This is a genomic window from Streptomyces sp. NPDC044719 (assembly GCF_056433405.1).
In genome coordinates, this window is sequence record NZ_JBWKHE010000003.1 from 653,062 (window position 1) to 708,658 (window position 55,597).

The following is a 55,597-nucleotide window of genomic DNA, read 5'->3' on the forward strand; positions in this document are numbered from 1 at the left end:
GCCAAGTTCCCTTCCCGAGGGACCCTCTTTCCCACCCCCCTCGTTCCCCAAGTCGGTTCCCCTTTCTGAAGAGCGCGTTAGGGTGTTTCCCCCTGCAGCGGCGTCACCGTGACCTGAACACGGTGACGCCGCTGCAGTTTTGGGGGACATTTCCTGGAATCGGCCAGGTCACGCCGTGGCCGGAAGCAGGCGATCACCGGTGTGGATTTTCACTCCGCTCAACCCCGCTCACCCTCGCCCCATCGCCCGCGTCAGCTCGATCTCGATGACCACGCGCGCAGGGTTGGGTGACGGGGTCCGGCCGTAGCGCTCCGCGTAGCGGCGTTCCGCCTCCGCGACCCGCTCGGGCTCGCCGTGGACGAAGGCCCGGCCCTCGAGCGTCGCCCACCGCTTGCCCTCCAGCTGGCAGACGGCGACGGCCGCCCCCTTCTCCCCGGCGGCCAGTACGTGGCGCACCTTGGCGCTCGCCTTGTTCGCGATCACCCGAGCCAGACGGGCCTCGGGATCGTATGTGACTCCGACGGGTACCACGTGCGGAGTGCCGTCCGGGCGGGGAGTCGTCAGGGTGCAGACGTGCCGTTCCCGCCAGAAGGCGAGATACGGCTGGTCGGGGGCACCCGGATCGACGGAGTACTTGGTGGCCATGACCCGGAACATAACCTTCGCGTGCTCCCGGATCCGGCCTTGAGTGGAATAGACTCAACTTTATGTACGCTGATTGAGTCAGTGCGCTGATCGGGTCAGTGCCAGGAGGAGGAGAACGCGAACGTGGACGCCGAGCTGACCAACAGGAGCCGGGACGCGATCAACGCGGCCAGCAACCGGGCCGTGACCGAGGGGCACCCCGACCTCACCCCCGCCCATCTGCTGCTCTCGCTGCTCCAGGGGCAGGACAACGAGAACATCACCGATCTGCTCGCGGCCGTCGACGCCGACCAGGCGGCCGTACGCGCCGGAGCCGAGCGTGTACTCGCCGGGCTGCCCAGCGTGACCGGCTCCACCGTGGCGCCTCCCCAGCCCAACCGCGAGATGCTCGCAGTCGTCGCCGACGCGCAGGCCCGCGCCAAGGAGCTCGGGGACGAGTACCTCTCCACGGAGCACCTCCTCGTCGGTATCGCGGCGAAGGGCGGCGCGGCCGGCGAGGTGCTCTCCCAGCAGGGCGCCGACGCCAAGAAGCTCCAGGCGGCCTTCCAGAAGGCGCGGGGGCAGCGCCGGGTGACCACGGCCGACCCCGAGGGCCAGTACAAGGCCCTGGAGAAGTTCGGCACCGACTTCACCGCCGCCGCCCGCGAAGGCAAGCTGGACCCGGTCATCGGGCGGGACCAGGAGATCCGGCGGGTCGTGCAGGTGCTGTCCCGGCGGACCAAGAACAACCCCGTGCTGATCGGCGAGCCCGGTGTCGGCAAGACCGCCGTCGTCGAGGGGCTCGCCCAGCGGATCGTGAAGGGCGATGTGCCCGAGTCGCTGAAGGACAAGCGGCTGGTCGCGCTCGACCTGGGCGCGATGGTCGCCGGGGCGAAGTACCGGGGCGAGTTCGAGGAGCGGCTGAAGACCGTCCTGGCCGAGATCAAGGACTCCGACGGGCAGATCATCACCTTCATCGACGAGCTGCACACCGTCGTCGGGGCGGGCGCGGGCGGCGACTCCGCCATGGACGCCGGGAACATGCTGAAGCCCATGCTGGCGCGCGGTGAGCTGCGCATGGTGGGTGCCACGACCCTCGACGAGTACCGGGAGCGCATCGAGAAGGACCCCGCCCTGGAGCGGCGCTTCCAGCAGGTGCTGGTCGCCGAGCCGACCGTCGAGGACTCCATCGCGATCCTGCGCGGGCTCAAGGGCCGCTACGAGGCCCATCACAAGGTGCAGATCGCGGACAGCGCGCTGGTCGCGGCCGCATCGCTCTCCGACCGGTACATCACCTCCCGCTTCCTGCCCGACAAGGCCATCGACCTGGTCGACGAGGCCGCCTCGCGGCTGCGCATGGAGATCGACTCGTCCCCCGTCGAGATCGACGAACTCCAGCGCGCCGTCGACCGGTTGAAGATGGAGGAGCTGGCGATCGGCAAGGAGACCGACGCGGCCTCCCGCGAGCGCCTGGAGAAGCTGCGCCGCGACCTCGCCGACAAGGAGGAGGAGCTGCGCGGCCTCACCGCCCGCTGGGAGAAGGAGAAGCAGTCCCTCAACCGCGTCGGCGAGCTGAAGGAACGCCTCGACGAGATCCGCGGCCAGGCCGAACGCGCCCAGCGCGACGGCGACTTCGACACCGCCTCCAAGCTGCTCTACGGCGAGATCCCCGCCCTGGAGAAGGAGCTGGAGGCCGCCTCCGAGGCCGAGGAAGAGGTTGCGAAGGACACCATGGTCAAGGAGGAGGTCGGCTCCGACGACATCGCCGACGTCGTCGCCTCCTGGACCGGCATCCCGGCCGGGCGCCTGCTGGAGGGCGAGACGCAGAAGCTGCTGCGCATGGAGGACGAGCTCGGCAAGCGCCTCATCGGGCAGACCGAGGCCGTGCGTGCGGTGTCCGACGCCGTACGACGCTCCCGCGCCGGCATCGCCGACCCCGACCGGCCCACCGGCTCCTTCCTCTTCCTGGGCCCGACGGGTGTGGGCAAGACCGAACTGGCCAAGGCGCTCGCCGACTTCCTCTTCGACGACGAGCGGGCGATGGTCCGCATCGACATGTCGGAGTACAGCGAGAAGCACAGCGTGGCCCGGCTGGTCGGCGCCCCGCCCGGATACGTCGGCTACGAGGAGGGCGGCCAGCTCACCGAGTCGGTGCGCCGCCGCCCGTACTCCGTCGTCCTGCTGGACGAGGTGGAGAAGGCCCACCCCGAGGTCTTCGACATCCTGCTCCAGGTCCTGGACGACGGCCGGCTCACCGACGGCCAGGGCCGCACGGTCGACTTCCGCAACACGATCCTCGTGTTGACGTCAAACCTGGGCAGCCAGTTCCTGGTCGACCCGATCACCAGCGAGGAGGAGAAGAGGGAGCAGGTCCTCGAGGTGGTGCGGACCTCCTTCAAGCCGGAGTTCCTGAACCGCCTGGACGACCTGGTCGTCTTCGCCGCGCTGACCAAGCCCGAGCTGGAGCGGATCGCGAAGCTCCAGCTCGACCGTCTGGCCAAGCGCCTCGCCGAGCGGCGGCTCACCCTGGACATCACGCCCGAGGCCCTGGCGTGGCTCGCCGAGGAGGGCATGGACCCGGCGTACGGTGCCCGCCCGCTGCGCCGCCTCGTCCAGTCCGCGATCGGTGACCGCCTCGCCAAGGAGATCCTCTCCGGCGAGATCAAGGACGGTGACACGGTCCGGGTGGACCGCTTCGAGGAGGGCCTGATCGTGGGCCCGGCGACGGGCAAGACGCTCTGAGGCTGCTCACGCCCCGACGACGGCCCGCCCCACACATGGGGGGCGGGCCGTCGCATGCCGTGATGAGGTGAACCGGCCGGGCGTACGAGGCATTGGGCGGCATTCGGCCAACTCTGGCCGCATCCGCACGCTGCGTTCCTTCCGCTTCACGGCGGCTTCACACTTCCCCTGCAGGGATCGAACGTCTTTTCGCATTCGCCCGTCGATTCCGCTCGTGAAAGCGGTATCGGCCACGTGCCCGCGGATCTCTGTCGGGGTGTTGCCCCTGTGTCTAGAGTGACCGGGCTGCCAGTGAAGTGGACCTGACCAGTCCTGCCTGGTGCGTTGACCATTCACGGGGGATTCACGGGGGAATTCAGCCATGCACGTCATTCCGCGCGCCTGCACGCCGCCACCCGTCCGCTGACGGGCATCTCATCGCGGCACGGCACGGCACGGCACGGCACACGCCGACGCCGGCACGGGTGACCAGCCCTTCGACGGCCCCCCTGCTCTGCCTCGCTCCGCTCCGCACTGGCCTCACGCGTACCCACTCCAGCCCAGAAGGAATGCCCATGCGCAAGATCCTGACCGCAGCCGGTCTCACGTCGTCCGCCCTCGCGATCGGCGTGCTGTTCGCCGGCCCGGCGGCCGCCTGGACGGCCTCGTCCCAGTTCGACGTCGTCTTCCCCGGCCAGAAGCCGCAGACGACCTACTACGTCGAGAACACCGGTGCGAACACGATGTCCAACGGCAACATGACCGGGAAGTCGGTCGTCTACTGGCAGCTCGGCGTCGACCAGGTCATCGACGGCTCGACGCGGTTCACCAGCTTCAAGATCACGACGCGGGTCGAGTCGCGCCTCGGCACCTCCGGGACCGACGAGGTCAGGTCCAAGAAGACCTGCGACATGACCGAGGTCGTCAACAACCACTACTCGTGGTTCTACGACGCGCCTGAGAACATCTGCGTCGCTCCGTCCGTCACGTACGACGGTGAGCTGTGGTGGTCGTCGGACGCCACGGTCGTCTACGACATCGAGGGCGACGGCAAGGGCGCCATCACCCAGGAGCTCGACGGCACCCGGCTGGTCCACGGCTGACCTGCGGAAATCCGTCAGCCACCACGACATCCCGGAGAGACAGACGTGATACGCAGATCGTTGACGGCTGCCCTCGTGGCCACGGCCTCGGCCACCGTGCTCGTGCTCACCAGCGGCACCGTGGTGCAGGCGGCCGAGGAGCCCACCGCCGAGCCGTCGGTCACCGCCACGCCGGCGGACCAGGCACCGGCGAACCCCGTGATCGCCGAGTACGACGGGCGGAAGATCAACCTCGCCGATTCGTGGGAGGGCGCCGACAGCTGTACCGAGCTGCCCAGCGGTGAGGTGCACTGCTACGACTCGGACACCGAGGCGCTGGCCGACCCCGAGCTGCCCGCCGAGATCCGCGAGGAGACGCTGAAGGCCGCCGCCGCCGCTCCCGCCGGGCCCAGCGCGGCCGCCGCGCCGCCCGCCCGCTGCATCGCCGACTACTGGTGCCTCTATATGAAGGTCGGCTACAAGGGCAGGCTCCTGCGGCTGTACTCCGACGGGGCGAAGGACCTCAACGAGTGGGGCTGCCGGGACAAGCTGAGCGCCGTCTACTACTGGGTCGGCCGCTACTCGGTGAACTACGGCGACGCGAAGATCACCGACCTGCGCTCCTGGCCCGTCGAGGACCGGGTCCGGCGGCTCGACCCGCCGGGCGGCTGGTCGAACTTCACCAACCTCGACTACCCGGGCGGCGGGCACTGGAACAACAAGGTCGACATCTTCGAGGTTCGTCGCGCCTGACAGCCGTGTGAAGACTCCGGTGGGTACCCGGTGCTTCCCTCGCCCGGCCGGATCCTGTCAGCCGAGGGCTGATGGGGCCGGTCGGGCTTGCCACCCCCCTCCCCGCATGGGGGAGGATGGCGGAATCCGTACGAAGGGAAATTCACGGTGACCATCGACCCGTCCTCGATTCCTAACTTCGGGGGCCAGCCCGAGCCGCAGTCCGGCGGCCCGGCCGGCCCCGTCGTCCCGGATCAGGACCTCGTGAAGCAGCTCCTCGACCAGATGGAGCTCAAGTACGTCGTCGACGACGAGGGAGACCTCGCGGCGCCGTGGGAGCAGTTCCGCACCTACTTCATGTTCCGGGGTGAGGGAGACCAGCAGGTCTTCTCCGTGCGGACGTTCTACGACCGGCCCCACGAGATCGAGGCGAAGCCGCAGATCCTGGAGTCCATCGACGACTGGAACCGCCGCACCCTGTGGCCCAAGGTCTACAGCCACACCCACGACGACGGCACGGTCCGCCTGATCGGCGAGGCCCAGATGCTGATCGGCATGGGTGTCAGCCTGGAGCACTTCGTCTCCTCGACGGTCAGCTGGGTGCGCGCCGCGATCGAGTTCGACAAGTGGCTCATCGAGCAGCTCGGTCTCGAGGAAGAGATCAACGAGGCGGAGAAGCCCGAGGACGAAGAGTAGGCCCACCGAGGCCACGCCCCAGCGGCGCGTCGGCGCGTACGAGCAGGTACGTGCTGTACGCGCCGTTTGCCTTTTCTCAGCTCAGCCCGCCCTTCTAGCTCAGCCAGCCCTTCTCGTGAGCGAGCAGCGCGGCCTCCACCCGGTTCGCGGCGCCCAGGCGGCGCATGATCGTGGCCAGGTGCTTGCGGTAGGTGCGCACGGACACCCCGAGGCGGCGCGCCGCGGTCTCGTCCTTGTCGGCCTCTCTGAGCATGGCGAGGATCTCGCGTTCGATGTCGGACGGCATGTCCGCGTCCTCGCCGGGGAGTTCCTCCGCGGCCTCCCACATGCGCTCGAAGAGCGTGACCAGCGTGGCCACCAGTCCGGGTTCACGCACCAGCAGAGCCCCCACGGAGGTGTGCGCGGGGTTGATGGGGGTCAGCGCGGCCGACCGGTCGACGATGATCACGCGCTCGATGGGGTGGTGGGAGATCCGCACCTCGGCGCCGTGCGAGACCAGCTCACGCATATAGGTGAGCGTGGTGTCGTCCTGCATGATCGCGGACCCCATGATCATGCGCATGCGCACGCCACGGCGCAGCAACCGCATGTTGATCGGGTGCGAGACGGCGATCGACTCCTCGGTCAGGATGCCGGTCGGCTCCGTGGTCAGGTCCTCGGTCCGGGCGAAGAAGGTCAGCTCGTCGATGGCTTCCCGGACCGCCTCGATCCCGTGCAGCTGCGTGATCATCTGGCCGCCGTCGGCGGCGTCCGCGCGGGACGAGGAGGGGGCGGTCAGGCGCTCCAGGAACAGGGACTCGATGACCGATTGTCGCGTGGCCTCGCTCTCCAGCTCCTCCCGCAGGTGGCGCAGCCGGCCGTCGATCAACGTGTCCACGGCCCGGGGCGGAGGGACCGGGCGGACCGCGCCCTGGGTGTTCCTGGTGGCGATCCCCAACGCCACCAGGCGGTCCAGAGCCGACTCCTCGAACGGCGTGTGCGAGTCCGGACCGGGCTCCTGGGTGCCGGACGCGGGCGCGGACGAGCCGCGTCTCAGGAGGGCGCGGTACAGCCGTTCCTCTTCCTCGTTCACGCCCAGGAAAGCGAGCGAATTGCCCATGTGTCTCCCCCTGTTGCTGATCGATCACACATGTGGTCCCTGGAATCCTTGAGCGCCCGCACTCGACTGTCAATGACGGATTATCGACATATGTCCGTTAGTTCTGGTATCGCACAGCCAATTCGGTGACAGCGAGCGGGCAGGGCGTGAGGGCCGTCGCTGCAGCTTGAGGAATCCGCGCGTGCAGCAAGCTGCGCGCAAATGGCCTCGTGGCGGCCCTCGCCAGACGGCAGAGTCGTTCTCGCAAGGAAGCACGAACAGCGCAGAACGAAACGCCGCATCGAGCATCGAGGAGACATCCGTGAACCGCGCCACGTCCCGCAGCACGCAGTCGTTCCGTCGTCGTGGACACGTCGTCGTCGGTCTGCTGACCGCGGGGATGATCGCCCTGGCCGGCCAGGGGACGGCCGTCGCCGCGGAGCAGCCGGCGGGCAGCCGGACGGTGGCGGAGTCGGTGGCGGCGGCGGAGACGGTCACGGCGCCGGCGTCCGTGGCGGCGGCGGAGACGGTCACAAGGTCGGCGTCCGTGGCGGCGGCGGAGCGCGGGACCGGGACGGCGTTCGTCCCGGGAGTCGACCCCCGCGCGTGGCTCCAGCTCATCGGCGACCTGCTGCCCGGCCCGGTCGCGCTGCCGAAGAACAACAACGACTGGAAGTAGTCAGCGGCAGCGGCCGGCCCGACATCACGACCCAGGAGACCCCGACGCCATGACCGACTACTCCGTGCTCCTCCCCTGCGTGCCCCGCCGCCTGGAGCAGGCGCTCCCTTTCGCCGGACTCGTCCGGTGGACCGGGGCGAGCCGCCTCTGGCAGGGACAGGCCATGGTGATGGAGCCCCACCAGACCTTCACCGGTCTGGCCGGGGCCGGGTTCCGGGTCCCGACCGGCTTCGGTGTCACGCTGATGCCCCTGCGCCATCCGTACGAGGCGGCTCTGCAAGCGCGGTCCGTGGCCCTGGCCACCGGGGAACCGGTGATCGCGGGCTTCGGCCCGGGAGCCAGGGCCTTCCAGGAGAACATCCTGGGAGCGCCGTACGAGAAGCCGCTGGGGGTGGCGCGGCAGTACGTGACGGCGGTGCGCCGGCTGCTCGACGGCGAGACGGTCGTCATGGACGGCCCGCACTTCACCTTCCGGGGCCAGCTGGCCCCGGCCGCGGCGCCCAGGGTCGACGTGGGTCTGGGCGTGCTGCGGCCGGGTATGGCCCGGCTGGCGGGCGAGGTGGCGGACGTCGTGATCACATGGCTGACGCCGCCTGGATACCTGCGGGACGTGATCCTGCCCGCGGTGGCCGAGGGCGCCGCGCGGGCGGGGCGGACAGCACTGCCCCGTGTCGTCGCCATGGTCCCGGCGGGACTGGAGAAGGAGGGGCGTGAGGGCGCCGGGCCCGAACGGCTGGCGCTGGCGGGCAACGCGCCGCACATGCAGGCCCCGCACTATCTGGACATGCTCAACCGGGCGGGTGTGGACGTCGGCTCGGGGCGGATCGAGGACGTGGCGCGCGGTGTCGTGGAGACCGGCGCGTTCGCGGGGGGCGATCTGCCGCAGGTGGTCAAGGCTCTCCGGGCCTACGAAGAGGTGGGAGTGGACGAGATCGTCCTGAACACCACGGCCGTGCACAAGCTCTTCGGCGCCCAGGAGTCACTCGCGGACCTGTCGGCGATCCTGCGGTCCGTGACGGCACCGCACTGACCGATCGCCTGCCGCCTGCTCGTGGCTGACCGCCCGAACCCGATTCCCTGCTGCCCGAACGCAGAGGGGGAAGCAGACCAGTAAAGGACCTATCTGGCATGGACATGACAGCTCGTGGACGTCTGAAGCAGCACCTCATCTCCTGGGCCACCGCCGCCCCGCTCGCCGGGCCCGTCGGCGCCGGCGTCGGCACGCTCGTCCTGGCCGACGCGGCGCACATCCCCGCCGTCACGGCCGCCGGGCTCGTCGGCCCCCGCACCCTCCTGCTGGCACCCGGCGACGGCACCGGCGACCTCGGCCCCGCCGTCGGCTACCAGGGCAGCCTCACGGAGCCCGGCGACGAGTTCTCCAACGGCCAGGACTTCTTCCTGCAGACTCACGCCTACGCCGCCAGCCCCTTCATGACCGTCTTCGGCCCCACCGTCATACGCGTCTTCGACCGGCACGACTTCGACGCGTTCCTCGCCGACGCCGACCGGGCGCTCGCCGAGGGCGTCTTCCCCGAGTTCCTCATCACCTCCTCGGTACTGCTGGCCGACCCCGCCGCCCTGAGCGGTGCTCACAACCCGGCGGACGGACCGGCCCTGCGCCTCTACGCCGACCGGAACGGGCAGCTGTCCACCAGCCCCACGGGAGCGGTGCTCGGCACGGTCGACGACAGCCTCGACACCCTCACCGAACGCTTCGCCCGGACCGGATCCGGCGCCGCACTGGACGCGGCACTGCCGGCCGAGACACGGGCCGAGGCCCTGCGCGGACGCCCCTTCCTGGCCCGCTACCTCGAAGCCGTCGGCGCGCTGCGCAGCCTCATGGCGCGCGGAGCCACCGGCCTGCGGGTCTCCGGTTTCGGCTCCCGGCTGACGCCCGGGCTCGCCGAGTCCGGCGCCGACGCCGACCTGGCGGATCCGACCCTGCCGATCGTGCTGTACGGGGACGAAGACCGGGGCGGGGAGGCGTACATCGTGGCCGGCAGCCGCCTGTTCGCCGTCGACCGGCGCGCCGCACAGGCCCTGGAGTGCCTGCTCGCGACCTCCGGAGAGGCGGGCGGCCTCGTCCCCGCCGCCGAGACGGACCAGCTGGCCGAGCTGTTCGCCCGTCACGACCTGCCGCTGCGCGTCCCGGCGGCCGCGTGATGAGCGCCCCGGCCATGCCCCTGATGACGACCGAAGACACCGCGACGGGCGAAGCACGCACCCTCGCCGCCCGCCGGATCGCCGAGCTCGGCGGCAGGGCCCGTGTCTGCGGGCTGTACGACGCCCTCGGCGCCCCGCTCTACCACGACCTCGCCACTTACGACGACCCGGAGACCCGGGCCCTGCTGACCGCCGTGCGGACGACGCCCGGCCCCGTGCTCGACCTCGCGGCCGGCTCGGGACGGTTCACCCTGCCGCTGCTCACCACCGGTCGGCACGTCACCGCCCTGGACCTGTCCACCGACATGCTGGCGCTGCTGCGGACCGCACTGGACCGGGCCCCGGCGTCGATGCGAGAGCGCTGCACCGTGGTGCGGGGCGACATGTCCCGCTTCGAACTCGGACAGAAGTTCCCGCACATCCTGCTCGGCACCACCTCGCTCTCGCTCCTGGACGAGGACGGCCGCGCGGGCCTGTACCGCGGCGTCCTCGCGCACCTGGCCGAAGGCGGCCGGTTCCTGCTGACCGTCCTGGAGCGGGGCGAGTGCGACAGCCCCGACGAGACGGCCGTACGGGTCACCGGAGCCGGCGGCACCGTCTACGAGCTGTACGAGCACTGGCCCCCCGGCGCCGAAAGCCGCACGGTCACCCTGCTCCCCGCCGACCCGCCGCAGGACGACAGCCCCGTCACGGTCTGCACGGACCGCGTGGCCGTCCTCGACCTGCCGCGCCTGGAGGAAGAGCTCACCGCGTCCGGCCTGACCATCACCTCCCGCCAGCTCCTCTCCCCGCCCGGCGAGCGTCACCGCGTGACACTCCTGACCACGGAAGCCTCCCGATGACCGCGCTCTGGCCCTACCTCATACCGCCCTCCAGCCACGGCGACGACAGCCTCTGCGCCGTCGGCGCCGCCGGACACCGCGTCACCTTCGCGGACGGCAGCACCGCACTCGACGCCGACAGCGGGCTGTGGAACGTGAACCTCGGCTACGGCAACCCGCACATCGCCGAGGCCATCGCCGAAGCCGCCCGACACGCCTCCTACCTCGGGGCCTTCCGCTTCGAGAACAGCTACGCCCGCCGCGCCGCCGAGGACCTGCTGCGGATCTGCGGGCCCGGCCACTACGACCGGGTGCTCTTCTCCACCGGCGGCGGAGTCGCCAACGACGCGGTCATGAAACTGGCGCGGATCCACCACGCCGTACAGGGGCGGCCCGGCCGCAACCTGGTGGTCGCCCTGCGGGGCAGCTTCCACGGACTGACCTTCGGCGGTTTCGCCCTGACCGGGGAGGACCTCGGACAGCGCGTCTACGGAGTGGACCAGCGGCTCATCCGCCACGTCACCCCGAACGACACGGAGGAACTCGGCCGGCTGATGGCCGCCCTCGGCGGCCAGGTCGCCGCGGTCGTGGTGGAACCCGTCGTCGGCACCGGCACCCTCCCGCTCGACGAGCCGTTCGTGGCCGAACTGGGCCGCCTGCGCGACGAGTACGGCTTCCTCCTGGTCGCCGACGAGGTCGCCACCGGCTTCGGCCGCACCGGAAGCTGGTTCGCCTCCGAGAGCTGGCCGGGCCTGCCCGACGTACTCGTCACCTCCAAGGGCCTGACCAACGGGGCCTGCCCCGCCGCCGCCCTGGTGATGTCCCACCGGGTGACCCGGGCCCTCGTCGAGCACGACACGATGTTCGCCCACGCCGAGACCCAGGGCGCGACCGCCCTCGCCTGCGCCGCCATCAGCGCCACGATCTCCGAGATGGAGCGCCTCGACGCGGTCACGGCGGGCCGCAACGTCGCCGCCTGGCTCCAGCAGGGGCTCGCGGAACTGGTCGAGCGGCACCCCCTCGCCACGCACACCACCGGCGTCGGCTGCTTCCGCACCCTGCACCTGACCCACCCCGACGGCCGAGCCCTGGCCGGAGCGGACGTCGCCGAGCTCATCACCCGGATCCGCCGCGCGGGCGCCATCGTCCACCCCGGTCCCTCCGGCATCCAGCTCGTGCCCTCCCTGACCTACAGCCGCGCCGAGGTCGCCGAGCTCATGACCTGCGTCGAGGAGGGACTCACCAGCCTGCTGCCGGCGACCTCCCTGGCCGCGAGGAGCTGACCCCATGCCCGTCTCTCTCGACACCTACGACCGGATTCCCGTGCTGCTGCGGGAACTGAGCCCCACCGGCGTGACCGTCCTGGCCGACCCGGCCGTGGCCGACCACGCCGTCACCCGGAAGATCCTCGCCGAGATCGCCCACGCCGGGTTCACGCCCGAGCGGACGGTCACCCCGGCGGACGGAGGGATGCCGGCCGTCGAGGCCTTCGCCTCCCGGTTCTCTCCCGGTGAGCTGGTCGTCGGCGTCGGCGGGGGCAGCACCCTCGACTTCGCGAAACTCTCGGCCGCCGTCGGCCGCCGGCCCGACCTCCTGCGCTACCTGACCTCCGGGCAGCGCAGCGGACTGGTGGCGCTCCCGCTCCCGTGGGGGGAGCACGCCGAGGTCCTCGCGGTCCCCACCACCCTGGGCACCGGCAGCGAGGCGGGACCCGTGGCCTGCTTCCCCCACGATGACGGCAAACGCATCGCGATGGGGGAGTGCCTGCGCCCCCGTGCCGCCCTCTGGGTGCCCGAGGCCACCGAGACCCTCCCGGGGCCGCTCGTCATGGACGGCGTGCTCGAAGCGCTCTTCAGGACGGTCATCCCGTACAGCAGCGACACCCTCGACCTCGCCGAACAGGACGCCGCCGTCGAGGAGCTGGCGGGCCGGCTGCTCACGGTCGGCGACGAACTGGCCCGGCACATCGCCGCCGGTCTGACGGCCCCCGCACCCGGGAGGCTGCGGGCCGCCCGGCTCAGCGCCGAGAGCCAGCGCGGAGCCATCAACGTCGGCCGCAACCCGTACGCGGTGAAGTGCTGGGCCCTCGCCAACGAGCTCTCCACCACGCTGGGTCTGGCCAAGATGCGCGCGGTCGGCGCCCTGTGGCCGGTCGTGTGGCGGCAGGCCCTGCGGGGAGACACCCGCTTCGGCAGCGCCGACCGCGTCCAGCGGTTGTGGAAGCGCCTGCGGGAGCAGGCCCCGTGGCTCGCGCCGCGGCCCGACGACGGTCTCGAACAGCTGATGCTGCGCTGGCGGATCGACCGCACCGTGCACCTCGCCCCGCACCTGCGCCACCACATCGCCCTGCGCAGCGTGCGCGCCTGGGGCGCCGGACTTCCCACCCTCGCCGGGTTGAGCGCCGACGACATCGCCGCGCTCCTCGCCGAGGCCACCGAGCCGACCGCCTCCGTGGCCGGCTCCCCCGAACCCCTCCCGGCGGCCTGAGCGCCTGACCCGGAGGAGCACCCGCACCACCGCACCAACCGGCATCACCGAACCGACAACGCAAGGAGAACACCATGGCGTACAACAACCCGGTCGAGCAGGAGCTGCAGGAGCTCGGCACCGAGCTGGAGATGCAGGAGCTGGAGACCCTGGAGGCCCCGGGCTGGGCCACCAGCGCCGGCGTCAGCGTCGGTATCTCGATCGTCTCCGTCGCCTGGAGCCTCACCTGATCGAGCCGGCTCCCGCCGGTCCGATCCGCCGCACCGTGCCCCGCGCACGGCCGGACACCCCCGACGGCTGCCGCCCGGCTCCCCGTGAGCCGCGCGGCAGCCGGGGGCCCCGGATCCGCACCACCACATCCCGTCGCACCGTCCGACTCCGTCGCACAGCCGAGAGAGGCAACTGACATGAGCGAGAACCTGGGCACCGTCGAGAACGTCGAGAGCGCCGAGTTCGTCGAGCTGGAGATGCAGGAGCTGGAGGCCCTGGAGGCTCCGGGCTGGGGCACCTTCAGCGTCGCGTTCTCCACCGGCGTCTCGGTCGGCGTCTCGGTCACCCTGACCTGATCAGCCCGTAGAAACCCCCAAGAAGAACTTCGCAGAGAGGTAACCGGCATGAGCGAGAACCTGGGCACCGTCGAGAACGTCGAGAACGCCGAGTTCGTCGAGCTGGAGATGCAGGAGCTCGAGGCCCTGGAGGCCCCGGGCTGGGGCACCATCAGCGTCGCCTTCTCCACCGGCGTCTCGGTCGGCGTCTCCGTCACCCTGACCTGATCAGCCCGGCGGCCGGCACCGGCCGCACCACTCACACCACCCCGTACAACGCCACAGAGAGGCAACCGACATGAGCGAGAACCTGGGCACCGTCGAGAACATCGAGAACGCCGAGCTCGGCGAGCTGGAGATGCAGGAGCTCGAGGCCCTGGAGGCCCCCGGCTTCTGGACCGGCGTCTCCGTCGGCACGGCCATCAGCGCATCCGTCGCCACCTCCATCACCCTCACCTGAGAGCGACACCGGCGAGCGCACTGACGCGACGGGAGACGGAGTAGCCGGCCTCCCCTCCGCGAGCTGGAGCCCCCTCGGGCGACACCGAGGATCTGCGGTGGTCCGGCCGGCCCGTCCGGCCGGACCCCCGCAAGGGTGCACCGCGCTCTCCCACTCCCCGCAGCCGTCCCGTTAGGAAACTCCATGAGCGCTGTCACGAGTCCACCGCCGCCCACCATCCCGGCCCATGCGCGGCGTCCCCGCCTCGCCCCGAGCGCCGAGGTCCACTCGCCGGCCGACGGCCAGGGCGACTGGGTCCTCCAGCACGGCGCCCGCTACGTACGGATCAACGAAAAGGTCGCGGATCTCGTCCAGGAGCTGGACGGGGAGCGCGACCACGAGGCCCTCGCCGCCCGGCTGGGCGGTGCCTGGAGCACCGAGCGGGTGGGCAGCGCGATCTCGCGGCTCGACTCCCTGAAGCTGCTCGACGACGGCGAGACCCCGGCACCCGCCGTCGCCCCCCGCTTCCAGATCGTCCCGCCGATGACGCTCCAGCTCACGCTGCTGCGGCCGGGACGCACGATGCAGGCCCTGGGCCCGCTGTTCGCCCGTGTCTTCTCCCGGGGTGCGGTGGCGGCCGGGATGCTCTGTGTCCTGCTCGGTGTCGTCGCCCTCGTCGCCCAGCGGGACGCGGTCGCGGTGACGCTGAACAGCCCCCTGTCCGCGGGCTCGTTCGCCGGAGTGCTCTTCGCTCTGCTGCTCGGCGTGTCCATCCACGAGCTGGGCCACGCCGCCGTGCTCATCCGCTACGGGGGCCGCCCCTCACGCATCGGCGTCATGCTCTTCTACCTGATGCCGGCGTTCTTCTGCGACGTCTCGGACGCCTGGCGCCTCCCGGCCCGCCGGCAGCGCGTCCACACGGCGCTCGCCGGGCCCGCGGTCCAGACGTCCCTGGCCGCCGCCTCGGCCCTCGCTGCCTGGCCCCTCGCGGACGGCACCCTCAGGACCTGCCTGCTCTTCTTCGCGGTCACCAGCTACGGAACGGCCCTGCTCAACCTGACGCCGTTCATCAAGCTCGACGGCTACATCGCCCTCATGAGCCATGTGGACGTCCCCTACCTCCGCGACCGCGCCATGGCCGACGCCCGCCGGACGCTCGCCCGGTTCCTGTTCGGCGGCACCTACCAGCGCGAACTGCCCACCCGCTGGACCATCGCCTACGGCTTCGCCTGCCTCGCCTTCCCCGCGTACTTCCTGAGCGCCGCCCTCCACACCTGGCTCGGCACCCTCCAGCGGGTCGGCTGGGTGGGACTCCTGCTGGCCGCCTCCGGAATCTCCTACCTCGGATGGATACTGATCCGCGGCGCCCTCCGGCTCTCCGCCGAGGTGAAGGCCGCCGGCGTCCGCCCGGTCCGGGTCGGAGCCGTCTGCACCCTGCTGGCCGCTCTCGCGTGCGCCGCCCTGTTCCTGCCGGCCCGTCAGACGGCGGCCGCGGCCTACGTCACCGACACCGCCGGCACCCGCCTCGTCCTGCCGCAGGGCTCCGCGGCCGACCAGATACGCCCGGGGCAGCGCGTGACGCTGCGGACGAACGGCCTGGTGCTGAACGACACCGTCGCCACCGCCCGGGTGGGATCCGCCCCGTCCGGCAAGACCGAGGTCCCGGTCTCCACCTACTTCCCCGTCGACCTGGGAGGTGCCGTGGTCATGGACTCGACCGCCTACCCACTGGACCTCGACGGCATCCCCGCGCCCGCCACCGGCACCGCTGAGGTCGAGCTCGGCAGCGTGCCCCTGTGGAAGTCCCTCCACCGCACCTACGTGCTTCCGTTCCTGCCCTTCTGACCCTGGAGACACCGTGCTCGACACCCGGTTCATCAATTTCTGCCGCGCGGACTCGCTCTTCTACGACGCGCCCGCCACCGAGTCCGTCGGCGCGGACTTCCACGAGGGCCGGAACCTGCCCCAGGGCTGGACGGCCACCCGGGGACGGGAGTGGACGGTCTGCTCCCCACCCGACGCCGGCGTCCCCGACCAGGGGTGGAAGATCCACGTCGCGGCGTCCCCCGACAACGCGGCCGGACTCCTCGACACCGTCGCACCGTACTGCGTCGAGCACGGGCTGATGTACAAGTACATATCCGACCCGGAGACGCTCGCCCGCCGGGGCAGCAAGTACGGAGACCGCAGCGCCAGCGGCAAGTTCATCACCATCTACCCCGCTGACGAGACGGAGCTGAAGCAGGCCCTGGACGACCTGGAGCAGCTCGTCGGAGGCACCCGCGCTCCCTCGATCCTGAGCGATCTGCGCTGGCGGGAGGGCCCGCTGCACGTGCGGTACGGGGGCTTCGTACTGAAGACCACCCGCCTCAAGGACGGGACCCTCACCCCCGCGATCACCACCCCGGACGGCGAACTCGTCCCCGACGAGCGGCGCCCCGGGTTCCACACCCCCTCCTGGGTCACGATCCCCTCCTTCCTGCAGGAGGCACTCGCCGAACGGCGCGCCCGCACCCTCGGCGACTTCCCCTTCCGTGTCTACAAGGCCCTGCACTTCTCCAACGGCGGCGGCGTCTACCGCGCCGTCGACAAGCGCGACGGCAGCGAGGTCCTGCTCAAGGAGGCCCGCCCGTTCGCCGGCCTCGACGCGGCCGGGGACGACGCCGTCGCCCGCCTCGACCGCGAGCAGTGGGCGCTGTCCCAGCTCGCCGGACTCGCGGCCGTCCCCGCCCTGAGGGACGTACGCAAGGGAAACGAACACCACTTCCTGGCCCGCGACTTCGTCGACGGCACTCCGCTCACGGAACTCGTACGACTTCGCCACCCCTACGGCACCACCGACAACACGCCGCGGGCCCGGGCGCAGTACGCGGACTGGGCGCTGCACATCATCGACCAGGTCGCCGAGGCCGTGGCCGCCATGCACGAACGCGGTGTGGTCTTCGGCGACCTGCACCCGGGCAACATCCTCGTGTGCCCCGACGACACCGTCGCCTTCATCGACATGGAGACCGCCACCCCCGCCGAGGAGATGCGCGGGCAGGCCATGGGCTCCCTCGGCTTCCGGGCCCCCGACCACCTCCGGGGCCCCGCCGTCGACCTGTTCGCGCTCGACGTGCTCCGGCTGACCATGTTCGTCCCCATGCCGCACGTCGTGCCGTGGGGCACCCAGAAGATCCGCACCCTGATCGACGCGGCGGTTCGTGACTTCCCCCTCTCCGAGTCCTTCGCCCGGCAGATCGAGCGCGGCCTCGGCGACGATGTCCTGGGCGCGCGAACGGAGTTCGGCGTTCGCTGGCCCGCCGCCGGGGAGGAGACCGGGAACCTGATCGCGAACATCGCCGCTTCCATCGTCGAGGCGGCCACCCCCGAGCGGACCGACCGCCTCTACCCCGGCGACGTCTCGCAGTTCATCGTCGCCGACGGCGGCGTGACCTTCGCGTACGGCGCGGCCGGCGTGCTCTGGGCCCTGCACCGCGCCGGTGCCGAGGTGCCCGCCGGGCACGTCGAGTGGCTGCTCGACCAGGCCGGGCAGGTCACCGGCGACGGCCCCGGCTTCTTCACCGGCCTCGCCGGCATCGCGTACACCCTGGACGAGCTCGGCCATGCCGACGCCGCCGACGCGGTCATGGACCGTGCCTTCGCCGGATGCGACGCCAACGTGTCGACGACCCTGGCGACCGGCCTCTCCGGCCTCGGACTGACGGCACTGCACCTGGCCGCCCGGCGGGGGGACGACCAGGGCCTGCGCCAGGCGCTTCAGCTCGCCGACCGGCTGCCCGACGCCCCGGCGCCCCAGCGCATCGGACTGCTGCACGGCCGCTGCGGCAGCGCCCTGCTCCTGCTGCGCCTGTACGAACACACCGGCCGCACCGACCTGCTGGAGCGGGCCGTGGCCGAACTCCACGCGGAACTGGAGCTCATCGAGCGCACCGACTTCGACGACCGCTTCCTCAGCCCAGGCCTCGAGGGCTCCGCCGGGATCGTGCTCGTCCTGCGGGCCGTGCTCCGGCACACCCCCGGCGACGAGCGGCTGCGCACCGCGGTGAACCGGCTCGTGGAGCTGCGGCGGGGCGGCTTCGCCACCTCGTGCGGCCTGCTGCACGGACGTGCGGGCGAGATCCTCGCCCTCCAGGACGGCGGCAGCACGTCCGAGCGGGACGTCCTGGGCTTCCACCTCGAAGCCCTCGGCTGGGAGGCCATCGCCGCCGAACCCGGGCGCGTCGACTTCCTCGGCAACTACGGCTACCGCCTCTCCACGGACCTGGGCACCGGCTCGGCGGGTGTCCTCCTGGCCCTCGCCGCCCTGCGGGACGGCGCCCCGGCCCTGCCCTTCCTGGCACCCGCGGTCGTCGAGGCGCGACGGTGATCGACATCCCGACCACCCTCGCCCCCGCGTCGGGCATCGCCCTGCGCTACGCGGTGACGCCCCCGCACGACGACGATCCGCTGTGGAGCAGCGCGGTCGAACTCCAGCCGGTGGAGGGGTTCACCCGCACGGTGAGCTCCGCGGCGTCCGCGGCCTCGGCCGGGCCCTCGGGTCCGGCGGGGTCCGCCGGCCGCACCGCCACCGTCGGCCCGGGCGCCGCCCTCCTGGACCTCCCGCTGTCCGCCCGGTTCGCCGGGGCCAGTGGCACCTCCCGGGTCGACGCCCTGCTGCGGGGAGCGGGTGAGGCCGTAGAGCGTCGCGCCCTGCACCCCTCGGTCGCCCACCCCGCCCGCTCGGGCACCGCGGCAGGCCTGGACGGGACGACGCTGTACGCACACCACCCGCACCACGCCCTGTCCCACCCGGACGCCGAGGCGGCCGTCCTGTCCTGGTACGAGGCCCGCGACATGGACTCGGACGCCCCCGTCCTGGTCCCCGCGGACCTCGTCGACTGGCCCGCCGGCCGGGCCGACCTGTTCGACCCGAGCCCGTCCGGTGCGGCGGCCGGCGCGAGCCACGAGACCGCTCTCGCCGCCGCGATGACCGAGGTGACGGAACGGGACGCCCTCACCGTCGCCTGGGGCCGGCAGCTGCGCCTGCCGACGTACCTCCCCTCGCCCGCCGACACCGGGCTCCGGGCGGTGTGGGAGCGGGCACGCGCGGCGGGGCTCACCCCCGTCCTCGCCCGCATCCCCACCGCCGTACCGGGGCTCTGGTGCATGACCGCCTGCCTGATCGACCCGGAGGGCCCGGGCGCCCTGGCCACCGTCGGCATGAAGGCGGCGACCCGGCCGGCCGAAGCCGCCGCCAAGGCGTTCCAGGAGGCGTGGCAGGTACGGGCCGCCCTGCGGGCGCTGGCCGCGGAGGGCGAGATGGGACACCTCGGCCCGATCGTGACGGAGCACGACCGGCTCGCCCACATGCTGACCGGCCCCGCCTATCGGGCCGTGCGCGACTGGGTCGCGGGTTTCCAGGAGCCGAGCACGCTTCCGGCCACCCCGCCCACGCCGGACCTGGGGGCGGAGGAGATCCGGCGGGCCCTGACCGCCGACGGCGCGGGCCTCCTCGCCGTCGACCTCACCCCGCGCCTTCCACGGGCCGTCGCCGCCATGGGCTGGCACGTCGTCAAGGTGCTGGCCCCCGGCTACCAGAACCTGCGGATGGACGAGTCGCATCCGTGGAGCTGGCACCTGCCCCGGCTGGCGTCGGCGGCCGAACGGACCGGCTGCCCGGCCCGCCTGGACGACCCACGGGAAGCGGCCCCGCACCCCTTGCCCTGACCCGGCGGGTCAGCCGCCGCTCGTTCCCCCCACCCCGATCCACCGATCAACCGAGCTGAGAGAAGACACAGGATGCTGGAACTGGAAGAACTCGTACGAGACTTCGGCGATCACCGTGCCGTCGACCAGGTGTCCTTCCGGGTGTCCAGAGGCCGGTTGACCGGGTTCGTCGGCGGGAACGGCGCGGGCAAGACCACCACCATGCGCATGATCATGGGCGTACTGGCCACGAACGGCGGCGAGATCCGCTGGGACGGTGCCCCCGTCACGGCCGCCGACCGCAGGGACTTCGGCTACATGCCGGAGGAGCGGGGCCTCTACCCCAAGCAGACCGTCCTCGGCCAGCTCGTCTATCTGGCCCGGCTCCGGGGCCAGAGCAGCGCCGACGCCCGCCGTCACACCCTCGAACTGCTCGAACGCCTCGGGCTCGCCGAGAAGAGCCAGTCCCGGCTGGAGTCCCTGTCCCTGGGGAACCAGCAGCGCGTGCAGATCGCGGCCGCCCTGCTCGGCTCGCCCAAGCTGCTCGTCCTCGACGAGCCCTTCTCCGGACTCGACCCGCACGCCGTCGACACGATGGCCGAGCTGCTGCGCGAGTACGCCGCCGCCGGCATCCCGGTGCTGTTCTCCTCCCACCAGCTCGACCTGGTCGAGCGGCTCTGCGACGACCTGGTGATCATGGCCTCCGGGCACGTCGTCGGCAAGGGCACCGCGGACGAACTCCGTCACCGCGAAAGGCCCCGGTACCACCTGGTCACCGGCGCTCCCGCCGGCTGGGCCCGCGCCGTACCCGGCGTGACCGACGTCGAGGAACTCCCCGACGGAGCCCGCGTCGAGCTGGCCGCCGACGCCGATCCCGGCGCGCTCCTGACCCAGGCTCTGAGCCGGGGAGCCGTGCACGCCTTCACCCCCCTCGTTCCCAGCATCGCCGACGTCTACCGGGAGATGACCTCCGCATGAGCACCGTGACCTCGAACCCCGAACACCGGTCCGAGACGTCGCCCGGCCCGAAGGGCACGCCCACGGCTTCCGGTACCCCGTCCCGTGCGGCCACGACGGCCTCCTGGCGGATCGTCGCCGCCCGTGAGATCTCGGTGAAGCTCACCAACCGCGGCTTCCTCGTGTCGACGCTGGTCACCCTCGCCCTGATCGTGGGCGCGCTCGGACTCCAGCTCTACCTGGCCGACTCGATGGGGAAGATCACCGTCGCGGTGGCCGACCAGCAGGCCGGCCGGATCGCGGGCCAGGCCGAGCAACTGGCCGTCCGGGCGGACCAGGACGTCGAGATCACCGTCCGGCAGAAGTCGTCCGCCGATCAGGTGCGCGAGACCGTGCGGTCCGGTGAGGTCGAGGCCGGGCTGCTGTTCGAGGGCGGTCGCTGGGTCCTGCTCGGCGACACCGGGCAGAACGACATCGCCGCCACCTGGATCGGCGCCGCGGTGCAGACGAGCGCCCTCGACCGGAACGCGCAGGCCGCGGGCACCAGCCTGGGGGCCCTCAGCGAGGGGGCGGAGGTCAAGCACGTCCTGCTCTCGGCGGACAAGACGCCCGAGGGCGCGGTCCGGATGACGACGTACTTCTTCGGCTTCCTCTTCTACCTGGCCGCGGTCCTGCTCGGTGCCGCGCTCGCGACCAGCGTCGTGGAGGAGAAGCAGAACCGCATCGTCGAGCTCATCGCCAGCTCCGTGCCGCTGCGGTCCCTGCTCGTCGGCAAGATCGTCGGCTCCACACTCCTGGCGCTCGCCCAGATGGCGCTGTTCTGCCTGGTCGGCGTCGGCGGCCTGATGGTCACGGGCGAGCAGGAGTTCCTCGCCGACATCAGCTCCGGCCTGGGCTGGTTCCTCGTCTTCTACGTGGTGGGCATCGCGGTCCTGGCCTGTCTGTTCGCCGCGGCGGGCGCGCTCGCCACCCGGAGCGAGGACATCCAGTCCACCACGACTCCGGTGAACGCGATCACCGCGCTCGTGTTCATCCTCGGTGTCACCGTGTCCGGCGGTGTGCGGGAGATCCTCTCGTTCGTCCCGCTGACCTCGACCGTCACCATGCCGGCACGCGTCCTGGCAGGGGAGACCGCCTGGTGGGAGCCGGTCGCAGCGCTCGTCCTGTCCATCGCCGCCGCGGTGTTCATCGTCGGGGTGAGCGGGCGCGTGTACCGCAGGGCGCTCCTCCAGACCGACCGCAAGCTCTCGTTCCGCCAGGCCATGAAGCTGACGGACTGACCTTCCCGCACCAGCGGAACCGCCGGTCACACACGCCGGCACAGCCAGAAACCCAACCCCCCACCGGAAGGAAATCCCATGACCGCCTCCCGCTCCACCACCACCCTCGCCGCCCTGCTGGCCGTCCTCGCCGGCGCCGAGGTAGCGCTGTTCGCCAGCGACACCGCCGACGGCGTCCGCTACGGCGTCGGCGCCGCTCTCGCCGTCGCGATCCTCGTGGTGGTGGCCCGGCTCGCCAAGAGCGGCACCTCCGACTGACGGACCCTCGACCGTGTCCGTGGCCGGCCGGCCCTGCCGAGCAGGCCGGCCCCGGCCCTCACCCGCCTCTCTTCCCCTTCTTCAGCGGAGCTGTCCATGAACTCCCCCCATCAGGTGTCGATCACCGGTCCGTCCGGGGCGCCGCCAGAGACGGCAGCGATCCGTTTCGTATCCCTGCTCCCGGCCGGATGGCATGCCGAGGTAGGCGAGTTCCAGGAGAACCTCGCCCGCCTTCACCTCACGGCCCCGCCCGGAACCACCCCGTCGGAGGTCACCCGGACCGCCGCCGACATCCTGTCCCGGCCCGGCCTCATGGGCTGGCACCTGGCCGACCGGTGACACCCGGCCCGGTCCCTCCCCAGGGCTCGATCTTCACGGAAGGTTCACAAGTTTGCTAAGTTGACCGCTGCGCGCACGACTTCCACCGATCGGCAGATGGTCTCGTGCGCTTTCGGACGGAAGGAGCGCCTTTCCATGGCGTCGGAACGAACCTCGCGCCCCGAAGCGACCGACTTCGCGAACAAGGTCAACTCCGTTGGTGAGTGAGAGCGAGGGCCCCAGCCCCGACGAGGTCCGGCGGTGGGTCGACAAGCTCTACGACCGGGCCGAGAGCGACACGGGCAGATACAACGCGACCCGCGCCGCTTCGATCCCGCGCCAGCGGGGCGCGGCCACTCGTGGCCCGTCCCAGGAGGACACGAGCCCCGCGGCCGGATCCTTCGCCCGGAAGTGGTTCGACTCCGCCCGTGCCACCTTGGGCCCGACCCTGCCGGCGACGCTGACGGACAGGAGGCCGCCGGTCCGTCCCGACCGCGCATCCGAGTCCGTACGACCCGTGCGCCCGGCGGAACGTCCCGCGGAACCCCTCGCCCTCGAAGCGCCCAGGACGCCCACCGGTGTCGCGCGGGAGCTGACTGGCGGAGCAGCTCAGCCACTGGCCACCGGATCCCTCCCGGAGATCCCCGCCCAGCGTGTCGCCCCGGCTCTGCCGGGCGGGTCCTGGCGGGACGAGGGCACCCGGCCTGGTGACGCGCTACCGGTCCTCGGCGGCGACGACGCGGCGGCGTGGCCGCTGTACGAGCCCGTAGCAGCCCCTGCCGCGGAGCCCGACCCACTGTCCGGCCCACTGCCCGGCCCGCAGTCCACCATGACGCTGCCCACCGTCCCGGGCCCGGCCGCGGGTACCCCCTGGGCGGATCTTCCGGCAAGCGGGACGGAGGCCTACGGTGCGGGTCCGGCGACGGGCGCGACGGCGACCAGCTGGCTGGCCGATCCCACCGCTCACTACACGTCCGAACCACCGGCCGGCCCGACCACCGCGACCTATGCCGCCGGTCTGCCGGACGTCCCGGCAGACGCCCTGACGGCTCCTGCTCCGGCAGCGCCCACCGAGCCGACGGCCGCCCCCGCCCCCGCCCCCTCCGCCACGTTCACACCCGGCGCCTACGGCGGACCATGGCTGTCGCCGGACAGCGGCCACCGCACCCGGGCCGAGCGGGTGATCGCCTTCGCCCGGGCGCAGACCGGCAGGCCCTGTGTATGGGGCGCGGTCGGGCCGGGATCGTACGACGCCCCCGGTCTCACCCAGGCCGCGTGGAAGGCCGCCGGCGTCACGCTCCCCCGGACCACGCAGGCCCAGTGGGAAGCGGGAACGCAGGTCTCGCTCGCTGACGCCCAGGCCGGAGACCTGGTCTTCTTCCATGACGACCTCGGTCACGTCGGCATCTGGAGCGGCGACGGCATGATGATCCACGCCCCGGGTCCCGGAGCGCTCATCCGTGAGGAATCGGTGTTCTTCGCCGGCCAGTCGGCGATCAGGGGCGCGGTCCGCCCGGCCTGACGCCTCCCCTACGCCTAGAACGCCGCTCCGAGCCGCTTCGCCGCCTCCTCCAGCACCCCCGTCCGCTTGCAGAACGCGAACCGCACGAACGGGGCGCCCTCCTCGCGGTGGTCGTAGAAGACCGCGTTCGGGATGGCGACGACGCCGGCCCGTTCCGGCAGGGCGCGGCAGAAGCCGAAGCCGTCCGACTGGCCGAGGGGGCGGATGTCGGTGGTGATGAAGTAGGTCCCCGACGGGCGGAACACCCGGAACCCGGCCTCCTCCAGGCCCGCAGCCAGCAGGTTCCGCTTGAGCAGCATGTCGTCCCGGAAGGCCGTGAAGTACGACTCGGGCAGCGCCAGCGCCTCGGCGACCGCGTACTGGAACGGGCCCGCCGAGACGTAGGTCAGGTACTGCTTCGCCGAGCGCACCGCCGTGACCAGCTCCGGGCTGGCCGTCACCCAGCCGACCTTCCAGCCGGTGAACGAGAAGGTCTTCCCGCTGCTGGAAATGGTCACCGTGCGGTCGCGCATCCCCGGGAACGTCGCCAGCGGGACGTGCTCGGCCTCGTCGAAGACCAGGTGCTCGTACACCTCGTCCGTGACCACGAGCAGGTCGCGCTCCACCGCGAGCTCGGCGATCGCGGCCAGCTCCTCACGGGTGAGGACCGTGCCGCTCGGGTTGTGCGGGGTGTTGATCAGCAGCAGCCGGGTGCGGTCGGTGACGGCGTCGCGCAGTTCGTCGAGGTCCAGGCGGAAGCGCCCCTCGTCCTCCCGCGCGTGCAGGGTGACCGGCACCCGGCGCCCGCCCGCCATCGCGATGCACGCCGCGTACGAGTCGTAGTACGGCTCCAGGGCGATCACCTCGTCGCCGGGCTCCACCAGGGCCAGCAGCGAGGCCGCGATGGCCTCGGTCGCGCCCGCGGTGACCAGGACCTCCGTGTCGGGGTCGTAGGACAGGCCGTAGCGACGCTGCTGGTGGGCGGTGACCGCGGCGCGCAGCTCGGGGACGCCGGGGCCGGGCGGGTACTGGTTGCCGCGGCCGTCCCGCAGCGCCCGTACGGCGGCCTCCCTGACCTCCTCGGGGCCGTCGGTGTCGGGGAAACCCTGCCCGAGGTTGATGGCACCGGTGCTCAGGGCCAGGGCGGACATCTCGGCGAAGATCGTCGTCCCGAACTCGGCGAGCCGGCGATTGAGGAGGGGACGCGCACTGGAGGTCATGCCGGCCATCCTCCGCCGAAGCTCCGGAGTTCCTCAACTCACCAGCCCGGACGAACACCTGCGCCGGCATCCGCGGCCCCGCTTCCGAGCCGGGGGAGGGCTGCGTAGAGTGCCCGCGGTCATCGAATGGAGAAGACGTTGGACGCGGTCGAGTTCCCTCTCAGTGCTCGGGTGCGCGGGGCCCGGCGATGGCTCGTGGCCATGAGCGTGGCGGGTGCCGTACTCGTGGGAGCCGCCGTGGCCTCCGTGGTCGCCGACGCCTCCGGGTGGGTGCCGGTGCCGCGGGCGATCCAGGCGGCTCTGGTGCTGGTGACGCTGTTCGTGCTCCCCGTCGCATGGGTCGGAGCGCACGCCGTGTGGGCGCTGCGCGGGCGGGCCGAGCTCTTCATCGCCGCCGCACAGCACCCCCGGCGGCGTCCCACCGACCGGCAGTTGGTCGACCACCTGCGCAACGAGCACCCGCTCACGCCACTGTGGTGGATGGTGTCCGTCCTCGGCGGCCTCGGCACGCTCTGCCTCGCGGTCGCGCTTCCGTTCGCCCTGGCGGACGGCGCCGTACTGGCCGGTGTGCTCCTCGGGGCCGGGCTCGCCGTGTCGCTGGCCGCCCTGGCCCTGGCCGTGCCCGGTATCCGCCGCGCGGCCCGCCAGGGCACGGAGGACGAAAGGCGGCGTGCCCAACTGTGGTCCCTGCCCACCGCTGTCGAACGCCGGCTCATGATCCCCCTGCTCGGCGCGGGCGACGGGGCACACCTCGGAGCCTGAACCATCGCTCTGTCCAGGCCAGTGCCGTCACCCTGCGAGAAGCCTCTGAACTTCCTCAACTCTGCTTTGGGCCGTGCGGGGGCCGGGCATCCCCTGTTCACGCAAGAGCGAGGCGCCCACGGGGGGCCGCTTCGGGGGAAACGAAAGGAGGGTGACGCCATGGTTATCGGCATCATCCTGGCGGTGTTCGCAGTAGTCCTGATCGCGGCGCTGGTGTCCGGTGTGCGCAGGGGCGGCTCCAGGCGGTCGGCGCGTCGCGGGTCATGGGGGTCCTCCGGTTCGACGAGCAGCAGCGGCAGCTGGTGGGCCGGCGGGGGAGACTCCGGCTCGTCCGGTTCGTCCTGCAGCAGCGGCTCGTCCTGCGGAGGCGGGTCGTCCTGCGGTGGTGGCGGTGGTGGCGGCGGTGGCTGCGGCGGCGGAGGCAGCTGACGGCAGTCGGCAGGTCTTGACCACGGGGAAGGGAAGTTCACGGGGGCCTCACGGGGGGCCGCACGGGGGAAGCCCGCACCACCGAACACGCGGGGTCCGCATCTGGGGCGGGCCCCGCGTTTCCGTGCCCGGCCGTGGTCCGTGGATGGACCCGGAGTTCCCGTCCGGCGGATGTGTCGAACGCGTGTCGCGCAACCGCGCGAGGTCTCAGGCGACTTCGCATACCTGTAGGACAACCGCGTCCATGGGACGGCGTACCCAGGCGTGACTCCGGCAACTGCGCCCGTCAAACGGCCACTTCGGGACCGGGCCGGAAGGCCGGACACCCGGTCGCCGCAGCTCCGGGCGGGAGCCACGGCGCCCCGGCGCACGCCTCCCCGGCACCGGCGCACGCCGTAGTTGAACAATTGAGCTGTAGAGCCCTCTGAGGGATGGAAACCCTACGAACTTGGGTAAAAACGCTGTGGCGGCGCCACAGTTCATGATTCCCTCTAACACACCGACGCAGCCCCTCGGACGCCCTGCGGACACCTTCCTGAAACCGGCCGACCGGGTTGATCCGGGCCGTAACCCCCGGTGCGACCGGGCGCAGCGGACCACCTCCCTCTCCTTGTGTGCTTGCGGAGCCGATCCATGCTCACGACCCTGAACACCTCCTACACCGACACGCGCGCGGCCGATCTCGCCTGGGCGCTGGGGCGCGAGCCGCTTCCCGCACTGGCCGAGATGGACCTCGAACTGATGGGCGCCAAAATGCAGTTGCGACTCCTCGGCGCGTCCCACCAGGTCCTGCTGGAGGAGGAGCGGGGCATCTGCTCGGAGACGGTGGCGTGCATCCCGGGCAGCAGCACTCCGCTTCCGCTCGGCGTCGCCAAGCGGGTGGGCGACTGGGAGTACGAGTTCGCCGCCCGGGTGGAGGTGCTCTCGCCTGGCTCCTTCGAGGGCCGCGCCCAGGAGTTGCTGGCCCTCGTCTCCGACCATCCGCACGGCCTCGTGGGCGTCTTCCCCGGCAGCCCGCACGCGTTCACGGCACTGCTGGCCCAGCACCACGAGGGGCAGGTGCACTGGCGGACCTGGCACGCGTACCCGCAGGACGGCCAGTTGGTGGCGACCCGTACGAGAGTCGGCGTACGGATGTCGGCGGCGGCCGCGGTGAACTGAATCTCGTACCGGTATCCGTCCTCTGTAAACCAGCACCACACGTGTGGGTGACGAACCGCAGTCGAGACGTGACGTAACGTCGCAGAGTGATTGAGCCGCACGCGCCCGCCCCGCCCGGTTCCCCGCCGCCCTGGAGCGCCCCGAGCGGCCCCGGCGGCCCGGCGCGGTTGCCCGTCCGGCCGGGCACCGGACGGTTCCTCGTCCTCGCGGGCGTGTTCGTCTGTGCGGCCTGCGGACTCGTGTACGAGCTCGAACTCGTCGCCCTCGCCTCCTACTTGATGGGTGACTCGGTCACCCAGGCGTCCGTCGTGCTGTCCGTCATGGTCTTCGCGATGGGCATCGGCTCCCTCGCCGCGAAGCGGCTGCGCGGGCTCGCCGCGGCCGGTTTCGGCGCCGTCGAGGCCACCCTCGCGCTCGTCGGCGGCTGCAGCGCGATGGCCCTGTACGCCGTGTTCGCCTGGACCGGCGACTGGGGCGGCATGTGGGCGAGCGGCCCCCGCTGCCTCCTGGTCGCCTTCTCCCTCGCGACCGGAGTGCTCATCGGCGCCGAGGTCCCGCTGCTGATGGAGCTGATCCAGCGCATCCGCCGCCAGGACGCGGGCGGCGCGGTGGCCGACCTGTTCGCCGCGGACTACGTCGGCGCTCTCGTCGGCGGCCTCGCCTTCCCCTTCCTGCTGCTGCCGTTCCTCGGCCAGCTGACCGGCGCGCTGCTCACCGGCGCCGTCAACGCCGTCGTCGGCGGGGCGCTGGTGCTCGGGCTGTTCCGCCGGGACCTGACCCGGCGCGCCCGCTGGCTGCTGCTGCTCGCCAACGGCCTCGTGCTCGCGATCCTCGCCTCGGCCGCCGTCCTCGTCGACGACTTCGAGCGGGCCGCCCGGCAGGCGATGTACGGCAGGGACGTCCGCGTCGCGCTCCAGACCGGTGTGCACGAAGTCGTCCTCACCGGCGGTACGCACGGCCGGCCCCTCGACCTGTTCCTCGACGGCCGGCTCCGGGTCAGCGGACGCGACGAACTCCGCTACCACGAGGCCCTCGTCCACCCCGCGATGACCGGGCCGCACGCGCGCGTGCTGATCCTCGGCGGCGGGGACGGCCTGGCCGCCCGCGAGGTGCTGCGCCACCCCGGCGTGGACCGGGTCGACGTCGTCGAACTCGACGCCGAGGTGGTCCGGCTGGCCCGCACCGACCCGGGCCTGTCCGCGCTGAACCGGCACGCCTACGGCGACCCGCGCGCGCACGTGACGATCCAGGACGCCTTCGGCTGGCTGCGCGGAGCGCCCCCGGCGGCGTACGACGTGGTCGTCTCGGATCTGCCGGACCCGGGGATCACGGCGAGTACGAAGCTGTACTCGCAGGAGTTCTACGGCCTCGCGCGGCGCGTGCTGGCCCCCGGCGGCCGGCTCGTGGTGCATGCCGGGCCGGTCGCGTCCAGCCCCCGGGTGTACTGGACGGTGGACGCGACAGTGCGCGCGGCCGGCTTCCGTACCGCCCCGTACGGCACGGGCGGGCGTCGAGCCGCATTCGCCGTCGGACCCGACCGCACACCCGCCGACCGCTCCCGGGCCCCCCGGGACTGGGGTTTCGTCCTGGCCGCCCGCACGGACCCGCGGCCACGGCTCGACCCGGACGGCCCGCGCCCGCGGACCCTCACGGACGCGTCCCTGGCGGCGGGGGAGCGGGCGGCGCGGCGGACGCGGATCGCCGGGCTGCCCGCTTCGACGCTGGTGCATCCGCGGTACTGAGCCGGGGCGGGGTCGCGGAGGATACGCCGGGCGGACCCGGATGCGGAGCGAATCCCGGAGGTGGGGGTGCGTTTGCGCGTCTGCTGGGTAGAGTCCGTCGACATGGAGCACGAGGTGTTCGTTCCGGTTCCGGCCGAGCGGCTCAGGGAGGTGCTGGACGACCCCGCGCGGGTCGCCCGGGTGGTTCCCGGGCTCCAGCAGGACGCCGGCGCCGAGCCCGTCACCGGGCGGCTGAAGATCCGCGTCGGCAGTCACTCCGTCACCTACCGGGGTGCCGTACGGGTCTCCCGGCGCGACGACGGGGCGTACGCGGTGGAGGGCGAGGCGGAGGAGTCGCGCGGCAGCGGCTCGGTCAAGCTCGCACTGCGCATCGGCCTGCGGGAGGCGGAGGACGGCTGCACGGTCGTGTTCGACGGCACGGCCTCGGCGGACGGGCGGATCAAGGACCTGCCGGCCGACGCGGTGGAGGCAGCCGTCGTCCGGCTGCTGAACCGCTTCGCGGAAAGCCTGGCCGAAGCGGCACCGGAGACGACCACGTCCGTCGCCACGCAGGACTTCGAACCCCGGGCGACGACCGACTACGAAACGACCCCGGACGCGGACGACGAGGCCCCGCCTCCGGCGAAGGCCGACGGCGGTACGGCGAAGGCCGACGGGGGTACGGCGGCGGCCGGCGACGACGAGGGCGCCGGGCCCTCGGGGACCGCCGGGACCGCCGGGAAGCCTCCAGCCACCGGCCCGGGCGACGAGGGCCGGGCCGCTGGCCCTCGTGGCGAGGGTCCGGCTTCCGGTCCGGGCGGCGAGAGCCCGGCGACCGGCCCTGGTGGCGAGGGTCCGGCCACCGGCCCAGGCGGCGAGAGCCCCGCCCCCGGTTCGGCCGACGAGGGTTCTGACTCCGTCCCCGACGACCAGCCCTCCGCCCCCGAGCCCCCCGTGGTTCCGCCCACCCCTGTCGGGCGCTCCGCCGAGGGGGACGAGGACGCCGAGTCCATCGCCGAGGCGGCGCATGCGCGGCGGACGATGATCGGGCGCAGTGCCGAGGAGGTCGATCACGCCCCGCCTCGCGGGCGGTACGCGCCGGTGCCCGCCCCGCAGACCGTGACGCCCCCGGCCCCGCTGCGCTGGGCCGCGCCCGCGGCGGCGCTCGCGGTGGCGTCGGCCATCGTGGCGGTACGGGCCCTGCGCCGACGGCGCTGAAACGCCCCGTTCCGCGTGAGGCCCTCTTGATCACCCGAGTAGGGTCGACCCGTGAGTGACGAAGACATCACGCTGACCGCGGGCGACGCGGAGGTGACCGTGCAGCCGGGCAACGGCGGCCGGGTCGGAGGGCTGCGGATCGGCGGCGTGGAGATGCTCCGGCAGGGCGAGCGCTTCGGCTGCTTCCCGATGGTGCCGTGGTGCGGCCGGGTCCGCGACGGCCGGTTCATGGACGGCGCCGTCGTGCGGCAGCTGCCGCTCAACGCCCCGCCCCACGCCATCCACGGCACCGTCCGCGACCACGCCTGGCGCATCGCCCGCACGACCACGGACGAGGCCGTCATCACGTACGAACTCGTCGACCCCTGGCCCCACCCGGGCCGCGTCACCCAGGTCGTCGCCCTCGCCGAGGACGCGCTGACGCTGACGATGTCCGTCGAGACGTACGACTCGTCCTTCCCGGCGCAGATCGGCTGGCACCCCTGGTTCAACCGCAACCTCGGCGGCGAGGACGTGACCCTCGACTTCGACCCCGCCTGGCAGGAGGAACGCGGCGACGACCACCTGCCCACCGGCAACCGGATCGACCCGAAGCCCGGCCCCTGGGACGACTGCTTCGGGATGCCCGGCGGCGTCGACGTCACCCTGACCTGGCCCGGGCAGCTGGAGCTGAAGGTGGCGAGCCGCGAGGAGTGGGTCGTCGTCTACGACGAGCAGGAGGCCGCCGTGTGCGTGGAGCCGCAGACCGGACCGCCCAACGGCCTCAACACCCTGCCACGCCTGGTCACGCCCCTGGAGCCGCTGGAGGCCTCGACGACCTGGAGCTGGCGCCGCCTCTAAGCTGGGCGGCATGACGGACACACGCGGCGCGCTGCTGCAGCAGATCAAGGACAAGGCCGTGGTGCACGGCAAGGTGACCCTGTCGTCGGGTCTGGAGGCCGATTACTACGTCGACCTCCGCCGCGTCACGCTCGACGGCGAGGCCGCCCCGCTGGTCGGGCAGGTGCTGCTGGACCTGACGTCGGAGCTGGACTTCGACGCCGTCGGCGGGCTCACCATGGGCGCAGACCCCGTCGCCGCCGCCATGCTGCATGCCGCCGCCGCGCGCGGGAAGCGCCTGGACGCCTTCGTCGTCCGCAAGGCCGCGAAGGCGCACGGCCTGCAGCGCCGCGTCGAGGGCCCGGACATCGCCGGCCGCCGCGTGCTGGTCGTCGAGGACACCTCCACCACCGGCGGCTCCCCGCTCACCGCCGTCGAAGCCGTGCGCGAGGCCGGGGCCGAGGTCGTCGCCGTCGCCACGATCGTCGACCGGGCGACCGGCGCCGCGGAGAAGATCCAGGAGGGGGCCGGGGTGCCGTACCTCTTCGCCTTCTCCAAGGACGAGCTGGGCCTGGACTGACCGGGACCTGACCAGGGCGTGGACGGTGGCCTGGACCTTCCGGCCAAGTCTGGAAAGATGGGGCCGACGATGACGTCGCATCCCAAGGTCTAGGTCAGGGCCGTAAAGAACGCATTACCCCAACCCGCAGATACAAGGAGCGGACGCATGCCCATCGCAACTCCCGAGGTCTACAACGAGATGCTGGACCGGGCGAAGGCAGGAAAGTTCGCCTACCCGGCCATCAACGTGACCTCCACCCAGACCCTGCACGCGGCCCTGCGTGGTTTCGCTGAGGCGGAGAGCGACGGCATCGTCCAGATCTCCACGGGTGGTGCCGAGTTCCTGGGCGGTCAGTTCAACAAGGACATGGTGACCGGTTCGGTCGCCCTGGCCGAGTTCGCGCACATCGTCGCCGAGAAGTACCCGGTGAACATCGCCCTGCACACGGACCACTGCCCGAAGGACAAGCTCGACGGGTACGTACGTCCGCTGCTGGCGCTCTCCCAGAAGCGCGTCGAGGCCGGTCTGAACCCGCTGTTCCAGTCCCACATGTGGGACGGCTCGGCCGAGACCCTGGCCGACAACCTCTCCATCGCCCAGGAGCTGCTGGAGCTCGCCCGCGCCGCCAAGATCATCCTCGAGGTGGAGATCACCCCGACCGGTGGCGAGGAGGACGGTGTCTCGCACGAGATCAACGACTCCCTGTACACCACGGTCGACGACGCGATCCGCACGGTCGAGGCCCTGGGCCTGGGCGAGAAGGGCCGCTACCTGCTCGCCGCGTCCTTCGGCAACGTGCACGGCGTCTACAAGCCGGGCAACGTCGTCCTGCGCCCCGAGCTGCTGAAGGAGCTGAACGAGGGCGTCGCCGCCAAGTACGGCAAGGCCGCCCCCTTCGACTTCGTCTTCCACGGCGGCTCCGGCTCCTCCGAGCAGGAGATCCTCACCGCGCTGGAGAACGGCGTGGTCAAGATGAACATCGACACGGACACGCAGTACGCCTTCACGCGCCCGGTCGCCGACCACATGTTCAAGAACTACGACGGCGTCCTGAAGGTCGACGGCGAGGTCGGCTCCAAGAAGACCTACGACCCGCGCACCTGGGGCAAGCTGGCCGAGGCGTCCATGGCCAAGCGCGTCGTCGAGGCCTGCGGCAACCTCCGCTCCACCGGCACGAAGATCAAGTAAGTCGCTTTCGCACGGCTTGAGCCCGGCACCTCCTGTGGTGCCGGGCTCTTCCGTATGCTCCCTGCATGCCCGATGTCCGGCTGGCCTCCCCACAGGGCCGATGGATCCTGCTCACCACCGTCCTCGGTTCCAGCATGGCCATGCTGGACTCGACCGTCGTCAATGTCGCGCTGCCGCGCATCGGCCGTGACCTCGACGCGAATCTGTCCGCCCTCCAGTGGACGGTCAACGCGTACATGGTCACCCTGGCCGGGCTGATCCTGCTGGGCGGGGCGCTGGGGGACCGTTTCGGGCGCCGGAAGGTGTTCGTCGTCGGTGTGGTGTGGTTCGCGGCCGCTTCCCTGCTGTGCGGGATCGCGCCGGACGCGGGGACGCTGATCGCCGCGCGGGCGTTGCAGGGAGTGGGCGGCGCGCTGCTCACCCCCGGGTCGCTGGCGCTGATCCAGGCGTCCTTCCATCCCGACGACCGGGGCCGGGCCGTCGGTCTGTGGTCCGGCTTCGGCGGCATCGGCGCGGCGGTCGGGCCGTTCGTCGGCGGCTGGCTGGTGGACGGGCCGGGCTGGCGGTGGGTGTTCCTGCTGAACGTGCCGGTGGCGCTGGTGTGCGTGCCGGTGGCGCTGCGGCATGTCCCCGAGTCGGGCGGTGAAGGGGCCCGTGGCCGGTTCGACGTGCTGGGCGCGGTGCTGGGAGCGGTGGCACTGGCGCTGCTGACGTATGCGCTGATCGAGGCCGGTGACGGCGGTTGGGTGGTGGCGGTCACGGCCGTCGCCGGGGTGGCCGTGGCCGTCGCGTTCGTGGTCGTCGAGCGGCGCCGGCCCGACCCGATGATGCCGCCGGACATCTTCTCCTCCCGCCAGTTCACGGTGATCAACATCGTCACGCTGTGTGTGTACGCGGCCCTCGGCGGGTTCTTCTTCCTCGCGGCTCTTCAGCTCCAGGTCGTCGTGGGCTACTCCGCCCTCGGGGCCGGTACCGCGCTGCTGCCGACGACCGTGCTGATGCTGCTGCTGTCGGCGCGGTCCGGTGAGCTGGCCGACCGGATCGGGCCTCGTATTCCGCTCACGGTGGGGCCGCTGCTGTGCGCCGCCGGGATGCTGCTGATGCTGCGGGTGGGGCCGGGCGCGTCCTACTGGGCCGATGTGCTGCCGGCGCTGCTGGTGCTCGGGCTGGGCATGGTCATGCTGGTGGCGCCGCTGACGGCGACGGTGCTGGGGTCCGTGGATGTGGCGCGGGCGGGGCTGGCCAGCGGGATCAACAACGCGGCGGCCCGGGCGGCGGGGCTGGTGGCGGTGGCGGCGCTGCCGCTGCTGGCGGGGATGGGGGAGGAGGCGTACCGGGAGCCGGCCGCCTTCGACGCGGCGTTCGGGCGGGCGATGGGCTGGTGTGCGGGGGCGCTGGTGGTGGGGGCGTTGATCGCGGGGGCCACGGTGCGGAGGCCTCCGCCCGGGTGCAAGCGGCCGGAGTGTCTGCGGCACGGGGGTGTGGTGTCGCCGCCGCTGGAGGGGGAGCCGGTGCGGAAGCGGTTGGGGTAGGGCACCCAGCCTGCGGGCATGCGTGCCGCTGGGGGCGGCACGGGTGGGCGGTGGGGGTCCCCCCGCTCGAGCGAAGCCGAGAGTGGGGGAGGCACCCCGCTGCGCCGGGTTGCGGACCCACCCGGCCCCAGCAGCAGGGGCGAGCACCTCGAAGCGCCGGGTTGTGTACCCACCCCCGTCCGCGGCGCCGCATCAGTCCTTGATGCCTCAGACTTGAGGCATGTCCATTCACGAGAACCTTCTCGGGGGTCCGCCCCCGACCCATCTCCCCGACGACCCCGGCCCCCGGGAACTGCTCGCGTCGGGTACCGCGCCGGTCGACGTCGCCGCCGCGCATCCGACCTCCTCGCTCGCCTGGGCGCAGCTCGCCGACGAGGCGTTCGAGCGGGGCGCGGCCGTGGAGTCGTACGCGTACGCCCGTACGGGCTACCACCGCGGCCTGGACGCGCTGCGCCGCAGCGGCTGGAAGGGCCACGGCCCGGTGCCGTGGGAGCACGAGCCGAACCGCGGCTTCCTGCGGGCCCTGCACGCCCTCGCCCGTGCCGCGCAGACGATCGGCGAGCAGGAGGAGTACGAGCGCTGCTCCCAGTTCCTCAAGGACTCCTCGCCGACGGCGGCGCAGGTCCTGGGCTGAGAGCGGTCCGTGCACGCGAGGCCCGTCCGGCCGGCGGGCGGGCCTTGCGGTTCCGGGGGACGATTGCGGAAGATGCCCGTGGGGACCGGGGCCCCCGTGTCGGATTCGGCAGGGGCGGACCGCTACCCGGAGTAATAAGCAGGAGACAGCGATGTCCCTTGAGGCTCACGAGCCCGAGACCCCGCATCTCGACTTCCAGGGCACCACGCCGTACGAGGACTACGTCAAGGCGGACGTGCTCACCCACCTCCAGCACACCCTCTCGGACGACCCGGGAGAGATGGTCTTCCTGGTGACGACCCAGGTGATGGAGCTGTGGTTCACCGTCATCGTCCACGAGTGGGAGACGGCCGCACGGGCACTGCGCTGCGACGACATCCCCACCGCGACCGCCGCGCTGAAGCGGTCCGTGCGCGAGCTGGAGGCGCTCAACGCCTCCTGGAGGCCGCTCGCCCAGCTCACGCCCGCCCAGTTCAACTCGTACCGCAGCGCCCTCGGCGAGGGCTCCGGCTTCCAGTCGGCGATGTACCGCCGCATGGAGTTCCTGCTCGGCGACAAGTCCGCGTCCATGCTCGTCCCGCACCGGGGCGCACCGCGCGTGCACGCCGAGCTGGAGAAGGCCCTGCACGAGCCGAGCCTGTACGACGAGGTCGTACGGCTGCTGGCGCGGCGCGGGTACGACATCCCGGAGGCCGTGCTGCGGCGTGACGTGGCCAAGCGCTACGAGCCGTCGGCGGAGGTGGAGGCGGCCTGGACGGCCGTCTACTCGGGCGACGAGAGCGACGAGGTCGCCCGGCTGGGCGAGGCGCTGAGCGACGTGGCCGAGCTGGTGTGGCGCTGGCGCAACGACCACCTGGTCGCCACCCGCCGCGCGATGGGCTCCAAGACCGGTACGGGCGGCTCCGCCGGGGTGGCCTGGCTGGAGAAGCGCGCGCAGAAGAACGTGTTCCCCGAGCTGTGGACGGCGCGGTCCTATGTCTGAACTGGCGATGAGGGCCGAGAAGCTGGACGCCGTCGACGAACTGGGCGGCAAGCGCGCCGAGTTCGTCCTCGACGATGTGGTCTACCTCGACGGCAACTCGCTCGGCGCGCTGCCGGCCGTCGTCCCCGGCCGGGTCGAGGACGTCGTACGCCGCCAGTGGGGCGAGCTGCGCATCCGGTCCTGGGAGGAGAGCGGCTGGTGGACGGCGCCCGAGCGGATCGGTGACCGGATCGCCCCGCTGGTCGGGGCCGCCCCGGGCCAGATCGTGGTCGGCGACTCGACAAGTATCAATGTCTTCAAAGCACTTGTGGGTGCGGTGCGCCTCGCCGGGGACGACCGCGACGAGATCCTCGTCGACGCCACGACCTTTCCGACCGACGGGTACATCGCGGAGTCGGCGGCGCGGATGACCGGCCGCACCCTGCGCCCGGTGACACCGGCTCAGGTGCCGGGCGCGCTGTCCGGCCGTACCGCCGCCGTCCTTCTCAACCACGTCGACTACCGCACCGGCCGGCTGCACGACCTGCCGGCGCTGACGGCCGCCGTGCACGAGGCGGGGGCACTCGCAGTCTGGGACCTGTGCCACAGCGCGGGTGCCCTGCCGGTGGGGCTCGACGAGCACGGGGTGGACCTGGCGGTCGGCTGCACCTACAAGTACCTGAACGGCGGGCCGGGTTCACCGGCGTACCTGTATGTGCGCCGGGAGCTCCAGGACCGCTTCGACTCCCCGCTGCCCGGCTGGAACTCCCACGCCGAGCCGTTCGGGATGCGTCCTGCTTATGAACCGGCCTCCGGTGCGCCGCGCGGCCGGGTCGGCACGCCCGACATCCTCTCCATGCTCGCCCTGGAGGCGGCCCTTGAGGTGTGGGACGGGGTGCCGGTCGAGGCGGTGCGGGCCAAGTCCCTCGCGCTGACGGACTTCTTCCTGGAATGCGTGGCGGAGTACGTGCCGGAGGGCAGGGTCGAGTGCCTGACGCCGGTGGCGCACGCGGAGCGCGGCAGCCAGGTCGCCCTGCGCTGTGGCGACGCCGGTGACGTGATGAAGCGGCTGATCGAGCGGGGTGTGGTCGGCGACTTCCGGGCGCCGGACGTGCTGCGCTTCGGGTTCACGCCGCTGTACGTGGGCTTCGCCGACGTGGAGCGGGCGGCGCGGGTGCTGGCGGGGACGCTGGGGTGAGCCGCCCGTGACGACGGCCGCCCGTGACGACGGCCGCCCGTGACGACGGCCGCCGGTGACGGAGGGCCCCTGCCGCTGCGGGGGCCGTTCGTTCCCGACTCGCCGTTCGTCACCAACTCGCCGTAGACGCAAGGAAACGGCTGAACCGCCCGATCTTCACCCAGCGTGACATCCACGTGTCCGCGCATGTCACGTGCCTGGTACCGTCCCGGCCAACGGCCGGCTTCTCGTCTGGTCCGCCCGTACGTTTCGCTGGAAGGTTGGAGCATGACGGACGACGTCGCAGCAGCACGGGCCGCTGCCGAGGAGAAGTCGGCGTTCTCCCACGAGCCCGTCGGTCCCGACGCCACCGCCGCCTACGGCGACCACCCCGACCAGGTGATCGACTTCTATGCCCCGCGCGGTCAGGCCGGCCCGGGCGGGCCCGCCCCGGTCGTGCTCGTGCTGCACGGCGGTGCCTGGCGGGCGCCGTACGACCGGCGTCACATCAGCCCCTTCGCGGACTTCCTCGCCCGTCGCGGATTCGCCGTGGCCAGTGCCGAGTACCGGTGCGGCGGCGGTGAGGACTCCCTCGCGGGCCGCTGGCCCGACACCTTCGACGACGTGGCCGCCGCGCTGGACGCCCTGCCCGCGCTGGTACGGGAACACCTGCCGCAGGCCGACCCGCGCCGCATGGTCCTCACCGGTCACTCGGCGGGCGGACACCTCGCGCTGTGGGGTGCGGCCCGGCACGTCCTGCCGGCCGGCTCGCCCTGGCGCACAGGTGGCCCGGCGGCCCTGCGGGGCGTGGTCGCCCTGGCCCCGATCGCGGACTTCACGGTCGCCGACAAGCTGGACGTGTGCGGCGGAGCCGTGCGCCAACTCCTGGGCGGGGACGAGTACTTCGCCGAGCGGCAGCCGCACGCGGACCCCGCGCTGCTGCTGCCCACCGGCATCGCCACCACCCTCGTCCAAGGCCGCGCGGACCTCGATGTGCCGCAGATGGTCGCCGAGTCGTACGCCGAGGCGGCGGCGAAGGCCGGGGAGATGGTGGGGGTGACGCTGCTGGAGGACGTGGGGCACTTCCCGCTCATCGACCCGGCGGCGGACGCGTGTGCCGTCGTGGCGGAGGAGATCGAGCAGTTGGCCTGGTGAGGGGCCTTCCTGCCTGGTGAGGGGCCTTCCTGGCCGCACCCTTAGAGGGGCCCCCGGGCATACCCGTAGTACCTGAGAGCTACCCCGCAGGTGAGTTCCCCGGTGGGACGCGGACGACGAGTCCCGCTCCGTAACTTCCCATCCGTGCAGACCCGATGGCCGGGTGCGCTGGAGGGGGACGACCATGGGGTTCGCATCGAGGTACCGCCGTGGCGGCGGCCGAGGCGACTGCGGCCGAGACGACGGCGGCGGAGATCGCGGCGGAGGCCACGACGGGGGCCGCGGCGGAAACCGCGGCGGGGGCCGTGGCGGAGGCCGCGATGGTGGTGGCGTGCGGCGCCGCGTCGGCCGATGGCGTCGTGCCGCGCTCGCCGCTCTCGTCACAGGCGCGGTGGTTCTCCCTCTTTCCGGGGCGGTGCGGCCGGAGATCCCCGCTCCCGCACCCGCCACGCTCGCTCCGCTCAGCGCGTCGACGCTGGACGAGGCCTACGCGGCCAACCGTGCCAACGCCGCCGAAGCGGCCCGGATGGCCGCGGGCCATCACGACCGGGCCCGGGCCGCGACGGACCGTTCGCTGGCAGCCCCGGACCGGCACCTCCTCGCCTTCGACGGCCGTGGCTCCGGCCAGGTGACGGAGGTGCTGGGCGACCTCGGCCGGGCCGACCGGATAGCCGTCCTGGTCCCCGGCTCCGACACGAGCCTCGACACCTACGGCCGGTTCCACGCGGCCGCCGCCGCGCTGCACGGACAGCTCGTCCGGCAGGCACCGGCGGGCACGCGCACCGCGGTGGTGGCCTGGCTCGGCTACGAGACGCCGGGCACGGTCAGCACGACGGTCACGACGACCGGCAGGGCCGAGCAGGCGGCCCCGCGGCTGCGCGCCCTGGTCGCCGGCCTGCGCGCCATAACCGGCGACGGACCGCGCGTCTCGCTGCTGTGCCATTCGTACGGCTCCGTCGTCTGCGGGCGGGCCGCCGCCGGGCTCGCCGTCGACGACCTCGCGTTCGTCGGCAGCCCCGGCACCGGCGTGGACTCCGCCGCCGGGCTGCGCACCCGCGCCCGCGTCTGGGCGGCCCGCGGCGGCGACGACTGGGTGGCGAACGTCCCGCACCTCAGCGCGGACCTGTTCGGCACCACCGTCGGCTTCGGCACCGACCCCGTCTCCCCGGCCTTCGGCGCCCGGGTCTTCGCGGCCGGCGACGGCGGCCACAGCGACTACTTCAGGCCCGGCTCGGCCTCCCTGACCAACCTGACCCGGATCGTCCTGGGCGAGACCAAGGCGGTGACCCATGGCTGACATCGGCGTACGAGGTATCCGGCACGCGGTGCTCCACGGCGCCGACCGCATCGGTACGGCCACCCCGGCCAGCCGGGACCGGGCCGTGGACGCCCTGCGCGCCGCCGCGGTGCTCGGCGTCGTCCTCGGCCACTGGCTGGTCACCGCCCTGGTCTCCGACGGCCGCGCCCTGCGCACGGCGAGTCCGCTGAGGGACATGCCCTGGCTGACGCCCGTCTCCTGGCTGTTCCAGACGCTCGCCGTGTTCTTCCTGGTCGGCGGCCATGTCGCCACACGCGGCTACACCTCCGCCCGCGCCGGGGGCGTCCCGTACCACCGCTGGCTGACGGGCCGTCTGACCCGGTTGTTCAAGCCGGTCGCGGCCGTCCTCAGCCTGTGGACGATCGCCGCGCTCGCCCTGCTGCTGTCGGGCGCCGAGTTCGGGACGGTCCGCACGCTGGTGAAGCTGGCGCTGTCCCCGCTGTGGTTCCTGGTGGTGTTCGCGGCGCTGACGGCGGCGACTCCGTTGCTGACCCGGCTGACCCCGCTGTGGCCGCTGGCCGTCGTACTGCACGTGGACCTGGTGCGGTTCGGCCTGGGCGGCCCCTCCTGGCTGGGCTGGGTGAACGTGGCGGCGGGCTGGATGGTGCCCTACACCCTGGGCGCGGCCTGGACCCGGGGCGAGCTGGAGGGCCGCCGCGCGGGCTGGGTCCTGCTCGGCTGCGGTGCGGCGGCGACCGCCGTGCTCGTCGCCTTCGCCGGCTATCCGGCGTCGATGGTCGGCGTGCCGGGCGAGGGCATGTCCAACCTGGACCCGCCGACGCTGGCCGTCGTCACCTTCGGCCTGGCCCAGTGCGGCCTCGCCCTGCTGCTGCGCGATCGGCTGCGCCGCGCGATGCGCCGGCCGGTGGCCTGGGCGGCGGTGGCGCTCGTCAACCTCTCCGCGATGACCATCTTCCTGTGGCACCAGACGGCCCTGATGGCCACGACGGCCACCGGCCTGCTCGCGGGCCGGCTCCCCGGCTTGCACACACGGCCCGACGGGCTCGACTGGGTCGGGGCCAGACTTCTGTGGCTTCCCGTGTTCGGCCTGGCCCTCGCGGTCTGCTGGGCCGCCTTCCGGTTCTGCGAGCAGGGCGGCGGGCGGGGCGCGCCGGGTGGCCGACCGGGCCGACGGTCGCGGGTGGTGCGGGCGCACCGTCCGTCCGGCCGGGGGACAGCGGCGGAGGCCCGCCATGTCTAGGCTGGGCCGCGTGACGGACACGGGGGCGGGCCGCGCGCCGCGAGCGCGCGTCAGGGGCTGGCTGCGGTCGCTGCGCGAGGACCTGTGGACGGTCCGGGCCGACCCGCTGCCGCCCTCCACCTGGCTGCGCTGGCTGCCGCACGGGCTGGTGTGCCTGGCCGCGTTCGGCGTCATGGTCGGGGCCATGGGCGACATGGTGGACAACGGCCATCTGAACCCCGGAGCGGCGTTCCTGGTCGCGGGCGGGCAGGCCGGCGCCATGATTCTCGGGATGTGGCGGCCGGTCCCGGGGTGGTGGCTGTCCACGGTGAGCTGGGTGCTGGGCGCCGCCGTGCTGCACAGCCGACTGGGCTCCGACGGCGACACCTACACCTGGCCCTGGACGGCGGCCGGGATCATCTCCCACCTGTTCGTGCTGCTGCTGCTCGCGCTGCGCGTGCGCACCCGCGCGGCGGTGGAGGCGCTGGCCGTGACGGTGGTGCTCACCTCCGTCCTCCAGGGCTGGTGGTCGGCCGGTGTGCGCTACGACGCCACCGGCGCGATCGCGATCCCGCTGTCCGCCATCGTCGTGCTCGTCGGCACCGCCCTGCGCGGCCGCCGTGAGGCCCGCGCGGAACTCGTCGAGCAGACCACGCTCACCGCCGAGGAGCGCACCCGGCGCACCCTGCTGGAGGAGCGCAGCCGTATCGCGCGGGAGCTGCACGACGTGGTGGCGCACCACATGTCCGTCATCTCCATCCAGGCGCAGGTCGCCCCGCACCTCGTCGAGAACCCGCCCGACGAGCTCAAGGAGAACCTCGCGGGCATCCGGCAGAACGCCCTGGAGGCGCTGACCGAGCTGCGCCGGGTGCTGGGCGTGCTGCGCTCGGAGCACCCCGGGCCGGCGGAGACGCCCCTCGGCCCGGGCGGCGGCACCGGCACCGCCGAGCACGCACCGCAGCCCACCCTCGACCGGCTCGACGCGCTGGTGGAGAACACCCGGGCGGCCGGCCGCGAGGTCACCACGGAGATCCACGGCGAGCGGCGTCCGCTGCCGCCCGGTGTGGAGCTGTCGGCGTACCGGATCGTGCAGGAGGCCCTGAGCAACGTCCTGCGGCACGCGCCCGGCGCGAGCGCCAAGGTCCGTCTCACGTACCAGTCGGACGGTCTTGAGGTGGAGATAGTCAACTCCCGGCCGACCGGGCCCGCGTCGCCCTCGACGGGAGCGGGGCACGGACTGCTCGGCATGCGGGAGCGGGTCGCCATGCTCGGCGGCACCATGACGGCCCACCCGTGGCACTGGGACGGCTTCAAGGTCACCGCGTTCCTCCCGGACACCCCGCCCGCCGACCCGGCACCGGGCACCGACCGGATCACCTACCACTTCCCCGACCCCGAGGCAGGATCCCCATGACGAGCGGCAGCGGCAAACCCATCCGGGTCCTCATCGTCGACGACCAGGCGATGGTCCGGCAGGGCTTCACCGTGCTGCTCGGCACCCAGCCCGACATAGAGGTCGTCGGCGAGGCGAGGGAGGGCGCGGAAGCCGTCGCCAAGGCCGCCGAGACCGCCCCGGACGTCGTCCTGATGGACATCCGTATGCCCGGGGTCGGCGGTATCGAGGCCACCGAGCTGATCACGGCCGCGCACCCGGACATCAGGGTGCTGGTGCTGACCACGTTCGACCTCGACGAGTACGTGTACGACGCGCTGCGCGCCGGGGCCTCCGGGTTCCTGCTGAAGGACGCGTCGTCGGAGCAGCTCGCCGAGGCGGTCCGGGTGGTGGCGGCCGGGGAGGCGCTGCTCGCCCCGGTCATCACGCGCAAGCTGATCGCCGAGTTCTCCCGGCTGGACGACCGGCCCCGCGCCCCGCTCAAGGAACGCATCGGCGACCTGACCGAGCGGGAGACGGAGGTGCTCGCCCTGATCGCGCAGGGCCTGTCGAACGGCGAGATCGCCCGGCACCTCTTCGTCGCCGAGCAGACGGTGAAGACCCACGTGGGCCGGATCCTGGTGAAGCTGGGGCTGAGGGACCGGACACAGGCGGCCGTGTTCGCGTACGAGTCGGGGCTGGTGCGGCCGTCGGGATACTGAGGCACCGGCCCTGGATTGGCCGCCCCCGTCCCCGTAGTACCTGAGAGGGAGGCCGAGGAACCCCTCTCACTGGGGACGACCGGGACCCGGGGGTGCGCCTACCTTTCTGTACGTGACCGAGACGACTCACATCCAGACCATGCCGCCGGGGGACGGGGCCAAGCCGCACAGCCCGGAGTACCGGGTGGCGGTGGACTCCCTGCGCGGGCTGCGGCAGGACCTGATCCATGACGCCTTCGCCTACCGGCCGCTGCCGGCCCGGCACACGGACGGGCGGATCGCCCGGCGGCTGCCCGGCCGCCTGCGCGAGTACGCGGCCTGGACGCCGCACGCCCTGATCGTCGCGGCGGCCCTGGTCTCCGTGGCTTTCGCCACCGTCGACTCCGGCGGACCCGCCGCGCTGATGGGGCTGTTCTGCGCCGTTCCGGTGCTGCTGACCATGGTGCGGCCGGTGGGGGCCTTCTGGGCGTCCATGGTCTCCACCCCGGTCGTGACCGTGCTCGGCAGCCGCTGGTTCGAATGGCCCTGGGCGGCCGGCAGCTTCGTCAGCCATCTGACCGTGCTGACGGTGGTGGCGATGCGCACCAGGCCGCGCACGGCCGGGTGGATGTGGGTGCTGACGGCGCTGTACGCCATCGTCGCGGACAGCGGCATCGGCCCGACCTCCATGTACGGCAGCAACTCCGGGCCCATGCTGATCCTCTCGGCCCTGATCCTGCTCTGCGTCACCGTCCGGCACATCCGCCGGGACGCCGTGCAGGAGGTCACCGCCCAGCAGACGGTCACCGCGCACGAGCGCTCCCGCCGCACCCTGCTGGAGGAGCGCACGACGATCGCCCGCGAGCTGCACGACGTCGTCGCCCACCACATGTCGGTCGTCGCCATCCAGGCGGAGGCCGCGCCCTACCGGGTGGAGAACCCGCCGCCGGAGCTGGAGAAGGCCTTCGCCACGATCCGGGAGAACGCGGTGGCGGCCCTGACCGAACTGCGCCGCGTCCTGGGCGTCGTCCGCGCCGAGGACTACGAGGCCCCGGACGCCCCGCAGCCCACGCTCGCCGAGCTGGACGGGCTGCTGGCCAATGTGCGGGACGCCGGGCTCACCGTGGACAAGGCGGTGACCGGGGCGGTGCGCGAACTGCCCCAGGGCGTGGAGCTGTCGGCGTACCGCATCGTGCAGGAGGCGCTGAGCAACACCCTGCGGCACGCGCCGGGCGCGACCGCCCGCGTCGAGATCGGCTACGTGCTCGGCGGGCTGGGGCTGCGCATAGTCAACGGCCCGCCGCCGAACCCGAGCCTGATCAAACCCTCGCCCGGCGCCGGGCACGGCATCACCGGCATGCGGGAGCGGGTGTCGATGCTCAACGGCGAGATGACGGCGGGCGCGACGGACGACGGAGGCTACGAGGTGGCGGTGTTCCTGCCCGTCGCCCTGCCGGACGAGGGTGACGCATGACCATTCGCGTGCTGATCGCGGACGACCAGATGATGGTGCGCGAGGGCTTCTCGGTCCTGCTGAACGCGATGCCGGAGATCGAGGTCGTCGGCGAGGCGGTGAACGGCCGGGAGGCCGTCGCGAAGGTCCGCGAACTCGCCCCGGACGTCGTGCTGATGGACATCCGCATGCCCGAGCTGAACGGCATCGAGGCGACCCGCGAGATCGTCGCCGCCGACGGCGCGGCGAAGGTGCTGGTGCTCACCACGTTCGACCTCGACGAGTACGTGTACCAGGCGCTGCGCGCGGGAGCCTCCGGCTTCCTCCTCAAGGACGCCTCGGCCCGCCAGCTCGCCGACGGGGTGCGGATCGTGGCCGCCGGTGAGGCCCTCCTGGCCCCTTCGGTGACCAGGCGTCTGATCACCGAGTTCTCCAAGCTCTCCGAGACCCCGCGTCTCATGCCCTCGGCTCAGGCGGCGTACGGGGACCTCACCGAGCGGGAGACGGAGGTGCTGGTCCTGATCGCTCAGGGGCTTTCGAACGCGGAGATCGCCGAGCGGCTGGTGGTCGCCGAGTCGACGATCAAGACACATGTCAGCCGGATCCTGGTGAAGCTGGGCCTCAGGGACCGCACCCAGGCGGCGGTGTTCGCCTACGAGGCGCGGCTGGTGACGCCCGGTTAGCCGGTGCGAGCCGGGGGAGTCGCCCCGAAGGCCCTCGGGCCCCGGGGCGAGGGACCGGATCAGTCCAGCTGCATCGGCACGCAGTCGCTCACGTACGACTTGGAGACCCAGCCGGTGGTGCCCTTGGCGATGCCGCTCTTGGACTTCTGGCCGAGCTTCAGCTTGATCCAGGAGCCCTTGGTGGCGAGCTTCTTGCCCCAGTCGTTCTTGTGGAGGATGCCCTTGGACGCGTAGCCGGTGCCGGCGCCCGTGCGGAAGTTGATCCCGCTGCCCTTGTAGACGTAGTAGTAGACCTTCGGCTTGCACGGCATCTCGGCGGCGGTGGCGGCCGGGGCGCTGGTCGCGACCGCGCCGGCGGTCAGCGACAGGGCCAGCACGGCCGAGGCGGCCAGACGGGCGGGGACGCGGGTGCGGAGCTTGGCTCGCTGCTGTGTCATGAAGTTTTTTCCTAACGAAGGCTGTGCCGCTCAGGCGGCACGACCAGCTTAACGATCTTCACATCGCCGGATCGAGTCGACAGCGTGAAGGAACACCCCTGGTCAGTGAGGGGTCTGTGGGGCTAGCGTCCCGGCATGTTTGCCTTCGACCCGTGGGACCCGGCGTTCCTCGCAGACCCGTACCCCGCCTACGCCGAGCTGCGTGCCCAGGGCCGCGTGCACTACTACGAGCCCACGAACCAGTGGCTCGTCCCGCACCACGCGGACGTCTCGGCCCTGCTGCGCGACCGGCGCCTCGGCCGGACCTACCAGCACCGCTTCACACACGAGGAGTTCGGCCGGACGGCGCCGCCGCCCGAGCAGGAGCCGTTCCACACGCTCAACGACCACGGGATGCTCGACCTGGAGCCGCCGGACCACACCCGGATCCGGCGCCTGGTGTCGAAGGCGTTCACGCCGCGCACGGTGGAGCGGCTGAAGCCGTATGTGCGGGGCTTGGCCGAGGACCTGGCGTCGGCGCTGGCGGAGGCCGGCGGAGGAGATCTGCTCAAGGACGTGGCAGAGCCCCTCCCCGTCGCCGTGATCGCCGAGATGCTCGGCATTCCGGAGTCCGACCGGGCCCCGCTGCGCCCCTGGTCGGCGGACATCTGCGGGATGTACGAACTGAACCCGTCCGAGGAGACGGCGGCGAAGGCGGTCAGGGCGTCGGTCGAATTCTCCGGCTACCTGCGCGAACTGATCGCGGCCCGCCGCAAGGAACCGGGCGACGACCTCATCTCGGGCCTCATCGAGGCACACGACGAGGGCGACCGCCTCACCGAGCAGGAGATGATCTCGACGGCGGTCCTGCTGCTGAACGCCGGCCACGAGGCCACGGTGAACTCCACGGTCAACGGCTGGTACGCACTGTTCCGCGACGAGGCCCAACTGGCGGCCCTGCGCGCCGACCACACCCTCATCCCCTCCGCCGTCGAAGAGCTGATGCGCTACGACACCCCGCTCCAGCTCTTCGAACGCTGGGTCCTGGACGAGATCGAGATCGCCGGCACGGCGATCCCGCGCGGCGCGGAGATCGCCCTGCTCTTCGGCTCCGCCAACCACGACCCGGCGGTCTTCACGGACCCGGCCCGCCTCGACCTGACCCGCACGGACAACCCGCACATCTCCTTCAGCGCGGGCATCCACTACTGCATCGGCGCGCCGCTGGCCCGGATCGAACTGGCGGCCTCGATGGCGGCCCTGCTGGAGAAGGCCCCGGCACTCCGCCTCGCCGAGGAGCCGCGGCGGAAGCCGAACTTCGTGATCCGGGGTCTCGAGGGGCTCAGCGTCGCGGTCTGAGACGCCGGACCAGGGCCCAGGCCGCCAGGGCGGCGGCGACCCCGCCGAGGAGTGCCAGCGGCAGTTCGGCGTAGAGCACGCTCCAGTCCGGGGCCGCCTCGAACCGCCAGAGGCGCTCTTGGACGTCGACGGCCCACACCGCGAGTCCCGCGCCCGCGCCGACCGCCGCGGTCAGGCAACCGGCCGCGGCCTGCGTACGTTCTCCCATGCCCCGGATGGACGTACGCGGGCCGCTTCGCAGTTCCCCCACCGCTCAGGTCGTCATGTCCCGGCGCCGCAACCCCGCCAGGCCGGCGGCCACCAGCACTACGGCCAGCCCCAGCAGGAGCAGCACCGGCCCCCACTCCATCTCCCCGCCCGGCAACTTGGGCAGATGGCCGAAGGGAGACACGTCCAGCACCGCCTGCGGCATGTCCAGCGCGGGTCCGACCCAGCCGATCAGCAGCACCGCCCCGGCGACGCCCCAGGCCGCCGCCGCTGCCCGGGGCAGTACGCCGATCAGCAGGACCGTGAGGCCGCCGATGACCCAGATCGCCGGGAGCTGAACGAGGCACGCCCCCAGGATCGGGCCGGTCTCCTTGCCGTAGCCGACGGCGAAGCCCAGGCCGGCCAGGAGCATGAGGAGCGCCGAACCGCCGAAGGCGATCGCCAGGTGCCCGGCGGCCCAGCGCAGGCGGCCGACCGCGTTCGCCAAGACCGGCTCCGCGCGGCCCGAGGTCTCCTCGCCGTGCAGACGCAGCACCGACGCCACGATGTACAGGGCCGCGACCAGACCCAGCATGCCGACCATGGACGCCAGGAACGCGTCCGTCAGGCCGGACTGGCCGCCCATCCGCTCGAAGATCCGCCGGGCGTTGGCGTTCTCCCCGACCAGGTCGGCCGCGCCCTCGGTCATACCGCCGTAGACGGCCCCGGCCAGGAGGAAGCCGATGCTCCAGCCCAGCACACCGCCCCGCTGCAACCGCCAGGCCAGCGCGCCCGCGCTGCCCAGCCGGCCGGCGGCCGGGCCCGGCCGGGTGGGCAGGAAGCTCATGCCGATGTCCCGGCGCCCGGCCAGCCCGTAGGCGACAGCGCCCTGGAGCAGGACCGCACCGGCGAGCAGCGCCAGCACCCACCAGCGTTCGTCCGCGTACGGCCGCAGGTTCTCCAGCCACCCGAGCGGGGACAGCCACGTCAGTACCGACGAGCCGTCGTCCGTCGCCGAGTCGCCCGCCGCGCGCAGCACGAACGCGGCACCCAGCACGCCCGCCGTCAGCCCACGGGCCAGCCGGGCGCTCTCCGTGAGCTGGGCGACGATCGCCGCCATCGTGGCGAAGACCATCCCGACCCCGGCGATCCCGAGGCCCAGGGCCAGCGCCCCGGCCGTACCCTGCCCGGCCAGTCCGGCCGTCACCAGCAGCGCCAGCACCGCGTTCGCGACCGCCGCCGCCAGCAACGCCGACGTCAGGGAGGCCCGGCGCCCCACCATCCCGGACGCCACCAGCTCCTGACGGCCGCTCTCCTCCTCGTCCCGGGTGTGCCGTACGACGACCAGCAGGCTCATCACGGCGGCCAGGGCGCCCGCGTAGACGCCGACCCGCCAGGCCGTCAGGGCGCCGATCGAGTCGTCGAAGACGGGGCCGATCATCGCGCGCAGCGAGGAGTTGGTGGCCATCTGCCGGATCAGGTCCGCGCGTTCGGCCGGGGTGCCGTACAGGCCCTCCAGCGTGTTCGGCATGGAGAGGACCATCAGGGCGTTGACCCCGATCCACACCGGGATCATCAGCCGGTCGCGGCGCAACGCGAACCGCAGCAGCGTGCCGGTGCCGGCCAGTTGGCGTGAGGTGCCGGGCCGCACCGCGAAGGTCGTCATCGGGCCGCCGCCTCGTCCGCCTCGGCCGCCTCGTCCTGGTAGTGCCGCAGGAAGAGTTCCTCCAGTGTCGGCGGCGTCGATGTCAGCGACCGCACACCCGACTCGCTCAGCGACCGCAGGACGCCGTCCAGCCGGTCGGTGTCGACCTGGAGCCGGACCCGGCGCCCCCGCACGTCGAGGTCGTGGACGCCGGGCAGGTTCGCGAGTCCGTTGGGCGGGCCCGCGAGTTCGGCGAGGACGCTGGTGCGCGTCAGATGCCGCAGATCGGCGAGCGATCCGGTCTCGACCGTACGGCCCTTGCGGATGATGCTCACCCGGTCGCACAGCTCCTCGACCTCGCTGAGGATGTGGGAGGAGAGCAGGATCGTGCGGCCCCGGTCGCGCTCCTCGGCGACGCAGCGCTGGAAGACCTCCTCCATCAGCGGGTCCAGGCCCGAGGTCGGCTCGTCCAGGATCAGCAGGTCGACGTCCGAGGCGAACGCGGCGACCAGGGCGACCTTCTGGCGGTTGCCCTTGGAGTACGTACGGCCCTTCTTGGTGGGGTCGAGTTCGAAGCGCTCGATCAGTTCCGCCCGGCGCCGGGAGTCCAGCCCGCCGCGCAGCCGGCCGTAGAGGTCGATGACCTCGCCGCCGGAGAGGTTGCGCCACAGCGTCACGTCCCCCGGGACGTAGGCGATACGGCGGTGCGCCTCGACCGCGTCCGTCCACGGGTCGTGGCCGAGCACCTGCGCGGCGCCCGAGTCGGCGCGCAGCAGGCCGAGCAGGACACGGATCGTGGTGGACTTCCCGGCGCCGTTGGGGCCGAGGAAGCCGTGGACCTCGCCGGAGGCGACCTCCAGATCGAGCCCGTCGAGTGCGTGCGTCCGCCCGAAGGACTTGTGCAGTCCGGAGACGGTGATGGCCTTCGTCATGCTTCAGAACGTACGCTTCTTTCAGAAATTTGTGAAGTTAAGGAAGCGTATGAATCGTGGCTAGGATGGATCACATGACGGAATCAGCCGGAGCCGACCGGGACGCGGAGGCCGTGTCGAGGTTCGTGGAGTCCTTCGCGGCGCAGCTCGTCGAGGCCGGGATGCCGCGGATGCCCGCCCGGGTCTTCACCGCGCTGCTCGCCTCCGACGAGGGCTCGATGACCTCCGCCGAACTGGGAGACCAGCTGCGCATCAGCCCCGCGGCGGTGTCCGGGGCGGTGCGCTACCTGGCGCAGACGCACATGGTCTCGCGCGAACGGGAGCCCGGTTCGCGCCGGGAGCGCTACCGGGTGCGCGGCGACCAGTGGTACGAGGCCCTGACCAACCGCGAGGCCGTCCTCAAGCGCTGGGAAAGCGCCCTGCGCGAGGGCGTCACCAGCCTCGGCGCCGCCACTCCGGCCGGCCGCCGCATGTCCGAGACGCTGGCGTTCTTCGAGTTCCTCCAGGGAGAGGTCGAGTCGATGATGGAGCGCTGGCGGGTGCACCGGGAGAAGACGTTCGGGCCGGAGTGACCATCCGACTGCACTGAGTGGTGTCTGGTCCGTGTCGAAGGGGAGGGCGCATCATGACACTTTTGGACGTCCTCGACGAGCTGAACGTGCCCGACGGCTACAAGGCCGAGGTCGTCAGGGGGAATATCGTCGTGTCGCCGTGGTCGAAGGGGTACTACCTCGACGTCATGGAGTCGGTCTGTGACCAGTTGCGGCCGCATCTGCCCGGAGGGCACAGAATCAGTTACGGGCCCTTCCTGTACGTATTTCCCGGCTCTGAGACCGCATACGGCCCCGGCATCCACGCAGCCCCCCGTCATGCTCACCGGACCACAAGCAACCACCTCGACGGCGAAGCCCTGTCCTTCGTAGCCGAGCTGACCTCCCCCTCCACCCGGACCGACGACCTCACCGACAAGGCCGAGGTCTACGGCAAGGCCGGTGTCCCCGTCTACCTGATCCTCGACATGCAGGAGCAGCAGGCCATCGTCCACGGGTCCCCGTCGGCGAAGGGATACGAGCTCCGGCTCTCCAAGCCCTTCGGGGAGAAGCTCGACATCCCGGACCCGTTCGGCTGCACCCTCGACACCGCCGGTTTCCAGGCCCCCGGGGAGGACGAAACCGAGGGCTGACTCACGACCCCGCCGGCACCGTCAGCCCCCAAGCCCCCTCCCGCACCCTCCACGTCCGGGTCCGCACCGGGCCCGAGACGACCGTGTCCGCCCGGTAGCGGAAGTGGGCGCCCGAGACGGTCACCGTGCGGCCCTGCGCCAGCAGGGGAGAGGCCTCGGCGCCGACCGACACCGGCCGGACCTCCACCGACGCGATCCCCGCGGGGCCGGGCGCCACCGACACCGCCTCCACCGGCTGGTTCAGGTCGACGAGGGTCTCCCCGTCCACCTCGACCCGCAGCCGGGACGGCCCGGGCTCCGGTGCGGCGGTGAGCCGGGACGGGCGGCCGGCCGGCACCAGGGTCCGTACCAGGGACTGGCAGGTCCGCAGCCACGGGCGGCCCGTCGCCGTCTCCGGGTCCTCGGTCTGAGAAGTCCCGCCCTCGGCCGCCGGGAAGGGCGAGAGGGGCGGTATGCGCAACGCGCCGAGCACCACCCCGTCGCTGTCGTCGACCATCAGGTCCATCCGCCGCTCGACCCCGTCGAGCACCGCACGCGCCGCCGCCACCGTCCCCGTCGGAACCCCCAGTGAGCTCGCGAGGGACAGCACGCCACCGACCGGCACCACCGACAGCGCACATCCGGCCAGCTCCCGATGCCGGTGCAGCAGCGACACCGCGCGGATCAGGGCCCGGTCGTCGCCCACCACCACGGGGCGCCGGGAGCCCCGCCGGGCCAGCGCCCGGGCGAACTCGTCCGGCCCCTCCGGCAGGCACACCTTCATGGCGGCACCCGCGCTGAGCACGTCTTTCGCGATCCGGACGGACTCGCCGTCCGACCGACGGGCGACATGGTCGATGACCACCAGCAGCTGCTCGGACGTCGCGGAAGTCGCCACCTCGGCCATGCCTCGCTTCCTCGGGTAGCATCTTTGTGCAAGAGCCCCTTGCGCTATTGCGCCAGGGGCTTCGTCTATTCCGGGGCATCCGGTCCGACGGTTGGCGGCCAACGGCGGTCGCGGTGCACACGGTGGTACACCGCCGCGTTCGCCCTCGACCATGGACATGCCCCGCCCGGAAGGGGTGTACGCGCGTGCCCGCACTTGTGCTGCTCGGTGCTCAGTGGGGTGACGAAGGCAAGGGAAAGGCCACCGACCTGCTCGGTGGATCCGTGGACTATGTAGTGCGCTACCAGGGCGGCAACAACGCCGGCCACACGGTGGTCGTGGGTGACCAGAAGTACGCACTGCACCTCCTCCCTTCCGGAATCCTGTCTCCCGGCTGCACGCCGGTCATCGGTAACGGCGTCGTCGTCGACCCGTCGGTCCTGCTCTCCGAGCTGAGCGGTCTGAACGAGCGTGGTGTCGACACCTCCAAGCTCCTCCTCAGCGGCAACGCGCACATCATCACGCCGTACAACGTCACCGTCGACAAGGTGACGGAGCGCTTCCTCGGAAAGCGCAAGATCGGCACGACCGGGCGCGGCATCGGCCCGACCTACGCGGACAAGATCAACCGTGTCGGCATCCGTGTGCAGGACCTCTACGACGAGTCGATCCTCACGCAGAAGGTCGAGGCGGCCCTCGACATCAAGAACCAGGTCCTCACCAAGCTCTACAACCGGCGCGCGATCGCCGTCGACCAGGTGGTCGAGGAGCTGCTGGCCTACGCCGAGAAGCTCCGTCCGTACGTCGCCGACACGGTCCTGGTCCTGAACCAGGCCCTGGAGGAGGACAAGGTGGTCCTCTTCGAGGGCGGCCAGGGCACGCTCCTCGACATCGACCACGGCACGTACCCCTTCGTCACCTCCTCCAACCCGACCGCGGGCGGCGCCTGCACCGGGGCGGGTGTGGGCCCGACGAAGATCAGCCGGGTCATCGGCATCCTCAAGGCCTACACGACCCGTGTCGGCGCGGGCCCGTTCCCGACGGAGCTCTTCGACGAGGACGGCGAGGCGCTGCGCCGCATCGGTGGCGAGCGCGGTGTCACCACCGGCCGTGACCGGCGCTGCGGCTGGTTCGACGCGGTGATCGCCCGCTACGCGACCCGGGTGAACGGCCTGACGGACTTCTTCCTCACCAAGCTCGACGTCCTCACCGGCTGGGAGCAGATCCCGGTCTGCGTGGCCTACGAGATCGACGGCAAGCGCGTCGAGGAGCTCCCGTACTCCCAGACCGACTTCCACCACGCGAAGCCGGTCTACGAGATGCTGCCCGGCTGGAGCGAGGACATCAGCAAGGCCAAGTCCTTCTCCGACCTGCCGAAGAACGCCCAGGCCTACGTCAAGGCGCTGGAGGAGATGTCGGGCGCCCCGATCTCCGCGATCGGCGTGGGCCCGGGCCGGGACGAGACGATCGAGATCAACTCGTTCCTGTAGGACGCCTCCGGCCCCGGCCGGTGACCGGGAGTGTGATCCGCGGTCACCGGCCGAGCTGTGCCGTCAGTTCCTGGACGATGTGATAGCCGCCGGCCAGATCGATGCCGGTGCGCTCGCGGAGCAGCTTGACCGCCTTGACGGGCGAGTCGCGCTTCCCCTGGCGCAGCACATCCGCCAACTCGTCATGGACGCACTTCCTCCTGCGTGTAGTTGGGCTGATCCTCGCCTCGCCCCCGCCCTGCCCTCGACGGCCCCTGCCACCGATGGAGCAACAACAGGGCGTACCGGGCATATCGGGTCATAGTCTGAGCTTGCGATGCGCCGCATCCACCACGACACCACCCCGAGACAGAAGAAGTGAGTGCTATGCGCGTGATGCTCAAGGCGACGCTCGAAACGGACAAGGCGAACGAGGTCATCCGGGGCGGCAAAATGCCGCAGATCATGCAGGAGGCCATGGAGAGGCTCAAGCCGGAGGCCGCCTACTTCGGGCCCATGGGTGGTCGCAGGACCTGCTTCATGGTCTTCGACATGCAGGACAGCTCTCAGCTGCCTCCCGCGCTGGAGTCGTTCTTCAACGAGCTCAACGCCGACGTCGAGGTCTGTCCGATCATGAACAGCGACGACCTCCAGAAGGGACTGTCCCAGCTGCGTTGACGCCGGCACTCAGCTGAAGACGATCATCGACCCCTGCGCCAGGCTCCGTGTGACCGCCGCGTGCAGCCCGAGCCAGACGTGCCGCTCGCGGGCGAACGGGCTGGGGTCGTACGGCGCGGGGGCGGCGGGTTCCTCCAGCTCCGTGGGGGTCGGCGGCGCTTGGGGCGCCGCCGGCGGGTTGGCCGGGTCGATGCCGAGGGCGGGGGCGACCGTCTCCAGCTCCCGCAGCAGGGCGTGCGAGGAGCCCAGCGGGCCGCCGCCCGCGAGGAGATCGTCGTCGGCGAGCGGGCTGGGGAAGTCGACGGGGACGTACGCGCCCGCGTGGTCGTAGTGCCACACGAGGTGCGACTGCTGGGCCGTCGACTCGAACATCTCCAGCAACTGCTCGTAGTCGCCGCCGAGTTCGTCCACGGGCGTCACCGGCAGGCCGCACACCTGGAGCAGATAGGCGCGGCGCAGGAAGTGCAGCGCGTCGTAGTCGAAGCCCGCGACCGGCGCGACATCGCCGGACAGGCCGGGCATGTACTGGTACACCGGCACCGGCGGCAACCCGGCCTCGGCGAGCACCTTGTTGTATTGCGCGAGTTCCTCGGCGAAGGGGTTGTCCGGCGTGTGGCACAAGACGTCGACGAGCGGTACCAGCCACAGGTCACAGGCCAAAGAAGGCTCCTCGCTCAGCTCAGCGGTCGGGTGGCGTCGGATAGCACGGTGGTCAGGGAAGCGTATCGGTGCGGCACGCCAGAGGCTCCTGTCGTGCATGTCCCATACCCATACGAACAGCTGCGACGCAGGCCGGCAGGGCCTGTCTGGAGTCCCTAGGAGGAGAGGCGCTGGATCAGGGCGAGCGAGTGCGAGTTGTAGCCGGCGATGATCGCCCGGGCGGTGCCGGTGTCCTGGGCGGCCAGGGCGTCGACCAGCGCGGTGTGGCCGGCCCACAGCTCGCCGCGCAGGTCGGGCAGGCGGCGCAGATGCTGCACCGCGCCCACCCAGGTCTGGACGCGCAGCCGGTGCAGGAAGTCGCCCAGGTACGGGTTGCCGAAGAGGGCGGCGAGTTCACGCCAGTAGCGCAGGTCGTAGCCGATGAGGACGGTGAGGTCACCGGCCGCGGCGGCCCGCTGGGCCTCCTCGCCGCGCCGCCTGACCCCGGCGAGGGTGGCGGCGACCCGGGGATCGTCGGTCCGTATGGAGGCGCGCTGCCCGGTGATGAGGGCGTGGAACATCCCCTCGATGACCAGGTCGCGGGCCTCGATCATGCCGCGGAAGTCCTCGGCCGAGTACTCGTGGACCCGGAAGCCGCGGTGCTGGTCGGCGTCGAGGAGCCCCTGGGCGGAGAGGTCGACCAGGGCCTCGCGTACCGGCGTCGCGGACACCCCGTACTGCTCGGCGATCTCCTTGACCGTGAACTCCTGTCCCGGCTGGAGCCGTCCGGCCAGCACCTCGTCACGAAGCGCGTCCGCGATCTGCTGGCGCAGGGTGCTGCGCGTCACGGCGCCGTTGCCGGTCCTGCCGGGCATGCTCAGGGCGTCTCCCTCGTCGCGTTCGGGTGGCG

General features: G+C 72.1%; 57 protein-coding genes. 46 read left to right on the forward strand and 11 right to left on the reverse strand.

Annotated features, from left to right (window positions below; genetic code table 11):
• Positions 1–228: 228 nt before the first annotated feature.
• Positions 229–645 carry a pyridoxamine 5'-phosphate oxidase family protein gene (locus tag AC07DF_RS14460; RefSeq protein ID WP_478970456.1) on the reverse strand — a complete coding sequence of 139 codons (417 nt, stop codon included), beginning with the start codon at positions 643–645 and terminating at the stop codon, positions 229–231.
• Between the two features lie 123 nt (positions 646–768).
• Here AC07DF_RS14460 and clpB point away from each other — a divergent pair, with 123 nt between their 5' ends.
• The 4 genes from clpB to AC07DF_RS14480 all read left to right on the forward strand — a co-directional run bounded on the left by clpB (position 769) and on the right by AC07DF_RS14480 (position 5,855).
• On the forward strand, positions 769–3,366 hold the full coding sequence (clpB, locus tag AC07DF_RS14465; protein WP_478970458.1) for an ATP-dependent chaperone ClpB: 2,598 nt from the start codon (positions 769–771) through the stop codon (positions 3,364–3,366).
• Positions 3,367–3,920: 554 nt separating this feature from the next.
• On the forward strand, positions 3,921–4,448 hold the full coding sequence (locus AC07DF_RS14470; RefSeq protein WP_478970460.1) for a hypothetical protein: 528 nt from the start codon (positions 3,921–3,923) through the stop codon (positions 4,446–4,448).
• A 45-nt stretch (positions 4,449–4,493) separates the two neighbouring features.
• On the forward strand, positions 4,494–5,180 hold the full coding sequence (locus AC07DF_RS14475; protein WP_478970464.1) for a hypothetical protein: 687 nt from the start codon (positions 4,494–4,496) through the stop codon (positions 5,178–5,180).
• Positions 5,181–5,327: 147 nt separating this feature from the next.
• On the forward strand, positions 5,328–5,855 hold the full coding sequence (locus AC07DF_RS14480) for a YbjN domain-containing protein (RefSeq protein WP_478970466.1): 528 nt from the start codon (positions 5,328–5,330) through the stop codon (positions 5,853–5,855).
• 94 nt (positions 5,856–5,949) lie between these two features.
• On the opposite strand, the gene AC07DF_RS14485 is transcribed toward AC07DF_RS14480, so the two are convergent.
• Positions 5,950–6,954 carry a helix-turn-helix transcriptional regulator gene (locus AC07DF_RS14485; RefSeq protein ID WP_478970468.1) on the reverse strand — a complete coding sequence of 335 codons (1,005 nt, stop codon included), beginning with the start codon at positions 6,952–6,954 and terminating at the stop codon, positions 5,950–5,952.
• A 301-nt stretch (positions 6,955–7,255) separates the two neighbouring features.
• On the opposite strand from AC07DF_RS14485, the gene AC07DF_RS14490 reads away from it, so the two are divergent.
• The 18 genes from AC07DF_RS14490 to AC07DF_RS14575 all read left to right on the forward strand — a co-directional run bounded on the left by AC07DF_RS14490 (position 7,256) and on the right by AC07DF_RS14575 (position 24,090).
• Positions 7,256–7,612, forward strand: coding sequence for a hypothetical protein (locus AC07DF_RS14490; RefSeq protein WP_478970470.1), 357 nt, complete (start codon positions 7,256–7,258; stop codon positions 7,610–7,612).
• Positions 7,613–7,661: 49 nt separating this feature from the next.
• Entirely contained in the window at positions 7,662–8,642 is a 981-nt protein-coding gene (locus AC07DF_RS14495) for an LLM class flavin-dependent oxidoreductase (protein WP_478970472.1), read from the forward strand.
• A gap of 98 nt (positions 8,643–8,740) precedes the next feature.
• Positions 8,741–9,775 (forward strand): daptide biosynthesis RiPP recognition protein, encoded by a 1,035-nt coding sequence (gene mpaB, locus AC07DF_RS14500; RefSeq protein ID WP_478970474.1) that lies wholly within the window; start codon positions 8,741–8,743, stop codon positions 9,773–9,775.
• A gap of 23 nt (positions 9,776–9,798) precedes the next feature.
• Positions 9,799–10,617: a daptide-type RiPP biosynthesis methyltransferase gene (gene mpaM, locus AC07DF_RS14505; RefSeq protein ID WP_478970476.1), complete on the forward strand. Its 819-nt coding sequence runs from the start codon at positions 9,799–9,801 to the stop codon at positions 10,615–10,617.
• Positions 10,614–11,879, forward strand: a complete 1,266-nt coding sequence (mpaD, locus tag AC07DF_RS14510; protein WP_478970478.1) for a daptide-type RiPP biosynthesis aminotransferase — start codon at positions 10,614–10,616, stop codon at positions 11,877–11,879. The genes mpaM and mpaD overlap by 4 nt, the downstream gene beginning before the upstream one ends.
• A gap of 4 nt (positions 11,880–11,883) precedes the next feature.
• A complete protein-coding gene (mpaC, locus tag AC07DF_RS14515) occupies positions 11,884–13,083 on the forward strand; it encodes a daptide-type RiPP biosynthesis dehydogenase (protein WP_478970480.1) in 1,200 nt (399 codons plus the stop codon).
• A gap of 74 nt (positions 13,084–13,157) precedes the next feature.
• Positions 13,158–13,313, forward strand: a complete 156-nt coding sequence (locus AC07DF_RS14520; protein WP_478970482.1) for a daptide-type RiPP — start codon at positions 13,158–13,160, stop codon at positions 13,311–13,313.
• A 177-nt stretch (positions 13,314–13,490) separates the two neighbouring features.
• Positions 13,491–13,649 carry a daptide-type RiPP gene (locus AC07DF_RS14525; protein WP_478970484.1) on the forward strand — a complete coding sequence of 53 codons (159 nt, stop codon included), beginning with the start codon at positions 13,491–13,493 and terminating at the stop codon, positions 13,647–13,649.
• 48 nt (positions 13,650–13,697) lie between these two features.
• Entirely contained in the window at positions 13,698–13,856 is a 159-nt protein-coding gene (locus tag AC07DF_RS14530; RefSeq protein WP_478970486.1) for a daptide-type RiPP, read from the forward strand.
• A 70-nt stretch (positions 13,857–13,926) separates the two neighbouring features.
• A complete protein-coding gene (locus AC07DF_RS14535; RefSeq protein WP_478970488.1) occupies positions 13,927–14,088 on the forward strand; it encodes a daptide-type RiPP in 162 nt (53 codons plus the stop codon).
• Between the two features lie 183 nt (positions 14,089–14,271).
• Positions 14,272–15,912: a daptide biosynthesis intramembrane metalloprotease gene (gene mpaP / locus AC07DF_RS14540; RefSeq protein ID WP_478970490.1), complete on the forward strand. Its 1,641-nt coding sequence runs from the start codon at positions 14,272–14,274 to the stop codon at positions 15,910–15,912.
• 13 nt (positions 15,913–15,925) lie between these two features.
• Entirely contained in the window at positions 15,926–18,436 is a 2,511-nt protein-coding gene (lanKC, locus tag AC07DF_RS14545; RefSeq protein WP_478970492.1) for a class III lanthionine synthetase LanKC, read from the forward strand.
• A complete protein-coding gene (locus tag AC07DF_RS14550; RefSeq protein WP_478970494.1) occupies positions 18,433–19,776 on the forward strand; it encodes a YcaO-like family protein in 1,344 nt (447 codons plus the stop codon). The genes lanKC and AC07DF_RS14550 overlap by 4 nt, the downstream gene beginning before the upstream one ends.
• Positions 19,777–19,848: 72 nt before the next feature.
• A complete protein-coding gene (locus AC07DF_RS14555; RefSeq protein ID WP_478970496.1) occupies positions 19,849–20,733 on the forward strand; it encodes an ABC transporter ATP-binding protein in 885 nt (294 codons plus the stop codon).
• Positions 20,730–21,992: an ABC transporter permease gene (locus tag AC07DF_RS14560; RefSeq protein ID WP_478970498.1), complete on the forward strand. Its 1,263-nt coding sequence runs from the start codon at positions 20,730–20,732 to the stop codon at positions 21,990–21,992. Before AC07DF_RS14555 ends, AC07DF_RS14560 begins: the two co-directional genes overlap by 4 nt.
• A gap of 78 nt (positions 21,993–22,070) precedes the next feature.
• Entirely contained in the window at positions 22,071–22,250 is a 180-nt protein-coding gene (locus tag AC07DF_RS14565; protein WP_478970500.1) for a hypothetical protein, read from the forward strand.
• Positions 22,251–22,346: 96 nt separating this feature from the next.
• Complete coding sequence (locus AC07DF_RS14570; RefSeq protein ID WP_478970502.1) at positions 22,347–22,589, forward strand: hypothetical protein; 243 nt, start codon at positions 22,347–22,349, stop codon at positions 22,587–22,589.
• Between the two features lie 199 nt (positions 22,590–22,788).
• A complete protein-coding gene (locus tag AC07DF_RS14575) occupies positions 22,789–24,090 on the forward strand; it encodes a C40 family peptidase (RefSeq protein WP_478970504.1) in 1,302 nt (433 codons plus the stop codon).
• Positions 24,091–24,104: 14 nt separating this feature from the next.
• Here AC07DF_RS14575 and AC07DF_RS14580 read toward each other — a convergent pair whose 3' ends face one another.
• Positions 24,105–25,298: a pyridoxal phosphate-dependent aminotransferase gene (locus AC07DF_RS14580; RefSeq protein WP_478970506.1), complete on the reverse strand. Its 1,194-nt coding sequence runs from the start codon at positions 25,296–25,298 to the stop codon at positions 24,105–24,107.
• A gap of 117 nt (positions 25,299–25,415) precedes the next feature.
• Here AC07DF_RS14580 and AC07DF_RS14585 point away from each other — a divergent pair, with 117 nt between their 5' ends.
• The 19 genes from AC07DF_RS14585 to AC07DF_RS14675 all read left to right on the forward strand — a co-directional run bounded on the left by AC07DF_RS14585 (position 25,416) and on the right by AC07DF_RS14675 (position 45,315).
• The gene (locus tag AC07DF_RS14585) at positions 25,416–26,051 is read left to right on the forward strand and encodes a hypothetical protein (RefSeq protein WP_478970508.1); all 636 of its coding nucleotides are present in this window, start codon (positions 25,416–25,418) and stop codon (positions 26,049–26,051) included.
• A gap of 159 nt (positions 26,052–26,210) precedes the next feature.
• Entirely contained in the window at positions 26,211–26,480 is a 270-nt protein-coding gene (locus tag AC07DF_RS14590; RefSeq protein WP_478970510.1) for a hypothetical protein, read from the forward strand.
• 633 nt (positions 26,481–27,113) lie between these two features.
• Positions 27,114–27,641, forward strand: a complete 528-nt coding sequence (locus tag AC07DF_RS14595; protein WP_478970512.1) for a DUF2617 family protein — start codon at positions 27,114–27,116, stop codon at positions 27,639–27,641.
• A gap of 86 nt (positions 27,642–27,727) precedes the next feature.
• Positions 27,728–29,383 (forward strand): polyamine aminopropyltransferase, encoded by a 1,656-nt coding sequence (locus tag AC07DF_RS14600; RefSeq protein WP_478970514.1) that lies wholly within the window; start codon positions 27,728–27,730, stop codon positions 29,381–29,383.
• Positions 29,384–29,485: 102 nt separating this feature from the next.
• The gene (locus tag AC07DF_RS14605) at positions 29,486–30,580 is read left to right on the forward strand and encodes an SRPBCC domain-containing protein (protein ID WP_478970516.1); all 1,095 of its coding nucleotides are present in this window, start codon (positions 29,486–29,488) and stop codon (positions 30,578–30,580) included.
• Positions 30,581–30,631: 51 nt separating this feature from the next.
• Positions 30,632–31,420 (forward strand): aldose epimerase family protein, encoded by a 789-nt coding sequence (locus tag AC07DF_RS14610; protein WP_478970518.1) that lies wholly within the window; start codon positions 30,632–30,634, stop codon positions 31,418–31,420.
• A 10-nt stretch (positions 31,421–31,430) separates the two neighbouring features.
• On the forward strand, positions 31,431–31,979 hold the full coding sequence (gene pyrE, locus AC07DF_RS14615; RefSeq protein ID WP_478970520.1) for an orotate phosphoribosyltransferase: 549 nt from the start codon (positions 31,431–31,433) through the stop codon (positions 31,977–31,979).
• 147 nt (positions 31,980–32,126) lie between these two features.
• Positions 32,127–33,149 (forward strand): class II fructose-bisphosphate aldolase, encoded by a 1,023-nt coding sequence (gene fbaA, locus AC07DF_RS14620; RefSeq protein WP_478970522.1) that lies wholly within the window; start codon positions 32,127–32,129, stop codon positions 33,147–33,149.
• A gap of 65 nt (positions 33,150–33,214) precedes the next feature.
• Positions 33,215–34,681: an MFS transporter gene (locus tag AC07DF_RS14625; RefSeq protein ID WP_478970524.1), complete on the forward strand. Its 1,467-nt coding sequence runs from the start codon at positions 33,215–33,217 to the stop codon at positions 34,679–34,681.
• A gap of 220 nt (positions 34,682–34,901) precedes the next feature.
• Entirely contained in the window at positions 34,902–35,315 is a 414-nt protein-coding gene (locus AC07DF_RS14630; protein ID WP_184594398.1) for a DUF3151 domain-containing protein, read from the forward strand.
• A 151-nt stretch (positions 35,316–35,466) separates the two neighbouring features.
• Complete coding sequence (locus tag AC07DF_RS14635; RefSeq protein WP_478970527.1) at positions 35,467–36,297, forward strand: tryptophan 2,3-dioxygenase family protein; 831 nt, start codon at positions 35,467–35,469, stop codon at positions 36,295–36,297.
• A complete protein-coding gene (gene kynU / locus AC07DF_RS14640; RefSeq protein ID WP_478970529.1) occupies positions 36,290–37,474 on the forward strand; it encodes a kynureninase in 1,185 nt (394 codons plus the stop codon). Before AC07DF_RS14635 ends, kynU begins: the two co-directional genes overlap by 8 nt.
• A gap of 267 nt (positions 37,475–37,741) precedes the next feature.
• A complete protein-coding gene (locus tag AC07DF_RS14645; protein ID WP_478970531.1) occupies positions 37,742–38,608 on the forward strand; it encodes an alpha/beta hydrolase in 867 nt (288 codons plus the stop codon).
• A gap of 391 nt (positions 38,609–38,999) precedes the next feature.
• A complete protein-coding gene (locus tag AC07DF_RS14650; RefSeq protein WP_478970533.1) occupies positions 39,000–39,905 on the forward strand; it encodes an alpha/beta hydrolase in 906 nt (301 codons plus the stop codon).
• Positions 39,898–41,127 carry an acyltransferase family protein gene (locus AC07DF_RS14655; RefSeq protein ID WP_478970535.1) on the forward strand — a complete coding sequence of 410 codons (1,230 nt, stop codon included), beginning with the start codon at positions 39,898–39,900 and terminating at the stop codon, positions 41,125–41,127. The genes AC07DF_RS14650 and AC07DF_RS14655 overlap by 8 nt, the downstream gene beginning before the upstream one ends.
• Complete coding sequence (locus AC07DF_RS14660; protein WP_478970537.1) at positions 41,120–42,520, forward strand: sensor histidine kinase; 1,401 nt, start codon at positions 41,120–41,122, stop codon at positions 42,518–42,520. Before AC07DF_RS14655 ends, AC07DF_RS14660 begins: the two co-directional genes overlap by 8 nt.
• Positions 42,517–43,200 carry a response regulator gene (locus AC07DF_RS14665; protein ID WP_478970539.1) on the forward strand — a complete coding sequence of 228 codons (684 nt, stop codon included), beginning with the start codon at positions 42,517–42,519 and terminating at the stop codon, positions 43,198–43,200. Before AC07DF_RS14660 ends, AC07DF_RS14665 begins: the two co-directional genes overlap by 4 nt.
• A 112-nt stretch (positions 43,201–43,312) precedes the next feature.
• Entirely contained in the window at positions 43,313–44,653 is a 1,341-nt protein-coding gene (locus tag AC07DF_RS14670) for a sensor histidine kinase (protein ID WP_478970541.1), read from the forward strand.
• Positions 44,650–45,315, forward strand: a complete 666-nt coding sequence (locus tag AC07DF_RS14675; protein ID WP_478970543.1) for a response regulator — start codon at positions 44,650–44,652, stop codon at positions 45,313–45,315. Before AC07DF_RS14670 ends, AC07DF_RS14675 begins: the two co-directional genes overlap by 4 nt.
• A 59-nt stretch (positions 45,316–45,374) precedes the next feature.
• Here the strand turns inward: AC07DF_RS14675 and AC07DF_RS14680 are convergent, their stop codons facing one another.
• A complete protein-coding gene (locus AC07DF_RS14680) occupies positions 45,375–45,752 on the reverse strand; it encodes an SH3 domain-containing protein (protein WP_478970545.1) in 378 nt (125 codons plus the stop codon).
• Between the two features lie 135 nt (positions 45,753–45,887).
• Here AC07DF_RS14680 and AC07DF_RS14685 point away from each other — a divergent pair, with 135 nt between their 5' ends.
• Positions 45,888–47,090 carry a cytochrome P450 gene (locus AC07DF_RS14685; RefSeq protein WP_478970547.1) on the forward strand — a complete coding sequence of 401 codons (1,203 nt, stop codon included), beginning with the start codon at positions 45,888–45,890 and terminating at the stop codon, positions 47,088–47,090.
• Here AC07DF_RS14685 and AC07DF_RS14690 read toward each other — a convergent pair.
• Genes AC07DF_RS14690 through AC07DF_RS14700 form a run of 3 tightly spaced genes read right to left on the reverse strand, consistent with a single transcriptional unit; the run spans position 47,074 to position 49,853 of the window.
• Positions 47,074–47,298, reverse strand: a complete 225-nt coding sequence (locus tag AC07DF_RS14690) for a hypothetical protein (RefSeq protein WP_478970549.1) — start codon at positions 47,296–47,298, stop codon at positions 47,074–47,076. The genes AC07DF_RS14685 and AC07DF_RS14690 overlap by 17 nt on opposite strands.
• Positions 47,299–47,343: 45 nt before the next feature.
• Positions 47,344–48,942, reverse strand: a complete 1,599-nt coding sequence (locus AC07DF_RS14695; RefSeq protein ID WP_478970551.1) for an ABC transporter permease — start codon at positions 48,940–48,942, stop codon at positions 47,344–47,346.
• Positions 48,939–49,853, reverse strand: a complete 915-nt coding sequence (locus tag AC07DF_RS14700; RefSeq protein WP_478970553.1) for an ABC transporter ATP-binding protein — start codon at positions 49,851–49,853, stop codon at positions 48,939–48,941. Before AC07DF_RS14700 ends, AC07DF_RS14695 begins: the two co-directional genes overlap by 4 nt.
• Positions 49,854–49,927: 74 nt before the next feature.
• On the opposite strand from AC07DF_RS14700, the gene AC07DF_RS14705 reads away from it, so the two are divergent.
• A complete protein-coding gene (locus AC07DF_RS14705) occupies positions 49,928–50,425 on the forward strand; it encodes a GbsR/MarR family transcriptional regulator (protein ID WP_478970555.1) in 498 nt (165 codons plus the stop codon).
• Positions 50,426–50,478: 53 nt separating this feature from the next.
• Positions 50,479–51,036 (forward strand): Uma2 family endonuclease, encoded by a 558-nt coding sequence (locus tag AC07DF_RS14710; protein WP_478970557.1) that lies wholly within the window; start codon positions 50,479–50,481, stop codon positions 51,034–51,036.
• A gap of 1 nt (position 51,037) precedes the next feature.
• Here the strand turns inward: AC07DF_RS14710 and AC07DF_RS14715 are convergent, their stop codons facing one another.
• Positions 51,038–51,922, reverse strand: coding sequence for a diacylglycerol kinase family protein (locus AC07DF_RS14715; RefSeq protein WP_478970559.1), 885 nt, complete (start codon positions 51,920–51,922; stop codon positions 51,038–51,040).
• 185 nt (positions 51,923–52,107) lie between these two features.
• Here AC07DF_RS14715 and AC07DF_RS14720 point away from each other — a divergent pair, with 185 nt between their 5' ends.
• The gene (locus AC07DF_RS14720) at positions 52,108–53,391 is read left to right on the forward strand and encodes an adenylosuccinate synthase (protein ID WP_189725730.1); all 1,284 of its coding nucleotides are present in this window, start codon (positions 52,108–52,110) and stop codon (positions 53,389–53,391) included.
• Positions 53,392–53,434: 43 nt separating this feature from the next.
• Here the strand turns inward: AC07DF_RS14720 and AC07DF_RS14725 are convergent, their stop codons facing one another.
• Positions 53,435–53,569 carry a hypothetical protein gene (locus tag AC07DF_RS14725; RefSeq protein WP_478970561.1) on the reverse strand — a complete coding sequence of 45 codons (135 nt, stop codon included), beginning with the start codon at positions 53,567–53,569 and terminating at the stop codon, positions 53,435–53,437.
• Positions 53,570–53,757: 188 nt separating this feature from the next.
• Here AC07DF_RS14725 and AC07DF_RS14730 point away from each other — a divergent pair, with 188 nt between their 5' ends.
• On the forward strand, positions 53,758–54,048 hold the full coding sequence (locus AC07DF_RS14730) for a DUF3303 family protein (protein ID WP_478970563.1): 291 nt from the start codon (positions 53,758–53,760) through the stop codon (positions 54,046–54,048).
• A gap of 9 nt (positions 54,049–54,057) precedes the next feature.
• Here AC07DF_RS14730 and AC07DF_RS14735 read toward each other — a convergent pair whose 3' ends face one another.
• Complete coding sequence (locus AC07DF_RS14735) at positions 54,058–54,708, reverse strand: hypothetical protein (protein WP_478970565.1); 651 nt, start codon at positions 54,706–54,708, stop codon at positions 54,058–54,060.
• A 155-nt stretch (positions 54,709–54,863) separates the two neighbouring features.
• Positions 54,864–55,562 carry a GntR family transcriptional regulator gene (locus AC07DF_RS14740; protein WP_478970567.1) on the reverse strand — a complete coding sequence of 233 codons (699 nt, stop codon included), beginning with the start codon at positions 55,560–55,562 and terminating at the stop codon, positions 54,864–54,866.
• Between the last annotated feature and the right edge of the window lie 35 nt (positions 55,563–55,597).

Excerpts from the sequence above, each read along its gene's own strand:
- AC07DF_RS14460 (WP_478970456.1), bottom strand. The coding sequence starts at position 645 with ATGGCCACCAAGTACTCCGTCGATCCGGGTGCCCCCGACCAGCCGTAT.
- AC07DF_RS14470 (WP_478970460.1), top strand. The coding sequence starts at position 3,921 with ATGCGCAAGATCCTGACCGCAGCCGGTCTCACGTCGTCCGCCCTCGCG.
- AC07DF_RS14485 (WP_478970468.1), bottom strand. The coding sequence starts at position 6,954 with ATGGGCAATTCGCTCGCTTTCCTGGGCGTGAACGAGGAAGAGGAACGG.
- AC07DF_RS14495 (WP_478970472.1), top strand. The coding sequence starts at position 7,662 with ATGACCGACTACTCCGTGCTCCTCCCCTGCGTGCCCCGCCGCCTGGAG.
- mpaB (WP_478970474.1), top strand. The coding sequence starts at position 8,741 with ATGGACATGACAGCTCGTGGACGTCTGAAGCAGCACCTCATCTCCTGG.
- mpaM (WP_478970476.1), top strand. The coding sequence starts at position 9,799 with ATGACGACCGAAGACACCGCGACGGGCGAAGCACGCACCCTCGCCGCC.
- mpaD (WP_478970478.1), top strand. The coding sequence starts at position 10,614 with ATGACCGCGCTCTGGCCCTACCTCATACCGCCCTCCAGCCACGGCGAC.
- mpaC (WP_478970480.1), top strand. The coding sequence starts at position 11,884 with ATGCCCGTCTCTCTCGACACCTACGACCGGATTCCCGTGCTGCTGCGG.
- AC07DF_RS14520 (WP_478970482.1), top strand. The coding sequence starts at position 13,158 with ATGGCGTACAACAACCCGGTCGAGCAGGAGCTGCAGGAGCTCGGCACC.
- AC07DF_RS14525 (WP_478970484.1), top strand. The coding sequence starts at position 13,491 with ATGAGCGAGAACCTGGGCACCGTCGAGAACGTCGAGAGCGCCGAGTTC.
- AC07DF_RS14530 (WP_478970486.1), top strand. The coding sequence starts at position 13,698 with ATGAGCGAGAACCTGGGCACCGTCGAGAACGTCGAGAACGCCGAGTTC.
- AC07DF_RS14535 (WP_478970488.1), top strand. The coding sequence starts at position 13,927 with ATGAGCGAGAACCTGGGCACCGTCGAGAACATCGAGAACGCCGAGCTC.
- mpaP (WP_478970490.1), top strand. The coding sequence starts at position 14,272 with ATGAGCGCTGTCACGAGTCCACCGCCGCCCACCATCCCGGCCCATGCG.
- AC07DF_RS14555 (WP_478970496.1), top strand. The coding sequence starts at position 19,849 with ATGCTGGAACTGGAAGAACTCGTACGAGACTTCGGCGATCACCGTGCC.
- AC07DF_RS14560 (WP_478970498.1), top strand. The coding sequence starts at position 20,730 with ATGAGCACCGTGACCTCGAACCCCGAACACCGGTCCGAGACGTCGCCC.
- AC07DF_RS14565 (WP_478970500.1), top strand. The coding sequence starts at position 22,071 with ATGACCGCCTCCCGCTCCACCACCACCCTCGCCGCCCTGCTGGCCGTC.
- AC07DF_RS14570 (WP_478970502.1), top strand. The coding sequence starts at position 22,347 with ATGAACTCCCCCCATCAGGTGTCGATCACCGGTCCGTCCGGGGCGCCG.
- AC07DF_RS14580 (WP_478970506.1), bottom strand. The coding sequence starts at position 25,298 with ATGGCCGGCATGACCTCCAGTGCGCGTCCCCTCCTCAATCGCCGGCTC.
- AC07DF_RS14585 (WP_478970508.1), top strand. The coding sequence starts at position 25,416 with ATGGAGAAGACGTTGGACGCGGTCGAGTTCCCTCTCAGTGCTCGGGTG.
- AC07DF_RS14590 (WP_478970510.1), top strand. The coding sequence starts at position 26,211 with ATGGTTATCGGCATCATCCTGGCGGTGTTCGCAGTAGTCCTGATCGCG.
- AC07DF_RS14595 (WP_478970512.1), top strand. The coding sequence starts at position 27,114 with ATGCTCACGACCCTGAACACCTCCTACACCGACACGCGCGCGGCCGAT.
- AC07DF_RS14605 (WP_478970516.1), top strand. The coding sequence starts at position 29,486 with ATGGAGCACGAGGTGTTCGTTCCGGTTCCGGCCGAGCGGCTCAGGGAG.
- pyrE (WP_478970520.1), top strand. The coding sequence starts at position 31,431 with ATGACGGACACACGCGGCGCGCTGCTGCAGCAGATCAAGGACAAGGCC.
- fbaA (WP_478970522.1), top strand. The coding sequence starts at position 32,127 with ATGCCCATCGCAACTCCCGAGGTCTACAACGAGATGCTGGACCGGGCG.
- AC07DF_RS14625 (WP_478970524.1), top strand. The coding sequence starts at position 33,215 with ATGCCCGATGTCCGGCTGGCCTCCCCACAGGGCCGATGGATCCTGCTC.
- AC07DF_RS14630 (WP_184594398.1), top strand. The coding sequence starts at position 34,902 with ATGTCCATTCACGAGAACCTTCTCGGGGGTCCGCCCCCGACCCATCTC.
- AC07DF_RS14635 (WP_478970527.1), top strand. The coding sequence starts at position 35,467 with ATGTCCCTTGAGGCTCACGAGCCCGAGACCCCGCATCTCGACTTCCAG.
- kynU (WP_478970529.1), top strand. The coding sequence starts at position 36,290 with ATGTCTGAACTGGCGATGAGGGCCGAGAAGCTGGACGCCGTCGACGAA.
- AC07DF_RS14645 (WP_478970531.1), top strand. The coding sequence starts at position 37,742 with ATGACGGACGACGTCGCAGCAGCACGGGCCGCTGCCGAGGAGAAGTCG.
- AC07DF_RS14655 (WP_478970535.1), top strand. The coding sequence starts at position 39,898 with ATGGCTGACATCGGCGTACGAGGTATCCGGCACGCGGTGCTCCACGGC.
- AC07DF_RS14660 (WP_478970537.1), top strand. The coding sequence starts at position 41,120 with ATGTCTAGGCTGGGCCGCGTGACGGACACGGGGGCGGGCCGCGCGCCG.
- AC07DF_RS14665 (WP_478970539.1), top strand. The coding sequence starts at position 42,517 with ATGACGAGCGGCAGCGGCAAACCCATCCGGGTCCTCATCGTCGACGAC.
- AC07DF_RS14675 (WP_478970543.1), top strand. The coding sequence starts at position 44,650 with ATGACCATTCGCGTGCTGATCGCGGACGACCAGATGATGGTGCGCGAG.
- AC07DF_RS14680 (WP_478970545.1), bottom strand. The coding sequence starts at position 45,752 with ATGACACAGCAGCGAGCCAAGCTCCGCACCCGCGTCCCCGCCCGTCTG.
- AC07DF_RS14685 (WP_478970547.1), top strand. The coding sequence starts at position 45,888 with ATGTTTGCCTTCGACCCGTGGGACCCGGCGTTCCTCGCAGACCCGTAC.
- AC07DF_RS14690 (WP_478970549.1), bottom strand. The coding sequence starts at position 47,298 with ATGGGAGAACGTACGCAGGCCGCGGCCGGTTGCCTGACCGCGGCGGTC.
- AC07DF_RS14695 (WP_478970551.1), bottom strand. The coding sequence starts at position 48,942 with ATGACGACCTTCGCGGTGCGGCCCGGCACCTCACGCCAACTGGCCGGC.
- AC07DF_RS14700 (WP_478970553.1), bottom strand. The coding sequence starts at position 49,853 with ATGACGAAGGCCATCACCGTCTCCGGACTGCACAAGTCCTTCGGGCGG.
- AC07DF_RS14705 (WP_478970555.1), top strand. The coding sequence starts at position 49,928 with ATGACGGAATCAGCCGGAGCCGACCGGGACGCGGAGGCCGTGTCGAGG.
- AC07DF_RS14710 (WP_478970557.1), top strand. The coding sequence starts at position 50,479 with ATGACACTTTTGGACGTCCTCGACGAGCTGAACGTGCCCGACGGCTAC.
- AC07DF_RS14715 (WP_478970559.1), bottom strand. The coding sequence starts at position 51,922 with ATGGCCGAGGTGGCGACTTCCGCGACGTCCGAGCAGCTGCTGGTGGTC.
- AC07DF_RS14730 (WP_478970563.1), top strand. The coding sequence starts at position 53,758 with ATGCGCGTGATGCTCAAGGCGACGCTCGAAACGGACAAGGCGAACGAG.
- AC07DF_RS14740 (WP_478970567.1), bottom strand. The coding sequence starts at position 55,562 with ATGCCCGGCAGGACCGGCAACGGCGCCGTGACGCGCAGCACCCTGCGC.